The sequence below is a fragment of the uncultured Porticoccus sp. genome (assembly GCF_913061305.1).
Taxonomy (GTDB): Bacteria; Pseudomonadota; Gammaproteobacteria; order Pseudomonadales; family Porticoccaceae; genus Porticoccus.
The window spans coordinates 285,796-342,451 of record NZ_CAJXST010000001.1; the positions used below are offsets into that span (position 1 = coordinate 285,796).

The 56,656-nt window shown below is 59.5% G+C and carries 54 protein-coding genes (2 of these 54 running past the window's edge); 15 read left to right on the forward strand and 39 right to left on the reverse strand.

Going from position 1 to position 56,656, the window contains the following annotated elements; genetic code table 11:
- On the forward strand, positions 1-380 hold the 3' portion of the coding sequence (locus tag QZ516_RS01385; RefSeq protein ID WP_297185153.1) for a potassium channel family protein. The gene continues 67 nt to the left of window position 1, outside the view; the window shows 380 of its 447 coding nt (coding positions 68-447); the start codon falls outside the window, past its left edge; it ends in the stop codon at positions 378-380.
- An 11-nt stretch (positions 381-391) separates the two neighbouring features.
- On the opposite strand, the gene purU is transcribed toward QZ516_RS01385, so the two are convergent.
- The 3 genes from purU to QZ516_RS01400 all read right to left on the reverse strand — a co-directional run bounded on the left by purU (position 392) and on the right by QZ516_RS01400 (position 2,570).
- Entirely contained in the window at positions 392-1,249 is an 858-nt protein-coding gene (gene purU, locus QZ516_RS01390) for a formyltetrahydrofolate deformylase (protein WP_297185155.1), read from the reverse strand.
- A gap of 119 nt (positions 1,250-1,368) precedes the next feature.
- Entirely contained in the window at positions 1,369-1,905 is a 537-nt protein-coding gene (locus tag QZ516_RS01395; RefSeq protein WP_297185158.1) for an isochorismatase family protein, read from the reverse strand.
- On the reverse strand, positions 1,899-2,570 hold the full coding sequence (locus QZ516_RS01400; RefSeq protein ID WP_297185161.1) for a TetR/AcrR family transcriptional regulator: 672 nt from the start codon (positions 2,568-2,570) through the stop codon (positions 1,899-1,901). The genes QZ516_RS01395 and QZ516_RS01400 overlap by 7 nt, the downstream gene beginning before the upstream one ends.
- Positions 2,571-2,653: 83 nt before the next feature.
- Here QZ516_RS01400 and QZ516_RS01405 point away from each other — a divergent pair, with 83 nt between their 5' ends.
- From QZ516_RS01405 to trpE, 3 genes are all read left to right on the forward strand, one after another.
- Complete coding sequence (locus QZ516_RS01405; RefSeq protein WP_297185164.1) at positions 2,654-4,174, forward strand: 4-hydroxyphenylacetate 3-hydroxylase N-terminal domain-containing protein; 1,521 nt, start codon at positions 2,654-2,656, stop codon at positions 4,172-4,174.
- 125 nt (positions 4,175-4,299) lie between these two features.
- Positions 4,300-4,962, forward strand: a complete 663-nt coding sequence (gene rpe, locus QZ516_RS01410; RefSeq protein WP_297185166.1) for a ribulose-phosphate 3-epimerase — start codon at positions 4,300-4,302, stop codon at positions 4,960-4,962.
- A gap of 218 nt (positions 4,963-5,180) precedes the next feature.
- Positions 5,181-6,647 carry an anthranilate synthase component I gene (trpE, locus tag QZ516_RS01415; protein WP_297185169.1) on the forward strand — a complete coding sequence of 489 codons (1,467 nt, stop codon included), beginning with the start codon at positions 5,181-5,183 and terminating at the stop codon, positions 6,645-6,647.
- A 54-nt stretch (positions 6,648-6,701) separates the two neighbouring features.
- On the opposite strand, the gene QZ516_RS01420 is transcribed toward trpE, so the two are convergent.
- The 10 genes from QZ516_RS01420 to QZ516_RS01465 all read right to left on the reverse strand — a co-directional run bounded on the left by QZ516_RS01420 (position 6,702) and on the right by QZ516_RS01465 (position 15,210).
- Entirely contained in the window at positions 6,702-7,769 is a 1,068-nt protein-coding gene (locus tag QZ516_RS01420) for an ArsO family NAD(P)H-dependent flavin-containing monooxygenase (protein ID WP_297185171.1), read from the reverse strand.
- A 228-nt stretch (positions 7,770-7,997) separates the two neighbouring features.
- Positions 7,998-8,351 (reverse strand): chaperone modulator CbpM, encoded by a 354-nt coding sequence (locus QZ516_RS01425; RefSeq protein ID WP_297185175.1) that lies wholly within the window; start codon positions 8,349-8,351, stop codon positions 7,998-8,000.
- On the reverse strand, positions 8,348-9,307 hold the full coding sequence (locus tag QZ516_RS01430) for a DnaJ C-terminal domain-containing protein (RefSeq protein WP_297185178.1): 960 nt from the start codon (positions 9,305-9,307) through the stop codon (positions 8,348-8,350). Before QZ516_RS01430 ends, QZ516_RS01425 begins: the two co-directional genes overlap by 4 nt.
- A 67-nt stretch (positions 9,308-9,374) precedes the next feature.
- Positions 9,375-9,620 (reverse strand): hypothetical protein, encoded by a 246-nt coding sequence (locus QZ516_RS01435; RefSeq protein WP_297185181.1) that lies wholly within the window; start codon positions 9,618-9,620, stop codon positions 9,375-9,377.
- Positions 9,621-9,646: 26 nt separating this feature from the next.
- Positions 9,647-10,747: an ACR3 family arsenite efflux transporter gene (gene arsB, locus QZ516_RS01440; protein ID WP_297185184.1), complete on the reverse strand. Its 1,101-nt coding sequence runs from the start codon at positions 10,745-10,747 to the stop codon at positions 9,647-9,649.
- Positions 10,748-10,803: 56 nt separating this feature from the next.
- Complete coding sequence (locus QZ516_RS01445) at positions 10,804-11,034, reverse strand: thioredoxin family protein (RefSeq protein ID WP_297185187.1); 231 nt, start codon at positions 11,032-11,034, stop codon at positions 10,804-10,806.
- A 56-nt stretch (positions 11,035-11,090) separates the two neighbouring features.
- A complete protein-coding gene (locus QZ516_RS01450; RefSeq protein WP_297185190.1) occupies positions 11,091-12,407 on the reverse strand; it encodes a permease in 1,317 nt (438 codons plus the stop codon).
- The gene (gene arsJ, locus QZ516_RS01455; RefSeq protein ID WP_297185192.1) at positions 12,404-13,672 is read right to left on the reverse strand and encodes an organoarsenical effux MFS transporter ArsJ; all 1,269 of its coding nucleotides are present in this window, start codon (positions 13,670-13,672) and stop codon (positions 12,404-12,406) included. The genes QZ516_RS01450 and arsJ overlap by 4 nt, the downstream gene beginning before the upstream one ends.
- A gap of 80 nt (positions 13,673-13,752) precedes the next feature.
- Entirely contained in the window at positions 13,753-14,769 is a 1,017-nt protein-coding gene (locus QZ516_RS01460) for an ArsJ-associated glyceraldehyde-3-phosphate dehydrogenase (protein ID WP_297185195.1), read from the reverse strand.
- A 99-nt stretch (positions 14,770-14,868) separates the two neighbouring features.
- Positions 14,869-15,210, reverse strand: coding sequence for a metalloregulator ArsR/SmtB family transcription factor (locus QZ516_RS01465; RefSeq protein ID WP_297185199.1), 342 nt, complete (start codon positions 15,208-15,210; stop codon positions 14,869-14,871).
- Between the two features lie 771 nt (positions 15,211-15,981).
- Between QZ516_RS01465 and QZ516_RS01470 the strand changes: the two genes are divergently transcribed.
- The 6 genes from QZ516_RS01470 to QZ516_RS01495 all read left to right on the forward strand — a co-directional run bounded on the left by QZ516_RS01470 (position 15,982) and on the right by QZ516_RS01495 (position 25,032).
- Positions 15,982-17,253 (forward strand): integrase arm-type DNA-binding domain-containing protein, encoded by a 1,272-nt coding sequence (locus QZ516_RS01470; RefSeq protein ID WP_297185202.1) that lies wholly within the window; start codon positions 15,982-15,984, stop codon positions 17,251-17,253.
- 33 nt (positions 17,254-17,286) lie between these two features.
- Entirely contained in the window at positions 17,287-17,904 is a 618-nt protein-coding gene (locus QZ516_RS01475; RefSeq protein ID WP_297185205.1) for a cation transporter, read from the forward strand.
- Positions 17,905-18,072: 168 nt separating this feature from the next.
- A complete protein-coding gene (locus tag QZ516_RS01480; RefSeq protein ID WP_297185208.1) occupies positions 18,073-18,471 on the forward strand; it encodes a hypothetical protein in 399 nt (132 codons plus the stop codon).
- An 86-nt stretch (positions 18,472-18,557) separates the two neighbouring features.
- Positions 18,558-19,904, forward strand: a complete 1,347-nt coding sequence (locus QZ516_RS01485; RefSeq protein WP_297185211.1) for a TolC family protein — start codon at positions 18,558-18,560, stop codon at positions 19,902-19,904.
- A 5-nt stretch (positions 19,905-19,909) separates the two neighbouring features.
- Positions 19,910-21,796: an efflux RND transporter periplasmic adaptor subunit gene (locus tag QZ516_RS01490; RefSeq protein WP_297185213.1), complete on the forward strand. Its 1,887-nt coding sequence runs from the start codon at positions 19,910-19,912 to the stop codon at positions 21,794-21,796.
- On the forward strand, positions 21,790-25,032 hold the full coding sequence (locus QZ516_RS01495) for a CusA/CzcA family heavy metal efflux RND transporter (RefSeq protein ID WP_297185216.1): 3,243 nt from the start codon (positions 21,790-21,792) through the stop codon (positions 25,030-25,032). The genes QZ516_RS01490 and QZ516_RS01495 overlap by 7 nt, the downstream gene beginning before the upstream one ends.
- A gap of 351 nt (positions 25,033-25,383) precedes the next feature.
- Here the strand turns inward: QZ516_RS01495 and QZ516_RS01500 are convergent, their stop codons facing one another.
- Both QZ516_RS01500 and cadR read right to left on the reverse strand, forming a co-directional pair.
- A complete protein-coding gene (locus QZ516_RS01500; protein WP_297185219.1) occupies positions 25,384-26,355 on the reverse strand; it encodes an arsenic resistance protein in 972 nt (323 codons plus the stop codon).
- A gap of 94 nt (positions 26,356-26,449) precedes the next feature.
- Positions 26,450-26,848: a Cd(II)/Pb(II)-responsive transcriptional regulator gene (gene cadR, locus QZ516_RS01505; protein WP_297185222.1), complete on the reverse strand. Its 399-nt coding sequence runs from the start codon at positions 26,846-26,848 to the stop codon at positions 26,450-26,452.
- Positions 26,849-26,942: 94 nt separating this feature from the next.
- Between cadR and QZ516_RS01510 the strand changes: the two genes are divergently transcribed.
- Positions 26,943-27,839 carry a cation transporter gene (locus QZ516_RS01510; RefSeq protein WP_297185224.1) on the forward strand — a complete coding sequence of 299 codons (897 nt, stop codon included), beginning with the start codon at positions 26,943-26,945 and terminating at the stop codon, positions 27,837-27,839.
- 36 nt (positions 27,840-27,875) lie between these two features.
- Here the strand turns inward: QZ516_RS01510 and QZ516_RS01515 are convergent, their stop codons facing one another.
- The 9 genes from QZ516_RS01515 to QZ516_RS01555 form a co-directional block, all read right to left on the reverse strand.
- Complete coding sequence (locus tag QZ516_RS01515) at positions 27,876-28,817, reverse strand: cation diffusion facilitator family transporter (RefSeq protein WP_297185226.1); 942 nt, start codon at positions 28,815-28,817, stop codon at positions 27,876-27,878.
- Between the two features lie 44 nt (positions 28,818-28,861).
- On the reverse strand, positions 28,862-29,215 hold the full coding sequence (locus tag QZ516_RS01520; RefSeq protein ID WP_297185229.1) for a DUF3147 family protein: 354 nt from the start codon (positions 29,213-29,215) through the stop codon (positions 28,862-28,864).
- Between the two features lie 35 nt (positions 29,216-29,250).
- Positions 29,251-29,463, reverse strand: coding sequence for a DUF6316 family protein (locus QZ516_RS01525; RefSeq protein WP_297185231.1), 213 nt, complete (start codon positions 29,461-29,463; stop codon positions 29,251-29,253).
- Between the two features lie 66 nt (positions 29,464-29,529).
- Positions 29,530-32,673 carry a CusA/CzcA family heavy metal efflux RND transporter gene (locus QZ516_RS01530; RefSeq protein WP_297185233.1) on the reverse strand — a complete coding sequence of 1,048 codons (3,144 nt, stop codon included), beginning with the start codon at positions 32,671-32,673 and terminating at the stop codon, positions 29,530-29,532.
- A gap of 12 nt (positions 32,674-32,685) precedes the next feature.
- Positions 32,686-33,903, reverse strand: coding sequence for an efflux RND transporter periplasmic adaptor subunit (locus tag QZ516_RS01535; RefSeq protein ID WP_297185236.1), 1,218 nt, complete (start codon positions 33,901-33,903; stop codon positions 32,686-32,688).
- A gap of 19 nt (positions 33,904-33,922) precedes the next feature.
- A complete protein-coding gene (locus QZ516_RS01540; protein WP_297185237.1) occupies positions 33,923-35,227 on the reverse strand; it encodes a TolC family protein in 1,305 nt (434 codons plus the stop codon).
- A 78-nt stretch (positions 35,228-35,305) separates the two neighbouring features.
- Positions 35,306-35,665, reverse strand: coding sequence for a hypothetical protein (locus QZ516_RS01545; RefSeq protein ID WP_297185240.1), 360 nt, complete (start codon positions 35,663-35,665; stop codon positions 35,306-35,308).
- A 122-nt stretch (positions 35,666-35,787) separates the two neighbouring features.
- Positions 35,788-37,575, reverse strand: coding sequence for a MobH family relaxase (gene mobH, locus QZ516_RS01550; protein WP_297185242.1), 1,788 nt, complete (start codon positions 37,573-37,575; stop codon positions 35,788-35,790).
- Positions 37,576-37,793: 218 nt separating this feature from the next.
- Complete coding sequence (locus QZ516_RS01555) at positions 37,794-38,552, reverse strand: type IV toxin-antitoxin system AbiEi family antitoxin domain-containing protein (RefSeq protein WP_297185245.1); 759 nt, start codon at positions 38,550-38,552, stop codon at positions 37,794-37,796.
- Between the two features lie 350 nt (positions 38,553-38,902).
- Between QZ516_RS01555 and QZ516_RS01560 the strand changes: the two genes are divergently transcribed.
- The 3 genes from QZ516_RS01560 to QZ516_RS01570 all read left to right on the forward strand — a co-directional run bounded on the left by QZ516_RS01560 (position 38,903) and on the right by QZ516_RS01570 (position 43,026).
- Positions 38,903-39,886: an ATP-binding protein gene (locus QZ516_RS01560; RefSeq protein ID WP_297185248.1), complete on the forward strand. Its 984-nt coding sequence runs from the start codon at positions 38,903-38,905 to the stop codon at positions 39,884-39,886.
- An 11-nt stretch (positions 39,887-39,897) separates the two neighbouring features.
- Positions 39,898-42,432, forward strand: coding sequence for a S8 family peptidase (locus QZ516_RS01565; protein WP_297185251.1), 2,535 nt, complete (start codon positions 39,898-39,900; stop codon positions 42,430-42,432).
- Between the two features lie 210 nt (positions 42,433-42,642).
- Complete coding sequence (locus QZ516_RS01570) at positions 42,643-43,026, forward strand: DUF3742 family protein (RefSeq protein ID WP_297185253.1); 384 nt, start codon at positions 42,643-42,645, stop codon at positions 43,024-43,026.
- A 24-nt stretch (positions 43,027-43,050) separates the two neighbouring features.
- On the opposite strand, the gene QZ516_RS01575 is transcribed toward QZ516_RS01570, so the two are convergent.
- The 15 genes from QZ516_RS01575 to QZ516_RS01645 form a co-directional block, all read right to left on the reverse strand.
- The gene (locus QZ516_RS01575; protein ID WP_297185255.1) at positions 43,051-44,571 is read right to left on the reverse strand and encodes a conjugal transfer protein TraG N-terminal domain-containing protein; all 1,521 of its coding nucleotides are present in this window, start codon (positions 44,569-44,571) and stop codon (positions 43,051-43,053) included.
- Positions 44,572-44,592: 21 nt separating this feature from the next.
- Entirely contained in the window at positions 44,593-44,925 is a 333-nt protein-coding gene (locus QZ516_RS01580; RefSeq protein ID WP_297185258.1) for a hypothetical protein, read from the reverse strand.
- Entirely contained in the window at positions 44,922-46,307 is a 1,386-nt protein-coding gene (locus QZ516_RS01585) for an integrating conjugative element protein (protein WP_297185259.1), read from the reverse strand. Before QZ516_RS01585 ends, QZ516_RS01580 begins: the two co-directional genes overlap by 4 nt.
- 10 nt (positions 46,308-46,317) lie before the next feature.
- Positions 46,318-47,256, reverse strand: a complete 939-nt coding sequence (locus QZ516_RS01590) for a TIGR03756 family integrating conjugative element protein (RefSeq protein WP_297185262.1) — start codon at positions 47,254-47,256, stop codon at positions 46,318-46,320.
- Positions 47,253-47,708 (reverse strand): TIGR03757 family integrating conjugative element protein, encoded by a 456-nt coding sequence (locus QZ516_RS01595; RefSeq protein WP_297185265.1) that lies wholly within the window; start codon positions 47,706-47,708, stop codon positions 47,253-47,255. The genes QZ516_RS01590 and QZ516_RS01595 overlap by 4 nt, the downstream gene beginning before the upstream one ends.
- A 138-nt stretch (positions 47,709-47,846) precedes the next feature.
- Positions 47,847-48,347 (reverse strand): DNA repair protein RadC, encoded by a 501-nt coding sequence (gene radC / locus QZ516_RS01600; RefSeq protein ID WP_297185268.1) that lies wholly within the window; start codon positions 48,345-48,347, stop codon positions 47,847-47,849.
- A gap of 187 nt (positions 48,348-48,534) precedes the next feature.
- On the reverse strand, positions 48,535-51,468 hold the full coding sequence (locus QZ516_RS01605; protein ID WP_297185271.1) for a conjugative transfer ATPase: 2,934 nt from the start codon (positions 51,466-51,468) through the stop codon (positions 48,535-48,537).
- Positions 51,468-51,917: a TIGR03751 family conjugal transfer lipoprotein gene (locus QZ516_RS01610; RefSeq protein WP_297185274.1), complete on the reverse strand. Its 450-nt coding sequence runs from the start codon at positions 51,915-51,917 to the stop codon at positions 51,468-51,470. Before QZ516_RS01610 ends, QZ516_RS01605 begins: the two co-directional genes overlap by 1 nt.
- On the reverse strand, positions 51,898-53,316 hold the full coding sequence (locus QZ516_RS01615; protein ID WP_297185276.1) for a TIGR03752 family integrating conjugative element protein: 1,419 nt from the start codon (positions 53,314-53,316) through the stop codon (positions 51,898-51,900). Before QZ516_RS01615 ends, QZ516_RS01610 begins: the two co-directional genes overlap by 20 nt.
- Positions 53,306-54,199 carry a TIGR03749 family integrating conjugative element protein gene (locus tag QZ516_RS01620; protein WP_297185279.1) on the reverse strand — a complete coding sequence of 298 codons (894 nt, stop codon included), beginning with the start codon at positions 54,197-54,199 and terminating at the stop codon, positions 53,306-53,308. Before QZ516_RS01620 ends, QZ516_RS01615 begins: the two co-directional genes overlap by 11 nt.
- Positions 54,200-54,209: 10 nt before the next feature.
- Positions 54,210-54,872: a PFL_4703 family integrating conjugative element protein gene (locus QZ516_RS01625; protein WP_297185282.1), complete on the reverse strand. Its 663-nt coding sequence runs from the start codon at positions 54,870-54,872 to the stop codon at positions 54,210-54,212.
- A complete protein-coding gene (locus QZ516_RS01630) occupies positions 54,869-55,267 on the reverse strand; it encodes a TIGR03750 family conjugal transfer protein (protein ID WP_297185284.1) in 399 nt (132 codons plus the stop codon). The genes QZ516_RS01625 and QZ516_RS01630 overlap by 4 nt, the downstream gene beginning before the upstream one ends.
- Positions 55,268-55,279: 12 nt before the next feature.
- The gene (locus tag QZ516_RS01635) at positions 55,280-55,654 is read right to left on the reverse strand and encodes a TIGR03745 family integrating conjugative element membrane protein (RefSeq protein ID WP_365332566.1); all 375 of its coding nucleotides are present in this window, start codon (positions 55,652-55,654) and stop codon (positions 55,280-55,282) included.
- 18 nt (positions 55,655-55,672) lie between these two features.
- On the reverse strand, positions 55,673-55,906 hold the full coding sequence (locus tag QZ516_RS01640; protein WP_297185287.1) for a TIGR03758 family integrating conjugative element protein: 234 nt from the start codon (positions 55,904-55,906) through the stop codon (positions 55,673-55,675).
- Complete coding sequence (locus QZ516_RS01645) at positions 55,903-56,253, reverse strand: RAQPRD family integrative conjugative element protein (protein ID WP_297185290.1); 351 nt, start codon at positions 56,251-56,253, stop codon at positions 55,903-55,905. The genes QZ516_RS01640 and QZ516_RS01645 overlap by 4 nt, the downstream gene beginning before the upstream one ends.
- A 205-nt stretch (positions 56,254-56,458) precedes the next feature.
- Between QZ516_RS01645 and QZ516_RS01650 the strand changes: the two genes are divergently transcribed.
- Positions 56,459-56,656 carry the beginning of a hypothetical protein gene (locus QZ516_RS01650; protein ID WP_297185292.1) on the forward strand. It continues 1,278 nt past the right edge of the window, so the window shows 198 of its 1,476 coding nt (coding positions 1-198); the start codon lies at positions 56,459-56,461; the stop codon falls past the right edge of the window.

A 56,656-nucleotide genomic window follows, 5' to 3' on the forward strand; every position in this document is an offset into this window, starting at 1 on the left:
ATGAGGTGTTATCGCGTCTGGCGACCGTTTTGCCAATGCTGGATATCCGGCCACGGTTGCGGGTTCTGGTGGCAATCTTTGCAGCCTTTATTGCCCATGTGGCGGAAATATGGACTTTTGCTCTGGCGTTCTATCTGTTGCTGCAAGTGGGGGGCAGCACTTTGGCCGGCAACTTTGACGGTTCCCTGCTGGACTGTATTTATTTCTCTTTCAGTAACTACACGTCGCTCGGCTATGGTGACATCGAGCCATTTGGCCATATCCGCTTCCTGGCGGTACTGGAAGCCCTTATCGGTCTGATTATGATCGGCTGGACGGCCTCTTTCATGTATATCGAAATGCAGAAATTCTGGATGACGGGCAAAAATGGTCGCCGATGACACAGGCGGGACTATTCAAAAACGATGGTTTTGTTGCCGTGCAATAACACGCGATCCTCAAGGTGATAACGCAGGCCTTTGGCCAGCACATTTTTTTCCACATCCTTGCCCTTGCGCACCAGATCCGGAACGCTGTCGTGATGGCTGATGCGGACCACATCCTGCTCGATAATCGGGCCGGCATCCAGGTCGCTGGTCACATAGTGACAGGTGGCGCCGATCAGTTTCACACCTCTTTCTGCCGCCTGGTGGTAAGGTTTTGCCCCGACAAAGGCCGGCAGAAAACTGTGGTGGATATTGATGATCTGTCCCGGGTAAGTGGCGCACAGTTCCGGCGGCAGGATTTGCATGTAGCGGGCCAGCACAATCACATCCGCCCTGCTCTGGGCAATTTGCGTTGCCACCTCCGCGAAGTGGGCAGTCTTGTCATTCTGGTCCACGGGGGCATGGTGGTAGGGAATATTATGCCAGTTCACATAACTGCGCAGTTCATCATGGTTAGAGATCACACAGGGGATATCAAACTGCATTTCACCGCTGCGCCAGCGGTACAAAAGGTCAGACAGGCAGTGGGCCTGGGTGCTGGCCATTAACACTACCCGTTTTGGCTTGCTGGTATCCGTCAGCCGCCATTGCATGTCGTATTGCTCTGCCAGCGGCGCGAAGCGCGCAGTGAGCTCCTCCGGGCCATAGGACAGCGAATCGGCGGCAATTACCTGGCGCATAAAGAACCAGTTGGTGTCGGGGTCCCGATAGTAGTTTGCCTCGGTCAGCAGGCCACCCTCGTTGGCGAGGAATGAGCTCACGGTGGCCACCAGACCAACGCGGTCCGGACAGGATACGATCAGACGAAAACTGTGCGTGTTCATGGGGGCTTCAGACTGGCTTCAAGGAGACCGAACTGTCTCATATTTACGGTTGAATTTCACCCGTCACGCCAAAAAGGCGCGGGTCCTGGGATTGCTGTTCCCCGGTCGGCTTTCCCCGATTATTTCAGCGGTTGCAACAGGTCGCGAAACCGGGGGTGCTCGGCGCTTCCCAGCCATTCAAAGATCACCATTTCGGTGGTGACGATTTCTGTGCCGTGGCGGGCCAGCCTGGCAATGGCGGCCTCGCGATCATGCGGTTTTCGGGAGCCGATAGCATCGCTCACCAGATAGACATTTTTGCCCGCCTCCCTGAGTCCGAGTGCGGTCTGCAGGACACAGACATGGCTTTCACAGCCACCGATCACCCATTGCCGGCGGTCCCCGGCCAGTGCCAGCAGTTGCCCGGTTTTAACCGCATCAAAGGTCATCTTTTCCAGAACCGTTTCTCCCTCACGGGCTGCCAAAACCGGTGTTGTGGCACCAAGGCCCCGGGGATACTGTTCGGTGTAAACGACGGGTATATCGAGAGTTCTGGCCGATTGAATGAGTCGTTCGAGGTTGCTGACGACCTGCCCACCCTGATTGATGGCGGGTAACAGCCGGCTCTGCATATCAATGACCAGCAGCAGGGATTGCGTCGGGTCAACTGTCAGCATGGCATTTCTCCATCAATTCGGGTGGCCAGTGTGTCGGAAAAACTGGCCATCATCTGCTCGGCGCTGGCATTGAAAATCCTGATGCGACCGGTATGTGCCAGCAACAGCAAACCGGTGGCATAGGCGAAGACGCTGGCCGTTATTTCGTTGGCATGGGCTGTGCTGACACCCATGGCCATGGCGGCATCCGTGATGGGTTGCAGGCTGGATTGCAACTGTCGGTTGAGTTCGGCATCTCTCTCCCGGCCCAGCCCCTTGGGCTTCATGCCGCCGCGGAACAGGTAAAAGCCCAGATCGAGATCGCCGGGGTTGTTTCGATAGTAATTAAAAAACGCCATGGCGGAGGCCTTGAGTCGCTGCACGGGCGTGTCGATCTGGTGGATGGCGGCCGCAATGTCGGCATTCAGCGTCGCTAGCGATTGGCCCAGCAGTTCCGCATAGACCGCTTCTTTCGAATCGAAGTGAAAATAAAGCGCGGCGGGGGTGTATCCGGCCTCTTTGGCGATAGCACGCAAACTCGCTCCTTCTAGGCCCTCTGCCTCGAAAACCCGCCGGGCCGCCTGCAGAATGATGTCCCGTTTCTGCGCACTGCTGGCTGACGGGCGCTTGCCTTTGGCAATTTGGTGAGGCCCGATGATAGGTTGCTTGGTCGATGAGGTTGGCATGACAGGTGGGTCCGGCTTGGTTTGACAGAAAAATTTTAACAGTGTTAGATTGTGTCCGCAAAGAAACACTTGAGGGTTTTCCCATGCTGATGACGGCAGCTGAGTATCGTGAGTCCCTGCGGCGCTATCAACCCAGGGTGTTTATCAATGGCAGACAGGTGGACAGTGTGGCGGATGAACCGCTCCTGGCCCCTGGCATCGCGGCTGTGGGGGTGACCTATGACTTTGCCTGTCATCCCGGCCACGCGGCATTGCTGACGGCAACCCAGGACACTTCCGGAAAACAGGTCAACCGGATGTTGCATATCAATGAAAGTTCCACCGACCTGCTGCACAAGCTGGAGGCCGTCAGGCTGGTTTGCGCCGAATCCGGTTGTGCCCAGCGCTACCTGTCCCAGGACGGTCTGAATGCGCTGTTTCAGTCGACTCAATTGACGGACGCCAATCACGGGACCGATTACCATCCGCGTTTTCTCGACTACCTGCACGATGTTCAGGCGCGCGACCTCACCCTGGGCGTTGCCATGACCGATGCCAAAGGCGACCGGTCCCTGCGACCGGGACAGCAGGAAAACCCGGATACCTATGTGCATATTGTGGAGCGCCGGGCGGACGGGATTGTCATCAGCGGCACCAAGGCGATTGTCACCGGTGCTCCCTATATGCATGAGTTTCTGGTCATGCCCTGCCGTACCCATACACCGGAAGATGCCGACTTTGCCGTGGCCTGTGCCGTGCCCGTGGATGCGCCGGGGATTACCATTGTGGCCCGGCCGGCAGGTCGGCCCGGTGAGAGCGCCGCAAAATTTTCGGCCAAATATGGCCAGTCGACCGGTGTGGTCATTTTTGACAGGGTCTTTGTGCCCCACGAGCGGGTGTTTCTCGCGGGTGAATACGAGGAGGGGGGGTTCCTGACCACCAGCTATGCCACCCACCACCGCCACTCCTGTATCGGTGCCCGGGCGGGGTTTGGTGATTTATTGATCGGCGCCGGTGCGCTGATTACCGAAGCCAATGGCCTGGATCCGGATCGCCACGGTCATATTCGCGACGCCATGGTGGAACTGATCACCATCACGGAAAGTTTTTTTGCCTGCGGCGTGGCCGCTTCGGTTTACTGCGTGCAGGATCCCGCAGGGGTGGCGATGCCGGACCCGGTCTTTTCCAATATCGGCAAGCTGCTGCTCGCCACCAAGATCTATGACATGCACAAGCTGGCGCACTATGTGTCCGGTGGCTTGATTGTCTCCCTGCCCGGCCCCGATGAGGATCACAACCCCGAAACCGCCGCATCGCTGGCCGCCGTCCTCGGTGGGCGACCGGATATTCCCGCCGCACAGCGTCTCGAAGTGGCCCGGTTTATCGAGGACCTGACGGCCTCCCATCAGGGCGGCTGGTACTCGGTCATCTCGCTGCATGGTGGCGGTTCGCCGGAGGCCATGAAACGCGAAATCTGGCGCAACTATCCCGTCTATGAAAAGCAGGACCTGGTGGAGCGGCTGCTGGATCGCGGCGTACTCGATGAGGGGAAACGCGTCTCGAGACAGCCCGGTCGCTGCTGCGTCAAGGGCTGCGAAGTGCCCGAGCCGCCGAAGGAGAAATAGCCCGCTCTTGCCGCGACAGAATCTTCCCGGGTCGCTGTGTATCGGATTGCGACGCCTGCTGTTCTGCGGCATAGTAACTCGCCATTGAATAGTAACTCGCCATTGATCAGTACACAGGCCTTGCCATGACAGATTATCTGATAGCGCCCTCCATTCTCTCGGCAGATTTTGCCCGCCTGGGGGAGGAGGTGGACGCGGTTCTCGAAGCGGGTGCCGATGTTGTTCATTTTGACGTGATGGACAACCATTATGTGCCGAATCTGACCATTGGCCCCATGGTTTGCAAGGCGTTGCGCCGCTACGGTATCCGTGCCCCGATCGATGTGCACCTGATGGTGGAACCGGTGGATCAGCTGATCGGTGACTTCGCCGAGGCCGGCGCCAGTTGGATCACCTTTCATCCAGAGGCGTCCAAACATGTGGATCGCTCGCTGCAGTTGATTCGCGATGCCGGTTGCAAGGCCGGGTTGGTGCTGAACCCGGCTACCAGTCTGGAGCCGGTGAAGTATGTGCTCGACAAGGTGGATATGTTGTTGCTGATGTCGGTCAATCCGGGCTTTGGTGGTCAGAAATTCATTCCCGCGACACTGGGTAAATTGCGTGAGGCGCGCGCGCTGATTGAAGCCAGTGGTCGCGATATCCGGCTGGAAGTTGACGGTGGGGTGACGGTCGACAATATCCGGGCGGTTGCCGATGCCGGTGCCGATACCTTTGTCGCCGGTTCGGCTATCTACGGTGCAGGGGATTACGCTGCGGCCATCGCCGCCATGCGGTCTGCATTGCGCTGAAACGCCGACGGCTTTGATGACTTTGCAGGTTCTGGTGAATCCATTAGAATGCGTCGTCTGACTGTTGGAGGGATCCGTGGCATCCGGTAAAGGCCAATCCTGTAATTCTGCTCACCTCAGCTGGCGATGGCGCAGTTGCTGAACCCCGCTGCCTGAAAAGCAGCATCCTATGCCCTATTGTCTGACATATCTGCGTCCAATGACGCAAGGGAATGACCATGACCCCGACAGAATTTGCCGCACTGGCCGAGCAGAATTACAACCGTATTCCAGTAACCCGCGAGGTACTGGCCGACTTAGAAACCCCCCTGTCCTGTTACCTTAAACTGGCCAGAGGCGCCTATTCCTACCTGTTTGAATCCGTTCAGGGCGGTGAGAAATGGGGGCGCTATTCGCTGATCGGCATGCCAGCCACCACCATTCTTAAAGTTTACGGCGATCAACTGACCATCGAGCGCGATGGTGAGCAGCTGGTCTCGCGAAACACAGATGATCCCCTTCGGGAAATCGAGGAATTCCAGAGCAGTTACCGGATGCCCGAACTGCCGCAGCTGCCCCGTTTTACCGGCGGGCTGGTGGGCTATTTTGGCTATGACACCGTTCGTTACATAGAACCAAGGCTGAAGAAGTCCGTACCACCGGATGCGCTGGGCACCCCGGATATCTTGCTGATGGTGTCCGACGAAGTGGTGATCTTCGACAACCTGCTGGGCAAGTTGATCCTGGTGGTACATGAAGATGCCTCGGAGCCGAATGCCTGGAATCTCGCCCAGGCCCGTCTGGATGAGCTCGAGGCCAAGCTGGCAAACCCCCTGCCGGAATTACCCCCTCTCAAAATACAGGGCAGTGGTCTGCAGGAATCGGCATTTGTATCGAGTTTTGGCGAGCAGAACTTCAAACAGGCGGTCAACAAAATCAAGGACTATGTGCTGGCCGGTGATGTGATGCAGGTGGTTCCTTCCCAGCGTCTTTCCATGGATTTTGAGGCGGAACCGCTCAATCTGTACCGCGCATTGCGCTGCCTGAATCCCTCGCCCTATCTCTATTATCTGGATATGGATGATTTCCAGATTGCCGGTTCATCGCCGGAAATCCTGGCGCGACTCGAGGATGGCGAGGTGACCGTGAGACCGATTGCCGGGACCCGGCGCCGCGGCCACACCCCGGAGGAAGACCGTGAGCTGGAAGCGGACATGCTCGCTGACCCCAAGGAAATTGCCGAGCACCTGATGCTGATTGATCTGGGCCGCAATGATGTGGGTCGTGTGGCGCAGACGGGGACGGTCAAACTGACCGAAAAAATGTCGGTGGAGCGTTACTCCCATGTCATGCATATCATCTCCAATGTCACCGCACAGGTCATACCGGGTACCACGGCTATTGATGTGCTTCGGGCGACACTGCCTGCGGGAACCCTGAGCGGTGCACCGAAAATTCGCGCCATGGAAATCATCGACGAACTGGAACCGGTCAAGCGCGGTGTTTACGGCGGCGCGGTGGGTTATATCGGCTGGAATGGCAATATGGATACCGCCATTGCCATCCGCACGGCGGTGATCAAGGACGGCAAGCTGTACGTGCAGGCCGGTGCCGGTATTGTGGCGGACTCGGTGCCGGAACTGGAGTGGAAGGAAACCATGAACAAGGCCCGGGCCATTTTCCGCGCGGCGGATCTGGTGATATGAGGAACTCGCTCATCATGCCGGTGGGCGACAACCGTACAGGATTGTCTGGGGCAATTACCCGGCCAAATCCTCCAAATACCGAACCAGCTTGGGGGTAATCTCCTTGGCGCTGCGGGCGGCGCCAATCAGCGTCGCGGAGCCGGGACTTGCCCAGTCACCATAGCCAAACAACCACAACCGGGGTTCTTTGTCCGCCTGGCCTGCTGTCACCTGAACCTGCCCGTTTTCTTCAATGACACCCAGCGGTTCTAGGTGATCGAGTGCTGGCCGGAAGCCGGTGCACCAGATGACGGCATCAATTGACTCTGCCGAGCCATCCGGCCACTTGACGCCCGTTTCGGTGAAACTGGCAAACGGCCTTTGGCTGTCAAGAATGCCCCTGTCCCGGGCCGCCTTCACGGGGGGCACCATGACAATGTCACCGATGCCACCCACGGCAGCACCTTCCGCATCTCCCCTGAGCCGGGCTGTGGCACGCTCAAACAGAACACGACCATCCACCTCATCGGGCAGAAATACCGGCTCTGACTGGGTTACCCAGGTGGCGTCCGCCACCTCTGCCACTTCGGCAAAAATCTGTGCGCCGGAATTGCCACCGCCGACCACCAGTACACGCTGGTCCCGGAAGTCATCGGGCGTTCGATAATCTGCGGAGTGAAGCTGTTTGCCCCGGTACTTTGCTTGCCCGGGATAGTCGGGAACATAAGGGTGACTCCAGGTGCCGGTGGCGCTGGCCACGGTGCGTGCACGCCACTGGTACTTGCCATCGGATACCCGCAGGCAATTGTTGTCCTCCTCTCGGGTTACGCTGTTGACCTGGTGGGGGCGATACACCGGTAGTGCGTAGTGCTGTTCATACCTGGCCAGGTAAGCCAGTACGTTGTTGCGATGGGGATAATCTTTCGTGTCGTCGTCTTGCTGCATCACAATGCCCGGTAGTGAGCTGTAGGCTGCCGGTGAGAAAAGCCGCAATGAATCCCAGGTATGCAGCCAGGCCCCTCCGGACCTGCCTTGATTGTCGAGAATAATGAAATCCAGTTTGGCTTTTTTCAGAAAATAGCCAACGGCGAGCGCCGCCTGACCGCCGCCAATGATCACAACGTCGAATACTTTTGTACCCATTCATACTCCTTTTGGTTGGTGACGCTCATCCCGCTCCCTGTTCCCCGGACAGTGTTCAGTAAAAGCGGACGACTCACACCGCAAGGTAATCTGCTGGATACCGAACCGCCGCTGGGTTTCAATCCGGATCTCTTCATATCAGCATTTCTCACAATAAAACCCCAGGCAGCGCAACAGGTCTCCCGTCAGCAAGATAAACAATGCCAGGCATACTCTGGCTCCGGGAGCCTATGAATCACCGGGAACCTGTTGGGTGCCCAGTTGCCGCTGCAGGGAGTCCACCTGTTGGCGCAGTTCCCGCAGTTGGGCCATTAAGTCCATGGCAACTGCAACGCCTTGCCAGTCGAGCTCAAGCTCACGTCTCAGGCGCAGGGCCTGATGCAGCGCCGGCACCGCCGTTGTCCGAAACCGCCACTGGTCCGATGCCACGACCGAGGGTGTTATCAGCCCGATATCCACCAGTTCAATCAACAGTGGCGGCTCCAGACCGCAGCGCTCACAGAGCTCGTTCAGACTCAGCCAGGCCTCTGTCTCAGACAGTTGATGTTCCTCGATAACGATGGTGGTAATGTCAGCACTCATAACCATTTCTCCAGCGATTTCCTCGGATTGAATGAGGCTTCCTCTTCGGCCAATTCCCGGTACAGCGTTTCAGCTTTGGACGAATGCCGGGATGGCAATGTTACCTGCACATTGACGATCAGGTCTCCGGCCGGGTTTCGGCCCAACCCTCGCCCCTTGAGACGGAGCTTTTTACCGCTGACCGAGTCTTTGGGGATGGTCAGCCTGACCGCCCCCGTCGCGGTCGGCACCTCCACCTTGGCACCCAGTGCGGCCTCCCAGGGGGCAACCGGCAGGGTCAGCAAAATATCCCGGCCGTCAACGGCAAACAGCGGGTGCGGTACCAACTCGATTTCCAGGAACAGATCACCGGCTACTCCATCCCCATAACCGGAGCCCCCCTGGCCGGCCAGGCGAATGTGTTGCCCGGAAACAACACCGGCAGGAATCTTTACATTGAGGGTTTTGGTTTTAGCGTGCAGATGACCCTGGGCGTCGACGGTCGGCACCTCCAGCGTGAGGGTTCGCTGTCCACCCTGAACCGCCTCTTCCAGAAACAAGGCTAACCGGTAATGCAGATCCTGCCCCCGGTGGCTGAAAGAGGAGGTCCGGTCGTGATCTCCGCTCGGCCGGTATCCGCCAGCACCGGCCCCGCCAGCGCCAAAAACAGATTCAAAAAAGTCATTGAATCGGCGGCTGGCTTCCTCTTGGCTCATATCTGCGCCAGCCCCCGCACCACCTCGCTGCCCGCCCCCGGAGGCGCGCAGGGCCCTGATCTGATCGTACTCGGCGCGTTTTTCGACATCGTTGAGCACCGCATAGGCCTCACCGATGTCTTTAAACTTTGCCTCGGCATCCGGTTCTTTACTGACATCGGGATGAAACTTTCGAGCCAGTTTGCGATAGGCCTGTTTGATCTCTGCCGGTGAGGCCTGTTCGGCCACGCCCATCACCTTGTAATAGTCTTTGAAATCCATAGAGTCAGTTGTCTCCCTTGGATAATCGAACCTGCCGTGCCTCCTACCGAGCCAAGGAACAAGCGGATCAGTTTCTGCCCGGTTCCACCCGACACCCTGCGATTCCCACCGTGGCTACCCGTGCGACGGTATTGAAAACCGTGCCGTATTGCTTCACGTTTCCGTCCAGTAGTTCAAGACGGTGCGCAGCCTCGTCGCTGTCCACCAGTGTTTCATGGTCAAGGGGCTCCATCTTTGGCGGTGCAGCCTCATGAACCAGACCCGGTACTTCATTAGAATAGCACTCAAAAAAGTGCAGTGCGGGCGATTCCATCGAATCAGTGATGTCCCGGGTTGACGCTATGACCCTGGATAGGTGTTCGCCTTGGTCGTGGGAAACCAGCTACTGGTCCGATTGGCGAAGGCTACCAGCGAGAGCATCACCGGTACTTCCACCAGCACGCCGACCACGGTCACCAGCGCTGCGCCGGAGTTAAGCCCAAACAGGCCGATAGCAACTGCTACCGCCAGCTCAAAGAAGTTGGAGGTGCCGATCAGGGCGCAGGGCGCGGCAACATTGAACGGTACTCGCCAGAAATAGGCCGCTGCGTAGGCGATGGCAAAAATACCGTAGGACTGGATCAGCAGAGGTATGGCAATCAGCGCAATCAGCAGGGGTTGATCGAGAATGATCTGCCCCTGAAAGCCAAACAGCAGTACCACCGTCGCCAGTAGCCCCAGTACTGACAGTGGCTTGATGCGTGAGATAAAGCGTGAGATCTGGGCTTCACCTTGAACCCCGGGACTGGAGTTGCGGATCAGGTGCATCCTGGTCAGGGTGCCTGCCACCAGGGGAAGGACCACATACAGCACTACCGACAACAGCAGCGTCTCCCAGGGTACGCTGATGTCGGTAACACCCAATAGCAGGGCGACGATCGGTGCGAAGGCAAAAATCATGATGACGTCGTTGAGAGACACCTGCACCAGAGTATAGGTGGCATCCCCCCGGGTCAGTTGCGACCAGATAAATACCATGGCCGTGCAGGGGGCGGCGCCCAGCAAAATCATGCCGGCGATGTACTGGCTGGCGTTGGCGGGGTCGATCAGGTCGGCGAAGACAAACTCAAAAAACAAGACGCCCAATGCGGCCATGGTGAAGGGTTTGATCAGCCAGTTGACCACCAGGGTGATCACCAGGCCCTTGGGCCGTTCATGGATGCGCTTGAGACTGGTGAAATCCACCGACACCATCATCGGGTAAACCATGAACCAGATCAGCACCGCCACGATAAAATTGACCGAGCCGTACTCCAGCCCGGCGAGCAGCTGGAAGGTGTCCGGCAGCAGGGTTCCCAGCGCCAGTCCGGCAATAATGCAGAGCAGTACCCACAGTGACAGGTAGCGCTCAAACAGGCTGAGTGGAGACGCGGCGAGTTTACTGGATGGGGTTTCTGTCATAGCGGGTACTCTATAAGCTGCAAAATTGTTATTGATATCAACCGGTCAATGGCGCTTCAGCTCAGCAGCGCCTTGACCTCATCGGCAGACGACACCTTTCCTTCGATGACAATATCACCATCGATGGCCAGCGCCGGGGTGCGCATGATGCCGGCATCGATAATGGCATTGGTGTCTGTGACCTTCTCCACCTCATAGGTCAGATTCAGAGAGCTCGCGGCGGCTTCTGCATTGGCCGTGAGCTGTTTGCACTTGGCACAACCTGAGCCATAGATCGTTAATTTCATGGGTTGTTACTCCTGTCTTGTTGTTGCGAGATGTTGTCGAAAATGATTTCGACGTCTTACCAGAAATTACCGTAGATGACGCCGGTGGTTGTTGCCATGACCACCACCAGGCCACAGTACACCAGCGTTTTTTGTGTGCCGAGCACCGTGCGGATCACCAGCATGTTGGGTAGTGACAGGGCCGGCCCGGCCAGCAGCAGCGCCAGGGCGGGCCCCTTGCCCATGCCGGCGCCCATCAGGGCATCGACAATCGGCACTTCGGTGAGTGTTGAAAAATACATCAGTGCACCGAGTACGGAGGCAATTGCTGTCGATGTCAGGGAATTGTCGCCAACGGCAGCGCCCACCCATGCGGAGGGTATGATGCCCTCGTGGCCCGGACGGCCGAGGGCAAAGCCGGCAACAAATACCCCGGCCAGCAGCAACGGCAGTATCTGCTTGGCAAAATCCCAGCTTTGCGCAGCCCATTCGCGGTCGCTGTCACGCAATGCCGAGATCAGCATCAGTCCGGCAATGCCGAGCGCGAATGGCAATTCCTGTGCACCGGGTACTGCCAGGGCGGCAACCACAACGACCGCCGCCAGCATTAGTAATTGTGATACAGGCCATTGCCAGCGCCAGACCAGCAGGGCGCCAAGCGCCAGGGACAAAAGCGCGGTTATCTGCCATTTCCACTGATAGATCTGCATCCAGACAGCGCTGTCGGCAGCGGCCCAGTTGGCAAATACCAGAATACCGACCATCAACATGAAGAAGGTGACGATGACACCGGTGGGTTTATCCGCGTTGTCGCCACCAAAGCCGCGGCCGTTGGTGCTGGCTCGCTGGGCTTCCTCCCTGCGGTAGATCAGGTGCATGATGGTGCCGATTACGATGGAAAAAACAATGGCCCCGACGGCCCGGGCAATGCCGATCTCGGCGCCGAGTACCTTGGCCGTGACGACAATGGCCATGATATTGATGGCTGGGCCCGAGTAGAGGAATGCAATCGCTGCACCCAGGCCGGCGCCGCGTTTGTAAATGCCACCGAACAGGGGCAGTACAGTGCAGGAGCATACCGCCAGCAGAGTGCCCGACACCGATGCCACACCAAAAGCCACCGGTTTGGAGGCCTGCGGCCCCAGGTGGCGCATCACCGCCCCCTGACTGATATAAGCGGCCATCGCACCGGCAATCAGGAAAGCTGGCAGCAAACACAGGATAACGTGCTCACGGGCATACCAGTTGGTCAGGTAAATGGCTTCCAGCACCGCATTGTCAAAGCGTTCGGTGCCTGCCGGGATGAAATAGATTGCCAAAAATACTGCCAGCATGGACGCAAGCAGGTACGTCTGGCGGGGGTTGTTGCGGTACAGTTCAAGCAAGCGGGTCATTGCGGTATTTTTTCCTGATGCTCGGGTTCCTGCGGTCCGGGGCGTGCTCTTTTGGGCAGGCCCAGTGAAATGATCAGGGTGGCAACCAGCATGCCGCCGGAAATCCACAGGCAGGCAGCCAGACCGGTTGTGCCCTGGCCGGCCAGCTGAAAGACCCAGCCCGAGAGCACCGTGCCGATCAGCCGTCCCATGGCGTTGGCCATGTAGTAGAAGCCCACATCCAGCGACACACCGTCACTGCCAGCATAGCTGACGATCAGGTAACTGTGGAGCGAAGAGTTGACTGCAAACAGGACGCCGAACAGCAGCAGGCCACCAATCAGGATCAGGGCAGGATGCATCTCCGTTACCCCCAGTCCCAGAGCAATCAATACCGGCAAAACAGCCAGACCCGCTGCCCAGAGGGTGGCCGACCGGCCATCTGGCACTGACTCCCGGTCCCCTCCGGTAATACGCGGGGCGATCGCCTGCACTGCGCCGTAGCCAATGACCCAGAGGGCCAGAAATCCACCGGTTTGCATGTGGCTCCAGCCCAGGGTTTGCGACAGGAATACCGGCAGGGCCACCACGAACCAGACATCCCGGGCGCCGAACAGCAGCATGCGTGCGGCGGAGAGAATGTTGATGGCACGGCTTTTGGAAAAAATATCGCGGAATCTGGGTTTGCTGCTTGCCTTGCCGAGATCTTTTTTCAGGAAGACCATACTTGCCAGCCAGACCAGCGCCAGGACTGCAGCCATCGCCCCGACGGCACCGGTAAATCCCAGCCACATCAGCAGCACCCCGCCAAGGAAGAACCCCGCGCCCTTGAGGGCATTTTTTGAACCGGTGAGGATCGCCACCCACTTGTAGAGCAGGCCCTGCGCATTGACAGGCACCAATAGCTTGATCGAGCTTTTGGCGCTCATCTTGTTCAGGTCCTTGGCGATGCCGGACATGGCCTGGGCCGCCATTACCCAGGGTACGGTCAGCATTGCCGCCGGTACCAGCAACATGGCCAGGGCGACGACCTGCAGTGCCAGCCCGAAATTCATGGTGCGATTGAGCCCGAGATGAGCGCCGAGCCAGCCCCCCACCAGGTTGGTGATGACGCCAAAAATCTCGTAAAACAGGAACAGCAGCGCGATTTCCAGCGGTGAGTAACCCAGCCCATGGAAGTGCAGCACCACCAGCATGCGGAGGGCGCCGTCAGTCAGTGTGAAGGCCCAGTAGTTGCCGGTCACCACCAGGTACTGACGGATCGCCGGGGAGAGTTGGCTCAGCATGGTTATGCGCCTTTTTCCAAGTGGCTTGGTTGGTAAGTGGCCCGGTTGATAAGTGCTTTGGTTTCTAGGTGCTTTGGCCTCTAGGTGCTTTGGTCCGAGCGCCCTACTTTCAGTGCCAGCTCGGCGGTCCGGTTGGCATAGCCCCATTCGTTGTCATACCAGGTGTAGATTTTCACCTGGGTGTCGTTGATCACCATGGTGGACAGCGCATCGATGATGCTGGAGCGCGGGTCGGTCTTGTAGTCGATGGACACCAGCGGCCGCTCTTCGTAGCCCATAATGTCTTTCAGAGGACCTGACTCGGCGGCCGCTTTGAGCAACTGGTTGACGGCCTCGGCAGTGGTTGGTGTCTCCACCTCGAACACACAGTCGGTCAACGAGGCATTGGCCAGGGGGACCCGAACCGCGTGACCGTTAAGCCGCCCTTTCAGCTCGGGGAAAATCTCGGTGATGGCTGTCGCCGAACCGGTGGTGGTGGGAATCAGGCTCATACCGCAGGCCCGGGCCCGGCGCAGATCCTTGTGGGGGGCGTCGAGAATGGTCTGGGTATTGGTCAGGTCATGGATAGTGGTCATGCTGCCGTGGCGGATACCCAGATGCTCGTGGATGACCTTGACCACCGGGGCAAGACAGTTGGTGGTGCAGGAGGCCGCTGTGACGACCCGGTGCCGGTCCGGGTCGTAGAGGTGATCGTTCACACCCATTACCACATTCAGCGCCTCCGGCTCCTTTACCGGTGCGGTGACCACCACCCGTTTGACGCCCTGGACCAGGTACGCATTGAGGACGTCGGTTTTTTTCATTTTGCCGCTGGCTTCAATGATCAGGTCACAGCCCGACCAGTCGGTGTCTTCGATACGGGTGTTGCGGCTGGTGGCCACGCGCTGTCCGTCCACCACAATGGCGTTGTCCTCAGCGGTGGCCTCGTGGCTCCAGCGGCCGTGAACAGAATCAAAGGTGAGCAAGTGGGCCAGAGTTGCCGCGTCCCCGGCGGGGTCGTTAATGTGGACAAACTCGAGCTCGGGCCAGTCCCAGGCTGCGCGCAATGCCAGACGGCCCATGCGGCCAAAACCATTGATACCAATTTTGATGCTCATAGTCGACTCCGGAAATTTTTGATAACAGTGAACTGTAGCTATAGGCCTCAGTCGCTGGCACCTGACTGCGGCCAATCAATAACTTTTAGCGGTTAATTCTCAGCAACAGCCCCTGTTCTGTCGCTCAATCGCCTGAAGGCGGGACAGGTCCTCGCTGTAGGGGGCTTCTGTCCCGAGTCCTTCCTGTGTAGTGGCCAGCACCTCCCGTTGCCACGATTGCAGTCCGGCATGGAGCCTGTAGTAAACCCACTGCCCTTTCCGGTGATCGCTCACCAGGTTACAGGTGCGCAACTGGGCCAGATGGCGGGAAGTCATGGGTTGTGAAGCGTCCAGGGCATCCGCAATATCACAGACACAGAGCTCATCCCTGGTGAGCAGTAACATCAAGCAGCGCAACCGGGTCTCGTTTGCCAGGCATTTGTAAAATTGGTCAGCTTTCATGACGCCATGCTCCTTAAGGGTCTGCGAATTTTTTATATCTTTTTCATTTCTTGTCATGGCCAACCATTCTTGAATATTTGTATATTCGAATAACCATATGTTATGGCTGCATAGGTCAGTGGTCAACCCGTTTTCGTTATTTGCTTTTATGTCATGTGCTTTGAGGTTATGTGGGTTGATCAGACGGTGGCCCCACTATTTTTATAGTCATCCCAGGTGGGACTACCCCGCTACCGTAATATCGATGACCAAAGGCCGGTTCTCGTTGGGGTGACGTTGCGTAGCAGAGGGAACGTCCGTAGACGGTCAAGAGCCTCGCCGTGCTATAATCGCGGGCGTTTTGCGAGGCCGGTTGCAAGGGTGTCTTCCCCGGTTGTCCGATTAACCTGATTCAGGTCTGTGCCCCGCCCCGTGTCGATCAACCATCAATTGTGGTGGTGCTTTCGGTAGAGATAGTCGTAACAGAGGCGGCAGTGCTGTCCGTCCCTTGCCACCGCTTCAAACAGCCGTGCTGTGATCGGCTGCAAACGGTAAATAAAACGTGTTAAATGGACTTAACATTTTGAAAATAAAGAGATATTCGTCTCCATGATACTCATGATCGATAACTACGAAAAGCGTCTACTGGTTTCCATTATTGTCCATTGAGTATTTGTAACTCTCTGATTTATAAAGGTGTAAGATCCATTGCCGTCTAACGACTACTAGACCAAGCCACCGCAAAAGTGTATAACAATGTGTATAACGGCACTACCGGAGGGCGTTATACACATGGCTCGCAATCTACTCACTGTTCGCAAGATCGAAACGGCTAAACCTGAACCCAAGCCCTATATGCTGCGAGATGGCGGCAGTCTGTTTCTGCGTGTCCAGCCCAATGGCAGCAAACTGTGGTGGTACCGTTATCGGCTTGGCCAGTCCCAGCAGAACTTCTCTATTGGCGTTTTCCCTAACGTATCCCTGGAGGCTGCTCGAAAAGAGCGGGACTGGGCCCGCAGCATGGTTCGTGAGGGGCGTGACCCGTTGCTGGAGAAGCGGGTCAAGGTAGCGGAGCAAATCGACCAGAATGAGTATACCTTTGAAACCGTGGCGCGCCGCTGGATGGATACCAATGTTCAGTGGAGCGACTACTACGCCAGTCAGGTCAGGGGGTACCTCGAGAAGGATGTTTTCCCCAAGATAGGTAAGCTGCCTTTCGCGGCAATCAAGACCTCGCACCTGAGGCCAATTCTGCAGACAGTCGTTGATCGTGGGGCGCCGACAGTTGCGATTCTGATCAGGCAGTGGTGTGGGCAGATCTTTGCCTACGCGTCGGCGGAGGGGCTTTGCGAGGCTGATCCTACGGCGTTGTTGAAGCGGTCAGTGAAGCGGCCCAGGGTCAGGCACAACCCGCCCCTGGCCTGGAATGAGCTGGGGGACTTTCTCAATCGCCTGGATGCTGACGGTGGCTATCGAACCACGGTGCTTGCGCTGCGCCTGATTGCGCTGACTTTTGTGCGCACAGTAGAGCTGCGAAAGGCGACATGGGCAGAGTTCGACCTGGATAATGCGGTATGGACCATCCCCGCGGCTCGCATGAAGATGCGCCAGCCTCATATCGTGCCGCTCTCGAAGCAAGCGATGACGTCTCTTGATGAGTTGCGCAAGCTCACCGGTGGGGGTGACTACCTGTTCCCGAGCTATCGCAAGCCCGGCCAGGTGATGTCTGCTACCACGCTGAACAAGGCGTTGGAGCGTATGGGCTACCTTGGCCGGTTTTCTTCACACGGTTTCCGCTCCACGGCCACGACGCTGCTTGGCCTCCTGAGTTATCCGGAAAACCGGGTCGACCTCCAGTTAGCGCACTCCAAGCGGAAGAAAGACTCATCCCGGGCGCCGTACGACCACACCAAGTACATCTCGTCCCGGAAAATCATCATGCAGGACTGGGCAGATATCCTTGATGCCCTGGCCCGCGGTGACTCTATGGACAAAGTGATGGAGGAGTTTGGTCCTCTGTCCGAGCGCCGCACGGCTTTGCTGAAGGTGGCTGAGCGAGAATGAAAGACTTTAGGATTAACTGATTGGAGCGTTGAAATGAGTGGGGGTTGCTGCGATGTGGACACTGTCGATCAACTGGCCAATGGCGAAAGAAGAAAGACGCTGTATGCGGTGCTGGCTATCAATCTGTTGATGTTTGTCATTGAGCTTGGCACGGGTCTCTGGGCAGATTCAAAGGCCTTGGTGGCGGATTCCGCAGACAACCTGGGGGATAGTCTGGTCTATGCCATGAGCTTGTTCGTGGTGGCGCGCAGCATACGCTGGCGGGCGGGTGCCGCCTTTGCCAAGGGACTGATTCAACTTGCCTTTGGGCTTGGCATCGTGATCAGTATTATGGTCAGCCTGCTGGGAAGCCCTCAACCCATTGGCGTTGCCATGGTAGCAGTCGCGGCCATCGCTCTGATCGGCAATGTTGTCTGCCTCGGATTACTGATGAAGCACCGTAACGAAGATGTCAACATGCGCTCGGTCTGGCTGTGTTCACGCAACGATGTCATCGGCAACCTGGGCGTCATTGTCTCCGGCGGACTGGTCATCCTGCTCGACTCCTTCTGGCCTGACATTATTGTCGCCAGCCTTGTCGGCGTCGTATTTTTGCATACGGCGTACGAGGTGCTTCGAGATGCCAGTCGATCCTGGCGGAGTAATGCGTAAACCCGACCATTGTTGCAGTGATTGAATGCAAAGAAGCCACTGATGACGCGCGACGGTCCGCTCACAACAAGTACATTGTCAACATTCCATTAATTTGCCACTATGGACTATATGCGTCCGTCTAAATTACGAACAATGCAGCAGAAAAAAAGCTGGCTCCTGGTAGTTATGATGTTCCTCATGGTTTGGGGACAGTTTACCTATGCCTGCGAGACGATGGAGATGCCGCCCCAGTCGGTCTGCTGTTGTGAAGACGGCATGGCGGGCTGTGATACGGCAATGCCACCGCCGTCGGAAGACGGTTGTGATCATGCTGGAGAGACCGTCTCTTCAGCTTCCTGCTGTGCGGTGGACTACCATTCGGTGGTCGAGGACGCCGCCCCCTCTTCGTTGAGTGCCGATCAGGCGTTGACGTGGTTACACGTCATTGCCCTGGTGTACTGGCCATACCTGGACTCGCTGTCCACGCTGTCCTCGACACCCCCTCCACCCGACCCGGACTGGCTTCTTGCCCAGGCCGAAAGCGGTCGTACCGTCTATCTCTCCACCCTCCGTCTGCGTATCTGATTAATCCCCTCAACCTGTTATGAGGCGAGGGCGCCCCTTTGCGTGGGCGCCCGGATTAACTGCTATTCCGATGGAAGGTATCCCCCATGCGAAACCCAATTGGTGGTTTGATGGCGCTGGTGTTGACGATCACACCGCTGATCGCTGTCGCCGTGCCGCCGTTAGATGAAGAGAACGTTCAGCCCCTGGAAGGGGCAAAGGAATTGACCGCCGAGCAACTGGTGGCGGCGGTTCTGAATAACAATGCCGGCCTTCGCGGGCTGGCGGCCGCGGCGGAGGCGGCAGACTACCGCATTGCCCCGGCCGGTGCCCTCGACGACCCCATGCTCACCTATGCCGGCGCGCCGGAGACCGCCGGGGGGCCACGCGGTTTCCAGGAGCGGGTGGAACTGAGCCAGACCTTGCCCTGGCCCGGCAAACTCGCCCTGCGCGAGGAGTCGGCCCGGGCCCAGGCGCAAGCACAGCGGCAGTCGCTGTCCGATCAGCGCCTGGTGCTGGCCGCGGCCGCCAAACGCCTGTTCGCGGAATGGAGTTACATTCACCGCACCCTGCAAATCAAGCACGCCCACAAGGACCTGCTGGTGGAGTTGCAGCGGGTGGCCGAGACCCAGTACGCCGTCGGTACCGCCCGCCAGCAGGATGTCCTGCTGGCGGCAGTGGAAGAGGCGCGTATCGATACGGAGATCGTTGCCCACCAACGCCGCCAGCGGGAGGTTCGGGCCATGGTGAATGGACTGCTGAACCGACCGCCCGACACGTCATTACCACCGCCGGCACCGCTGCCCGAACCCCAGGGCCCGCCCGGCTTGCCGGTTTTGCAGGCCGCCGCGCTGGAGGAGCACCCGTCGTTGCAACGGATTCGTGCCCAGGTCGATGCGGCCGAGGCCCAGCACGGCCTGGCGCGGAAGGATTATTTCCCCGATTTCAAGCTGGCTGCAGGTTACAGCAGCCTCTGGGACGACGCTGACAAGCGCTGGACCGTCGGCCTGACCATCAACCTACCCTTCGATTTCTCCAACAAGCGCGACGCGACCGCCGACGCCACCCGGGCCGATGTGATGCGCTACCAGTGGCAACTGACCGATCAGGAGGCGCAACTGCTGGCGCAACTGGAACGAGGCCGCGCCCGGGTTCAGGAAACGCGGGACGTGGTTGACATTCACCGCCGGCGCCTGGTGCCCCTGGCGGAGGAAAACCTCGATGCCGCGGTGGCCGATTACCGGGCCGGCCGGGGTAGCTTTCTCAACGTGATCGATGCCGAGCGCCAGCAACTGCGCACCGAGGACAATCTGGCCCGCGCCCACGCCGATTACCTGCGGGCCCTGGCCGCGCTGGAACAAGCCGCTGGCCGGCCGCTTGACGGCGCGTCCCCACCTTCTGCCACCTCATCTTCCCCGGCGGGCGCCCACGGCGACGCCATCGAACACGAGTAACCGCCATGAAACGATCAACACTGATTAGCATTGGTATCGCCGCAGTGGTCCTGGCGATTGCCGCCGTCTGGCTTGGGAACCGCTGGATCTCGGGCACTGACTCATCACCGGCCACCGGCGATTCGCCGGGCCTGCAGCCGGCCTATCGCGCCGGCCCTTTTAAGTTGGGTATCGCCCTCGACCCCGAAACGCCCCGGGTCGGTAAAAACACCTTCACTCTGGTGTTACGGAATCGTGAAGGAGAACCGGTCAACGGCGCGACCATCAAGGCCGTGGCCGAGATGCCGGCCATGGGCGCCATGCCCGCCATGCGGGCGCCGGTCGATATGACGGAAGTCGAACCCGGTCTTTACCGGGGAACCTTTGAGCCGTCAATGGAGGGCAGTTGGCCCCTGACCTTGCAGATCAGCAAGGAAGGTATGGGGTCCACGCGAGCCAGCTTCGATCTGGCCACGGGCCGGAAGGGCTTGCAGCCGGCCAGCGGTGTGACCGCCCTGGCGCGGCCAGGGGCAGACGGCGCGGACAATGCCGATGAACTGCCCTACCGCAGCGGCCCCTATCGCCTGGACGTGTCGACAGAGCCCACCACGCCGCGTGTGGGCGAAAACTCCCTGACCATCATCCTTCGCAATGCCGAGGGTGAGCCACTGGACAACGCCGATATCCGCGCCGTGGCGGAGATGCCGGCGATGGGCAGCATGCCCGCGATGCGGGCGCCGGCCGACATGCGCCAGACGGGGCCCGGGCGCTATCAAGGCATCTTCGACCCGGCCATGAAAGGGAGCTGGCCGCTGAGCCTGGCGATACAGGCGCCCGGCATGCCGAAGCGGCAGATCAGTTTCGACCTGGCCACGGGCCGCGAAGGTCTGCAATTGTCCTCTGGCGCCACCCGCACCGACGGCGGCGCCATGGCCGAAGAGGCGCCGCCGGGCACGGTGACCCTCGACGCCCGCCGCCGGCAACTGATCGGGGTGACCACGGCCACGGCACAGCGGATGGAGCTGACCCGCAGCATCCGCGCTGTCGGCCAGGTCCGCTATGACGAGACCCGGCTGGCCGATATCAGCCTGAAATTCGACGCCTGGATCGGTGAGCTGTACGCGGACTATGTCGGTGCGCACGTCGAGAAAGGCAAGCCGCTGTTCACGGTATACGGGCCGGAACTGCTGGCCGCCCAGCAGGAATACCTGGAGCTGAAGCGCCGCGGCGGCAGCACGCGCACACTCCTGGCCGCGGCGCGCAAGCGGCTGACCCTGTGGGACATGAGCGAGCAGGAGATCGCCGCGCTGGAGCGGCGCGGCGATCCCTTCGACTACGTCACCATGGACGCTCCCATCAGCGGTACGGTGGTGACCAGGAACGTGGTGGAAGGCACGGCCCACAAGGCGGGGATGACGCTGCTGCGCATCGCCGATCTGTCACAACTCTGGGTGGAGGCCGACATCTACGAGGCGGAATTGCCGCTGGTCAGTGAAGGCATGCCGGTGGAGGTCACCCTGCCCTACCTGCCCGAGCGGCGCTTTGAAGGCAAGGTGGACTTTATCTACCCGACCCTCGACGGCGCTACCCGCACCGGGCGTGTGCGCCTCACCCTGGCCAACCCCGACGGTGTGCTCAAGCCCGATATGTACGCGGAGGTCAAGTTGAAAGTGGAACTCGGCGAGCGCCTGGCGGTACCGGAAGAAGCGGTGATTATCGCCGGAGAAAACCGCTTTGTGTTCGAGGATCTGGGAGAAGGACGCCTGGCGCCGCGCCGGGTCAGGACCGGTCAGAGCGCCGGCAGTTATATCGAGATTCTGGAAGGCATCGAGCCCGGTGACCGCGTGGTGACCTCCGGCAACTTCCTGATCGCCTCCGAAAGCCGACTGAAAGCGGGGATGGAGCAATGGTGAACGACGCCCACAAACACATGCCCGCCCATCCGCCCGCCGAGGGTGAGGCCATCGGCTGGCTGCAGCGGATTATTGGCTATTGCGCCCGCAACCCCCTGATTACTGTGGTGGCGGTGCTGGCGCTGACCTTCGGTGGCTGGCAGGCCCTGCGCATGGCCCCGCTGGACGCCATTCCCGATCTGTCGGACGTGCAGGTGGTCGTCTTTACCGAGTGGCCAGGACGCAGCCCGGACCTGGTGGAGGACCAGATCACCTATCCCCTGACCACCACCCTGCTGGCGGCGCCCGGGGTCAATTACGTCCGGGGCCAGAGTTTCTTCGGCCTGTCTTTCGTCTACGTCATCTTCGACGACGGCGTCGATATGTACTGGGCGCGCTCCCGGGTTCTGGAATACCTCAACAGTGCCATCGCCGACCTGCCCGACGGCGTCAATCCCACCCTGGGGCCCGACGCCACCGGCGTGGGCTGGGTCTACCAGTATGCCCTGCGGGACACCTCCGGCAACCACAATCTGGCGGACCTGCGCTCGCTGCAGGATTTCAACCTGCGCTACGCCCTGGAAGCGGTGGAAGGAGTGGCCGAAGTGGCCTCCATCGGCGGCTTCCAGCGGGAATACCAGATCAGTCTCGACCCCAACAAGCTCGCGTCCCTGGATATTCCCCTGAAACGGGTGGTGGAAGCGGTGCGCGAATCCAACCAGGATGTCGGGGGGCGTATTCTTGAAGTGGCAGGCCACGAGCAGTTCATCCGGGGCCGAGGTTACGTGAAATCCGTGGACGACCTGGAAAAAGTGGTACTCAAGACCACCGAGGGTGGCGTCCCCGTGACCATCGAGCAGGTGGGCCACGTGGCCCTGGGCCCGGCCATGCAGCGCGGCCAGTCCGAGCTCGACGGTGAGGGTATCACCGTCGGCGGCATCGTGGTGATGCGCTACGGCGAGAACGCCCTGGACGTCATCCACAAGGTCAAGCAGCGCCTGGCGGATATCGAACCGGGGCTGCCCGAGGGGGTGGAGATTGTACCGGTCTACGACCGCTCCACGTTGATCAAGGACGCCATCGATACCCTCACCTGGACGCTGATCGAGGAGATGCTGATCGTCTCGCTGATCATCGGTATCTTTCTGCTGCACGTGCGCTCCACCCTGGTGGCGGTAATCACCCTGCCGGTGGCGGTCTTGATGGCCTTTATCCCCATGTACTTCCAGGGCCTGACCGCCAATATCATGTCCCTCGGCGGCATTGCCGTGGCCATCGGCGCCATGGTGGACGCGGCCATTGTCATTATCGACAACATCCACAAACGGCTGGCCAGATGGCAGAGCCCCGCTGCCGATCCAGAGGAGCAGGCCAAGTCGCGCCGGGACGTGGTGATCGAGGCGATGCAGCAGGTCGGGCCCAGCATTTTCTTCTCCCTGCTGATCATCACCGTCTCCTTTATGCCGGTGTTCGTCCTGGAGGGTACGGAGGGTCGCCTATTCAAGCCGCTGGCGTTTACCAAAACCTATTCCATGGCCTTCGCGGCGTTGCTGTCCATCACCCTGGTGCCGGCGCTTGCAGTATGGCTGATCCGCGGCAAAATCCGCGCCGACCGCAGCAAGTTGAACCAGTGGCTGGTGGCCGGCTACCGGCCGGTGGTGGCCGTTGCCGTGCGTTTTCGCTGGGCGGTGGTCGGAGGCGCCGTGCTGGCATTGCTGCTCACGGTCATTCCTTTCCGGCAGCTGGGCAATGAGTTTATGCCGCCCCTCAACGAGGGGTCCATCCTCTTTATGCCCACGGCGCTGCCCGGCATGTCCATTACCGAGGCCACCCAGACAATGCAGACCATGGACCGGATCATTGCCGACATCCCCGAAGTGGAGCACGTGTTCGGCAAGGTGGGCCGCTCCACCAGCGCCACGGATCCGGCACCGCTCTCCATGGTGGAGACGGTGATCACCCTGAAGCCGAAGGACCAGTGGCGCGAGGGGATGACCTGGGACGGACTGATTCAGGATATGGACCAGAAACTGAAGTTTCCGGGTATGCCGAATATCTTCTGGATGCCGATCCAGACCCGCACGGAGATGCTGGCTACCGGTATCCGCTCGGCGCTGGGCATCAAGGTGTTCGGCCCGGACCTGGCCACCATCGAGCAAACCGGCATCGCCATCGAAAAGGCGCTGCAGGCGGATGAGCGCACGGCCCCCTATACACGCAGCGCCTTTGCCGAGCGCAGCACTGGCGGTTACTTCCTGGACTTCACCGTGGACCGGGAGGCGGCGGCCCGTTTCGGCCTCAATGTCGCCGATGTGGAGAACGTCATCATGACGGCCATGGGCGGGCAGGTGGTCTCGCAAACCGTCGAGGGCCGCGAGCGTTACAACATCCTGGTGCGCTACGCCCGGGACTACCGCGACAATATCGAGGCCCTGGAACGGGTGCTGGTGCCCACGCCCACCGGCGCTCAGATTCCTATCACCCAGGTGGCGGACATCGAGTTTCAAACCGGTCCGCCTTCCATTCGCAGCGAGGACGGTCAATTGGTGGGCTTTGTCTTTGTCGACGTCAAAAGCGAGATCGGCATCGCCGACTATGTGGCGCAGGCCAAACAGGTGGTGGCCGAGCAGGTAGATGTGCCAAGCGGCTACCGGCTGGCCTGGGCCGGCCAGTTCCAGTACTTCGAACGGGCCAAGGCCAAGTTGCAGATACTGGTGCCCGCCACCCTGTTTCTGATCTTCTTCATGCTGTTCATGCACCGGGGATCACTGACCGAGACCCTGGTGGTCATGCTGAGCGTGCCCTTTTCCCTCAGCGGCGCCATCTGGCTGCTGTGGTGGCTGGACTTCAAGCTCAGCATCGCCGTCTGGGTGGGCATGATCGCCGTTGCCGGCCTCGCCGTGGAGCTGGGCCTGCTGATGATGGTGTACCTGGATATCGCCTGGCGCGACCGTCAGATCGAGCGGCGTCTCAACACCCGCGATGATCTGCAGGAGGTGGTTCAGAGCGGTGCCAGTCAACGCATCCGGCCCATGCTGATGACCGGCCTGGCGCTCTTTATGGGGCTGATCCCGATTCTGTTGTCCAGCGGTACCGGCGCGGACGTCATGCAGCGCATCGCCGCGCCGATGGTGGGCGGCGTGATCTCGGCGCTGTTGATGGTGCTGGTGGTGTTCCCCGCCATTTTTATGTTCTGGCGTGGACGTGGACTGCCGGGTGGGCCCCCCACGCCCGCACCGGAGAATGTTAATGCGTAACTGACGCTACGGGGTCTGTTCATCGCTCAGCGGCATTTTTGGGTCCCGCACCCGTCTACTAATGGAGATTGTGCCATGAAACCCATAGGATAAATTTCGAAATCTTGGCGCCGGACGAGACGGTTTTGCCGGCGCCAGGTTGCGCTGAGTATCAAACCCGGGGGGCAAGTAAAACGCGTTTGTCGCTTACATTCTTACCGATGCCGATCTATCGGTATACCGCAGGCTGCTAGAAACCCGCGACGAGAACCGCGAAAGGAAACGGGTTCGCCGCCGTCAAGATTAACTGTACTCGTAAGCTCAGCGTTTTTGCAGAAGATCTCTGGCACAGACTGGGATAGGGATTCATTGTCAACGCGTTCCCCGAATATCACCCTTAATCAAGTGCCTCGGCACCCACCGTAAATAGACCAGCATGCCGAACAACTCCACCAGGGACTGGAAAACGATCACAACCACAGCGGAACCCCAGGCATCCGGCAATGACAGCGCCAGCGGCAGCATGACAAAGGAGTTGCGGGTACCGAGGCTGAAAACCAGCGTTCGACCCGCCGGCGGCGCCAACTGGAATAGCCGACTGAGGTATTTACCGATCAGCGCAGCGGCCACCAAATAGAGTGCGAACACCAGCAGCACCGTCCAAAACAGTTTGCCCTGTTCAACCACCAGGCTCACCTGGGAGCCGGCAATCAGAAACACCACCAGCGCAAGCAATGGCACCGGCAGCCAGCCGAGTCTGCTGACAAGCGTCTTGACCGGCAGATGCTTTTCCGCCAGCCGCTCGGTAAACCACGCCAGCACCAGCGGCGTGATGATCAAACCAAAGAACGCCGGCAGCAGATGGCTGCCGAGGGCGAGTTCGATGGCCACTTCGCCTATAAACAGCCAGAGATATACCGGCAGCAGTACCAGCTGGGCGATCAACAGCACGGGCGCGGCGGCGATGGCGCAGGCACTGTCGCCGTGGCCCAAATGGGTAAAGCTGATAAACCAGTCGGTGCAGGGCACCAGCAGAACCAGAAGCACTCCCAACTGAATGGCGGGGTTATCCGGCAGCAGTGGCAGCAATCCGGCGACGAGCAACGGCACCAGCACAAAATTGCCCAGCAGCAGGGCGGGGAAAAACCGGCGGTCGCGCCAGGCCTCCGCCAGGTGAATCAAGGGGACCTGGGTGAAGGTAGCGTACAGCAGCGCGCCGAGCACGGGCCAGAGCAGCATCTCCCAGTGGCGCGTGTGCTCCGGCCAGCCCCAACCGATCATCATACCGGTGAGGATGGTAATGAGATAAACCCAGACCTGGTATTGCTCCAGCTTTTCTCGCATCAAGACTCCATGAACAAATGCTAATGCTGTGGGTGGAGATTTCGCACCGCGGCCTCTCGGGGTATCCGATTACGCAGCTTTTACTTCGCAGTGGCTATCTTGGACCCTCGCCAATACCCGCCAATATCCCACACTCGGCCACGGCCCGATCATCGTCGCACTGCTTCCTCAGGACAGCCAGTTGTTGCTGGAGAGCTTCAAGCGTAGCGATCTGCGATTGAACACGCGCGATGTGGTCGTCAAGCAGGGTGTTGATGGCCGCGCAGGGTTGATGAGGGTTCTTCCGGCAGACCTGTAGCTGGCGGATCTCCGATAACGAGAGATTGAGGAGACGGCAGCCAAGGATAAAGGCCAGCTCCTCACCATGCTTTTTACCATAGGTACGGTAGCCGTTTTTCTGCCGGTCCGGCGTCGGCAGCAGACCTTCCTTTTCATAGAAGCGGATGGTCTGGGTATCGACACCCATCTTCCGTGCCAGCTGTCCTATGCGCATCACTCTCACTCCAGACTTGCCCCTGCCCTGTTGACCTTATAGTCACTATAAGGTGTTAAATTGTAGCATTCACTGGCTCAAGAGAAACCACGTCATGCGTCAACCCTGTGATGAACCCTGCAACGGGACCGAAAAAGCCCGGGCAGATGCCGAGCGTCTTTCCTCTGCCGACCTCCCGGGGGAGTGGATCAGTCGATACGTCATTCCAAAGATGGACTGCGCCTCTGAAGAACAAATGATCCGCCTGGCGCTGGCTGACTTGGATGATGTGCGCGTACTGTCATTTGATTTGCCGGGCCGCCAGCTGGAGGTTGTGCACGACGGCGACGCAGGGCCCATTACGACAAAGCTGCAAAACCTGGGCCTGGGTGCCTCGCTGCAGGCAACCCGCCCGGCGGATTCCGAAACCATCCAGTCGCTGCACGCATCCGCTGCTTCAGTAGCTCAAGAAGCCGGCACTCTGTGGCTGTTGCTGGGCATTAACGGCTTCATGTTCGTCGTAGAAATGATTGCCGGTCTGATTGCCCAGTCCACCGGTCTGATTGCCGACTCCTTGGACATGTTCGCCGATGCGGCGGTTTATGGGCTGGCGCTCTATGCCGTGGGACGCAGTATCAATATGCAGGTGCGTGCCGCGCATGTGGCGGGCATTCTACAGTTGATACTGGCCATCGGTGTCCTGGCCGAAGTGGCCCGACGTTTTCTGCTGGGCAGTGAACCGGAGTCCCTGATGATGATGGCCGTTGCCTCGGCCGCATTGATCGCCAATGTCGCATGTCTGGTTTTGATATCGAAGCACCGTGAAGGCGGCGCCCATATGAAGGCCAGCTGGATATTCTCGGCCAATGATGTGGTGATCAATCTCGGCGTTATCGTCGCGGGAGCCCTGGTGTACTGGACGGGTTCCCACTATCCCGACCTGGTCATCGGGACCGTCGTGGGCCTGATCGTTCTCAACGGTGCGCGGCGCATTCTCGCGCTGCGCGGCTGATTCGTCCGCACGACCTTGGGTTTCACACACTCTTCGTTAATGGGAGTGCTTGTGCGGTTCTTCGGGATGCCCGTATACCGCCGCGCCGTCATGGGCGTGGTCCGGGTGCTCGAACTCCAGCGTGGAATGGCCAATACCGAAACGCTCATTCAGGATCGCCTTGATCTCGGCCTTGATCGCCTCAATACAGGTCCAGCCATCTTCGGTCAGCACCACATGGGCATCCAGGGCCGGGATGTTTTCCTCCATCTGCCAGAAATGCACGTGATGCAATTGGGTCACGCCGTCAACGGCCTGTACCGCTTCGATCACCGCTTCACCGTCAATCTCGAGTGGGCTGCCGAGCATCAGGGTACGCAGTGGTGTACCGATCTCAGTAACGGCGAGATAGAGCACGTAGAGCGCGATACCGATGGTAATGGCCGGATCGACCCAGCGCATCTCGTAGAGAAGAATGAGCGTGCCACCCACAATTACGGCGACTGAGGCCAGGGCGTCCGACAGGTTGTGCAGGAACAGGGCGCGGATGTTCACACTGCCTTTTTGCATGGAGTAGGTAAGCAGCGCCGTCAGCGTATCCACCAACAGTGCGACGCCACCGACAATCACTACCATCCAGCCGGTGACCTCGGGGGGATTAATCAGCCGCATCCCGCCCTCGTAGATCAGATAGAGTCCGATCATGATCAAGGTGGTGTAATTGATAAGCGCGGCCACCACCTCAATGCGTCCGTAACCGAAGGTCATGCGGGAATCGGCGGGACGGCGCGCGATCTTGCGGGCGGCGAAGGCAATGACCAGTGAGGCCATGTCCGAAAAATTGTGCAGTGCGTCGGCAATCAGTGCGAGGCTGCCCGCCAAAAGGCCGCCGACGATTTGCGCGACGGTCAGTATCCCGTTCGCCCAGATGGCGATAGCGACGCGGCGGTCGCCGCTTTCCATGTCTAGACGACCGGGATCCTGATGGTCATGAGTCATTATCAGTCCTCCAAGTGCTCGATTACGGCCTTACGTTTGCCCGCTCAAAGCAACAGCTCGACACCAAACCGACGGATTGTCAGGGCAAGAATCCCGAAGCAGACGACAGTGACGGCACAGCTGAGGGCCAGTGCCGGCCAGAACCCCAACCGGGCCAGCAATGCCGGAAACACCAGGAACATCGGCAGCGTCGGAATCACGTACCAGAAGGTGTACCGGGCATGTTGGGCCAGTTTTTCCGGGGGTTGATGTTCGACTTGCATCCAGATCAACACCAGGATGGTAACCAGAGGCAACGCCGCCACCAGCGCGCCCAGTCTGTCGCTGCGTTTGGCGATTTCCGATACCACAACCACCAGGGTGGCGGTGATAAGGTATTTGGTGATGAGCCAGTGCATTGTTTTCCCTCCTTCCGATCACGAAGACATAATAGCTATGGCCTGACATGCTTCAAAAATTCAGACAGGTGGGTCTCCGCCTCCTTTCGGGTGGAGAAAGGCCCGACAGTGCCACCCTCCCGCGTGAGGAAATACCAGCGGCCGTTGATGCAGTGGATACGGTACGACCTGAAGTGAACCGAGTCATCGGCATCGCCTTTCCGGTGTGAGGGGGCATCATGGGGTGTGTCATCATCAGAACCACTCATGTTGGATACCTCGGTTATCCAGGCCACGGCGACATCCAGCCCCCGTGATCAGACGATCAAGCATGATCAGCCGGCCTCAGTGCCAGGTGACGAGCCACCGCCGTTACCGTCCTTCCGGTGCAGCAGGGCGTAGAGCACCGGCAGCACGAACAGTGTCAGCAGGGTGGACGAAATAATTCCGCCGATCACCACCGTGGCCAGCGGTCGCTGTACCTCCGCCCCCGTGCCGGTGTTCAGCGCCATGGGCACAAAACCGAGGCTGGCCACCAGGGCGGTCATCATTACCGGTCGCAACCGGGTCAATGCGCCCTCCACCACTGCGGTTATCAGATCGCCTTGTTGGTGCCACAGATCGCGGATAAAGGCCACCATCACCAGGCCGTTAAGTACCGCCACCCCCGACAAGGCAATAAAGCCCACACCGGCGGAAATGGATAGCGGCATATCCCGCAGCCACAGCATCAGCACGCCCCCGGTCAGCGCCAGGGGTACGCCGCTGAAGATAATCAGTGCATCCTTGAGGGAGCCAAAGGCCATTACCAGCAGGGCAATGATGATCAGCAGTGTCACTGGCACCACCAACGCCAAGCGTTCACTGGCGGACTGCAACTGCTCGAAGGTGCCGCCGTAGTCCAGCCAGTAGCCGGCAGGCAGATCCACCTCCTGCCGGACGCGCTCCTGCACTTCCGCCACGAAGCCCCCCAGATCCCGGTCGCGGACGTTGGCAGTCACCACCACCCGGCGCTTGCCATTCTCCCGGCTGATTTGGTTCGGGGCCGGGGCCAGCTCCAGTTCCGCCACCTCAGACAGTGGCACATAGCCCCCGTCGGGCAGCGGCACGGGAAGGTCACCCAGACTGTCCACATCGCGACGGATCTGTTCGGGAAGGCGCACCACCAGCTGGAAGCGGCGGTCGCCCTCGTAGATCAAACCGGCGTTTTCGCCGCCCACGCCGGCAGCCACCAAGTCCTGCAACTCTGCCACCGAGAGGCCGTAGCGGGACAGCACCATGCGTTTGGGGTGCACCGACAGCATGGGCAGGCCGGTGACCTGTTCCACCCGGGCATCGGCGGCGCCCGATACCGACTCCACCACCTCCAGCACCGCGTTGGCGGATTCCAGCAACTGGTCGAGATCATCGCCAAACACCTTGATCCCTAGGTCCGCACGCACGCCGGAGATCAGTTCGTTGAAGCGCATTTCGATGGGTTGGGTGAACTCATAGTTGTTGCCGGGAAGCTGTTCGACGGCCTCCACCATTGCGGCGATCAGATCATCCCGGCTTCTGTCCGGGTCGGGCCATTGGTCGCGCGGCTTGAGCATGACGAAGTTGTCCGCCACGCTCGGGGGCATGGGATCGGTGGCCACCTCGGGGGTGCCTATCTTGGCAACGATTTTGTCCACCTCCGGAAACGCCTTGATGCGCTTTTCCAGTTGTTCCTGCATGGCGATGGCCTGCTCCAGCCCGGTACCGGGAATGCGCAGGGCGTGGAGGGCGATATCCCCTTCGTTAAGCTGGGGGATGAACTCCGTACCCAGGGTGGTGGCGAGCCACAGGCAGAGGGCCAGCAGCGCACTGGCACTGCCCAGCACCACCCAGCGAAAGTGCAAAGCCCACTCTAGTGCCGGCCGGTACACTGACTTGGTGGCGCTGATGATGGGGCTTTCCTTTTCCTGCACCTTGCCGGTCATGAACACCGCCACCGCGGCGGGCACGATAGTCAATGACAGCACCATCGCTGCCAGCAGAGCCATCACCACGGTGGCGGCCATGGGGTGGAACATCTTGCCCTCCACCCCGGTGAGGCTGAAGATGGGAATGTACACCACGGTGATAATCGCCACACCGAACAGCGCGGGGCGGATAACCTCGGTGGTGGCCTCATAGACCAAGTGCAAGCGCTCCTTCAGCGGTAGACGCCCGCCGTTGCCGTGCTGGGCTTCGGCGAGGCGGCGGATGCAGTTCTCGACGATGATCACCGCGCCGTCGACAATCAGGCCAAAATCCAGCGCCCCCAGGCTCATCAGGTTGGCGGATACCCCGGTGCGCACCATACCGGTAATGGTGGCCAGCATTGCCAGGGGAATGACTGCCGCCGTGATCAAGGCTGCACGCAGATTGCCCAGCAGCAGGAACAGCACCACGATCACCAGCAGTGCGCCTTCCAACAAGTTCTTCTCCACCGTGGCAATGGCCTTGTCCACCAGCGTGGTGCGATCGTAAACCGCTTCCAGGCGAATGCCCTCAGGCAGGGAGGGTCGTATTTCCTCCACCCGCTCGGCAATGGCCTGGGCCACGCTACGGGAATTTTCCCCCATCAGCATCATGGCGGTACCCAACACGGTTTCCTTCCCATCCCGGGTGGCGGCGCCGGTGCGCAACTCCTTGCCGATGGCCACCTCCGCGACGTCGGCAATACGCACCGGCGCACCGTCCCGGTTGGCAACGACCACCTGCTCGATGTCGTCGATGGTCTTCAATTGCCCGGGTGAGCGCACCAGCAACTGTTGGCCATTGCGCTCGATATAGCCGGCGCCGCGGTTGGCATTATTAGCGCGCAGGGCGCCTGCCACCTGATCCAGGGTGATGCCGAACTCCAGCAGTTTTTTCGGCGAGGGCGTGACGTGATATTGCTTGTCATAGCCACCGATGGTGTTGATTTCGATCACACCGGGCACCTGGGCCAGCTGGGGCTTGATGATCCAGTCCTGCACCTCCCGCAGGGCGGTGGCGTCCCAGGGTTGGCCATTGTCTTGGGTGGCGCCGGGTTCGGCCTCCACAGTGTACATAAATATCTCGCCCAGACCCGTGGCGATGGGTCCCATTTCCGGCTCCAGCCCCGGCGGCAGGGCACTTTTGATCGCTCCCAGGCGTTCATTGATCAGGTTGCGGGCAAAGTAGATGTCCGTGCCCTCCTCGAACACCACGGTGACCTGGGACAGGCCATAGCGGGACAGCGAGCGGGTATAGGACAGATTGGGCAGCCCGTAGAGGGCGGTTTCCACCGGGAAGGTGATGCGCTGCTCCGCCTCCAGCGGCGAGTAGCCCGGTGCTTCGGTGTTGATCTGCACCTGGACGTTGGTGATATCCGGCACGGCGTCGATGGGCAGGCGCTGAAAGCTCCATACGCCGAGGCCGACGATCACCAGAATCAGGGACAGGATAAGATAGCGCCGCTCCACGGAGAGGCGCACGATGGCGTCGATCATAATGCTTCTCCCTTAGTGGTCGTGGCTGGCGCCGGATTTTTCGATATCCGCCTTGATGAGATAGCTGTTTTCCACCACATAGGTGTCACCGGGGTTCAGTCCGGACAACACCTCGGTAAAGTGGCCATCGCTGCGGCCCAGCTCCAGCGGGCGGATCTCGTAGGTGTCGCCCACCTGGATAAACACCACGGTCCAGTCGCGGAACGACTGCAGGGCGCGGTTGTCCACCGCCAGCGGCACATCAATCTTCTCCACCACAATGTCCGCTAAAACCAGTTGCCCCGGCGTTAGAGCGCCCTGTGCGTTGTCGATTTCGGCGCGAGCTATCGTGAAAGGGGCATTGTTACTGCTGGGTAGCAGGTGATCGATATTGCTGAGGTATTCATCCCCCTCGCTGACAATACGGACGGTCTGACCGGCGGCGATTTCCTTTCGTTGTCCCGGAAAGATTTTCAGCTCTGCCCACAAGGTATCCAGGTTGGCTACAGAAAACAGGGATTGCCCCTCGGCCAACTCACCGACGTTGACGTTGCGCTGGATGACGGTACCGGCAAAGGGCGCTCGAACCTCATAGGTCTGAAGGCTTTCATTGGACTCGATGGTGGCCAGCACCGCCCCCTCTTGCACTATATCGCCCAGGCGGGCCGCGACGTGCTTGACCAGCCCCGGGAATCGCGCCTTGATATGGGCGATGGTTTCCGGATTGGCAATCAACTGACCATAACTGGCAATTCGGCGCTCGATGGTGGTCGGGCCTGCCTCACGAGTGCCTATCCCGGCTTGCTCGGCCATATCGGCGGAGATTTCCGTACGGCCTTCGTGGGATTGCCAGGCCCATTGATGATCCTGGCCATCAAGTGTCAGTTCCGCTGTCACATCAAAAGAGTGCGGCTCCTCCACTATACCGTCACCCAGCCAGTAATCCCCCTGATAGGTGAATGTGAACCGATCCACTGGCCCACCCAAACGGGTCAATTCGACAATCAGCTCGGCGCCCTGGGTAACCGCCTCGCCATCCCGGCTGATCCAGGCGCGGTATTCGGGCGGGACCCCCTGTTCATAAATCGCCAACTCCAGGGTGACAGCGCCGTCCTCCAACAGCCTGCCTCCATTAGGCCCTTCCCCGGCGGCAGCCTGTTCAGCACCATGCTCATCCTCCGCGGCCTGTACCGGCCCCCACGCCAAGCACAGCATGCCGGCAATACTCAGTAAAATCTGTAGTCGTTTCAAAATGAATAATCCTGTTCTGTCAGTAGCCTGAGCTACTTTCCGTGGCAGCCAATGACTGCCCCGTAAGCTGTTCTATCAACGCCTGGTTGAGCAGCGCCGTGGTGGCGGCATCCACACGATTGCGCCGGGCGGCTAGCAGTTCCTGCTGTGCCGTCACCCACTCCACATAGCCGTAGCGGCCCTGTTCATAGGCAGTGCGAGTCAATTCCAGGGCCTCGCGGCGGTCGGGCAGCTCCCGCGCCTGCATCGCCTCCGCAGTCGCTACAGCCTGCTGGTGCAAGCGCCAGGCCTCATAGAGTCGCGCTCGTAGTGCCAACAGGGCGTTCTCGCGGCGGAATCCGACCTCGTCCCGGGCAGCCTGGGCCGCCTGCACCTCGCCGCGATTGCGACGACCGGAAAACAGTGGCATGGAGACGCCAGCCACCAGGGCGGAGTCGCCCGTCTCCTCCATATAGCGGGTACCTATCTGCCAACGCACATCACTGCGGGATTGGCTGCGGGCCAATGCCAGCTCCGCCTCTCGCAGGCGCTCCTCGCTGGCAAATACCTGAATATCGGGGTTGTCGCGGGCGCGTTCGAACAGACTGGCGAAGCTGTCCGGGGGACTGAAGGCAAACAGATCCCCCCGCAGCCGCTCGAAGTCTGCAGTCTCTCTGCCCAGCAGGGTGGCCAGGGCCATCAGGCTGCCATCAAAGGCGGCCTGCAAACGATCCTGCTCCAGGCGGCTCTGGGTCAGCTCTGCCCGGGCGCGCAGCACTTCCGCCTGGGGGGTGGCGCCGCGCTCGGCACGCTGCCTGACAATGTGGTGTGTGGACTCGGCCAGCGCTACCGCGTCTTCCGCAAGCTTCAGCTTTTCCTGCAACGCCAGGGCGCTGATAAAGCTGCGGGTGACATCCGCCAGCAGGGACAGGGCTTCGGCACGGCGCTCCGCCTCCACCAGCGCGTAGCGCCCGGATACTGCCCGGGTGCGAGCCTCACGCTTGCCTCCAAGCTCAATAACCGAGGCTATCGACAGGGTGTATTCCGCCCCATCGATCCCGTTGAATGGCCCGGAACCGAGCACGTTTTCCGCTTCGAAACCCAGCTCAAAAGCCGGGTTCTGGTCAGCCGTCAGGCGCTTACCTTCCAGCCCTTTCAATCTGGGCGTAAAAACCTGTAATCCAGGATTGAGCTCCAACGCTCGGGAGACGGCTTCCGGCAATGCCAGAGTCTGTGCTGGTGCTTCGGCGAGTACTGCCGCAGGGCTGAAAAAAATCAGGCCCAACGCCAGTAGAATGACGCGACGCCCACGCCGCGGGCGCCACAAAAAATCGTGGTGATGCATCGCATGATTCCTGTGAAATCAAAAGGAAAATAGTTCCAGCCCCTCCAAAAAAAAGAGGGGGAGGATTGACTCGCAGGATCAGGCTATGGGGGGGCGGAGAATGGTGTCGACGTGGGCGGAGGTATTATGCGCGGTATAGCTCGGAACCACGTGTTCCGATATCAAGAGGGGAAGATCAAAAACGTGCATGGCCAGCAGCAAATGAGAGCCGTGGCAGTGGTTGGCGTGACAATGGTCGGGCATTTCCGGCAAACCATTGTTGCCCTGCCCGTCGGAAGTATCATCTGCCGCGGCAGGGGGATCGCCGAAAGCGTGGTGTGAGTGCGCCTGATCGTGGTGGATGTCACCCAAATGGGACGGCAATACGTCGGATGCGATGGAGAGCGTTTGCATCACCATCAGTACCGCGAACAGTATTATCGTCCAGACCTTTGACATGACTTCATTCAGGCAAAAAATATCTGCGGTAGTTTAACACTATGCAGCCGATGTCGGTCAAGCATCGGTTTAGGATGCGCACAAGGGGAGAACCTTGTCTTCTCTGGCAGACCGAGAGCCTTTTATGCGTTGGATTGATTAAGGCAAAGGTACGGGTTGTCCGGTAAGGCTTCGTCAAACAGGGCCTGCATGTCGGACAATAAGTAGCCATGCACTCGCCGAGACTTGCGGGGGCCTTTGACTTCGCAGGTCCAGATGTTCAACCCGTTGGTCTGCTTGCGATGCAGACCCAGTTTCTCGAAGCGCTTCTGAGTCCACTGCCAGGCGGAGAGCTGCTCGGCTTTGGCCAACGCCGCCACTCGGGGGTGTTCCTGGGTATAGCGTTGGAATATGCCGGGGCTGATGAGATACGCAGTGCCATTCACGGTATGAACCAGCGCCTTGGCATCGTTGATGATCAGTTTTCGGCTCCGAACGCCTGTGCGTAACCACTCCATGAAATGCTCTCCTGACGGAGCGTGAGAAGGTTCGGCGGGACTTGGCGGGTCGGCGGTCTCGCTCAAAACTTCAGTATGTGGTGCGTTCTCGACTACAGGATCGTCTTGAGTTTCGGTTTCTTCCAGCAAATCAAGCAGATCACCCAAGTGATCTCCATCTTTCTGTGAGGCGACCGGATCGCGGGCAGCATTTTTAATCGGCAGAGTCTCGTCAATGACCGCGCCCTCCGTCGCTGGTGCAGAATCTGCTGTATCCACTGCGCCGAGTTCTGGCTGCACCCGGCCGGCGAAGGCTTCTGGACGATCGCTCCCCTCCCAGATGGCGGCTGGTGAGAGCTTCAGAAAGGTGAAACTGTGCTCCCAGCCCGAGTCACTGGTGACTGTCGCCTTCCAGATGGCCTTGCCATCCGAGGTGGGCTGCGCAATACCGTATTCCTGCAGAATATTGAAAAGAGCCGTGTTGTTGGATGGAATGCCGTCGATACCCTGAGAGAGCAGGTAGGCGCGGAGCTTGTCGGAAACGGTCTTGCTCACCAGCCACAGGGCATCCTGTGTCAGCCAGCCGTCCGAGGCCTGGGGCTGGTTGATCTTGAATTCTTCTTTGAGCAGGTAGCGCAGGCCATCCAGCAGCTTCCGCTGCAAGGTATGCCGGGGTGAAGCGATTGCCTTGCCTGGGTCGCCACCCAGATCCTGGGCGACAGAGGCCTGGTCGGCCCGGATCACCAGTTCACCCAGGATGCCGGCATGTTCATACTGACCCGCCAGCACGTACAGCAGGGCAGCCCACAAGTCGGTGTGCTGACTGAGCCAATCCAGGATTCGACGATCCAGAAGCTGGTTATACAAGAGCCCGGTGGCGGCACTGTGCAGGCGGTATTCCCTATTCTCGTGGTAGCGAAACCGATAGGGCTGCTGCAGTGCGCCGTGCCAGGGGTGCCATAGCGAGCCGTCGGCATATTCCACATGGAGGTCGACGGCGATTTTGCCAATGTCGTGCAGGAGAGCGGCATAGGCTGTGCCAGCAGTCCACACTTCCGCCTGCGCTGCCTGCTCTTCGGGCTTCATCCCCACGGGAAGCAGGTGCGACTGCCGCAGTTTCAGGGCATAGGCAACAATCTCCAGGCCGTGATCCAGCATGCCGCCGGGGTAGGCGTGGTGGTGGCTTTCAGAGGCGGGGAATTGTTGCACCAGTTCGGCGTAGCGTTCGAGCGGAGCCAGGTAAAGCAAAGAGAACTGAGTTCGCGAGAGTGACGTTCTCTCCCAGATATGATCCAGCAGCTTCTGGCGACGCGGTGTGGCCAACAAAATCGAGGCGGGCTGCGGTAGTAGTAACTCTGCCGGGCGGGTGCTGGAGTCTGTTGAAGGCTGACGCCTTTTGCGGTGAAACCCTTTGTACTGAAACAATGAAAGCATGGCTATCCCCAGTTGTCGGGCTGGAGAGGGAGCCTTTTAGCCTTTTTGAGTAGAGCCTTTCCCCTTGGTACCATTCCCTTGCTCCTTTCCCCAGCGCTTTGGCCGTTTCAAAGATTCGGTATAGGGCAATTGCCAAGCGGCCGCTATGGGCAATACGGAATGCGGCGGCTCCGGTAACAGCCAGCGCACATTAGTGAATGCTTTCGTTTCAGCAGCCCCTATCCATGGGGTCGCAGACTCAGCAGAGTGCCGTCATCAAGGCGGCTCATCCAGCGTGAGCCGCTGCCTGTGCGGACCGGATACTGCGACAACAAGGCATCAACGTCCACCAGGTTGGTCTCACGGGCCCAGGTAAGGAACAGGCGCACGGCTTTTACACTGGTGCAACAGGACAGCAGTTCGCCGAGAACCTCCTTGCGAGGTGAGCGCAGACCGTCGAAGAGGTTGCGCGCTTCTTCCAGGCTTTGTTTCACACCGACTTCGTACAGCAGCTCCAGTACGGCTCGTTCAGGGCAAGCCATCTCGATAGGGTCTGGCATGCCGGGCGGTGTGGTCAGGGTCCTGGTCGCCAGGGCAGTGTCAGGCCAGTCAAACAGGCGGGCATGGCAATAGCGCGCAGGAAAGCGGGAGGTGAACCAGGCGGGTAATGCATAACGCTTGTCGCCCCACAGCACCCAAGTCTCGCGACTGCCCAGGTTGTGCCGTACGCCCTGCAGGGCAAGCGCAGTCTTGCCGCCGATATGCAAGCCAGGCACACGTTGCTGCAGGAGCTTCAGGGCACCGTAGACATCAAAATCGTCGTTCGGGAAGGCATAGACCCCCTGCGCCAACCGCACGAGCCAACCAGCCTCCACATAGTGAGCGGCAAGTTGCGGCGATACGCCATACAGGGCCAGGATGGCCAGGTCGAATGGCGCCCCGCGTGGGAGCTCTGCCTGCAAGTGCTTGATTATCTGGTGCTTGGGTATTACGTTCATGGATAAAAAATCCACCAAAATCTAATCATGCGGAAGGCTTTAGTATGGAATTATCATTAAAAGTAGCATATAGTTTTAGTTCTGTTGCAATATTTAATCAATGGTGAGCATGGTGTTATTGTCCCTCCCGATTAGATAGGCGAGGGAATACGCCAGCGCAGGCTGTCAGAGGGCTTTGGCTTTTTGAGCTAGGCGAAATATATGCCCGGCCACCGGGTGGAGGGTCCGACCTACGAGGTTTCGGTCATGCCGGTTTTTCAGGGGACGGACCAAAGTATAAGAGGCAGACTCTGTTGTTCTATGAAGGAGTGAAATCATCTATCATGGATCAATAGGGAGCTTTGGAAACCATGGCTACAGCTGAGCAAATAAAAGCGCTACTCAAGAGCCACGCTGATCGTGACGATCAGCGGTTCTACTCTATTGCCTTGCAGGTGGCTGCAAAGGAGGCACGTCAGGGCCATCACAAGCTGGCGGGCGATATTAAATCGATGATCGAAAGGTCTCAAAAAGGTCTCAAAAATACTGGGTTAGCCGTCGCCAAGCCCACACCTCTGGTTCAGCAGCCGAAAGGTGATCTTAAAGGACTTCTTGAGCTAACACATTCGACAGTTCGCAGCAGCGAGCTAGTGTTGTCCAGTGAAATTAGTGAGCGTCTAGAGCAAGTCCTCTTGGAGCAGCGACAAAAAGACCGGCTTACTCAGTACGGGCTTTTCCCTCGGCGTAAACTCTTGTTTACGGGTTCCCCGGGTACAGGCAAGACTATGTCAGCCGCAGTCTTGGCGACGGAGTTAAAACTGCCTTTATATACCATCGTTCTCGACAGCCTGATTACTCGGTTTATGGGTGAGACAGCGGCCAAGCTCAGATTGATATTTGATCACATCAAACAAACCCGTGCCGTGTATCTTTTTGATGAGTTTGATGCCATTGGAACGCAGCGTGGTGCTCAGAATGATGTGGGAGAAATTCGCAGGGTTCTGAACTCATTTCTTTTATTTGTAGAACAGGATGCCTCCGAAAGTATCATCGTGGCGGCTACCAATCATCCTGAACTGCTTGATAAAGCACTTCATCGTCGCTTCGACGATATCATTCAGTTTGAAAAACCCGGCAAAGATCAAATCAGAAAGCTTATCGAGAACCGTCTGGCGGTATTCGATACTGACTCATTGGCGTGGGCCGATATAACGGTAGCAGCGGATGGCCTGAGTTCAGCAGAAATCACCCGTGCCTGTGAAGATGCGGCAAAAGAAGCCGTATTGCATCACGATACTAAAATTACCACAGCGTTGATTGCGAAAGCGTTTAAACGCCGTCAATCTGGAAAGTAATAAGAGGGCGAATGACGGAACGGAAGCCACACATCCTGCTAGGCGGTTTTGCAAACCATGAGGACTTTAGGTCACGTCGCACTGGTCGTAATCCCGTCATTCCTCCCCAAGACCGTAATTCACATGGTCAATTTCTGGCGCAGCAGTATTCACGGTTGCTTTCCCGGTTTCAAGACCAAAGGGATGAGTTGCCTGAACCTGTTACAGCAGATATCGGTATCTATGTTGAGATTATAGGGGCGCCGGGTTGCGACTTGCCGCTGGACAGCTTGGATACCAGTCGTGACTTTAAGCTTCGGTCATGTCGTAAAGTTGATGGCCGTGAAGTGGCTATTGTCTTTATTCCTGAATCGCGCAGAGGCGTATTTCAACGGAAAATAGAACAATATCTGGACCCAGGTAACGATGGGAAGGGAGGTCCCAGGAATCACAGCTTGATTGACAGTATCGCTGAGATCAAGCTCGCCGACTTAAAGTCATTCTGGACGGATGATGAGTCGCTATATCCAACTAACCTTCAGCAGCAGGTGTGGTGGGAGCTCTGGTTAAAGAAACGACCACACGACGATGATCCAATTCAAGTCGCGCACCTACTGGCTGAACGGATCGGTGCCGGGTTGGGCAATACGTCTCTCAGCTTCTTTGACAGTGTGGTCGTCCTTATCAAAGCGTCGGCTCATCAGCTCGAGAGAGCACCGGAATTAATCGCCAACCTTGAAGAGCTCAGGCCGGCCAAGGAAACACCAAACGTTATTATTGGCTTGTCTCCGAAAGAACAGCATGATTGGGCCGAGGACCTCAAAGGACGGCTTTATCTCGACGAGACTGTCCCGGTGGCAGTGACTATCTTGGACACGGGGGTCAACTACCATCATCCCATTCTTGGTGAGCTGTGTAGAGAGCAACAGGCAGAGCGATGGCATCCGGACTGGCCGCGCTATGATGACTTTAATCCGACAAATCCCCTTGCTCCGTTTAATGACCATGGTTCCCGACAGGCTGGATTGGCTGTGTTTGGCGACTTGCAGGCGGCCTTGGTGAGTAGCGATCCAATAGTCCTGAATCATCGAATCGAATCCGCACGAATCTTACCACCTGCTGGCAATAACGATCCTGAGCTGTATGGCGCTATTACTGTAGGCACGGTAGCAAAGCTCGAAATAGAAGTACCTCACTACTCACGGGTCTACTCTCTTGCTGTAACTGCAGAGCCAGAGAGAGATGGAGGCCAACCTTCATCCTGGTCTGCTGAAATTGACCAGTTCTCTTCAGGTTTGGAAGACGGTAGACAGCGTCTTTTTGTGATCTCAGTGGGAAACAATGGGAACCTATCGCCGAGTGTGGATTACTGGGAGCAAGTTCATCTGGCCCAGATAGAGGACCCTGCGCAGGCTTGGAATGCTCTTACGGTTGGGGCTTATACTGAGAAAACAACCAATGACGATCCAAGTTTTTACGGATGGTCACCGTTCGCAGAGTCGGGCGATATCTCCCCTGCATCTCGTTCCGCAGTTAACTGGGCCTGGAGAAAGCATGCGCCCTATAAGCCGGATGTGGTTGCAGAAGGTGGCAATCGGCTGCTCTCGCCAGATGCAACCGAAGTTTCAAACGCTGACGTTATTTCGTTACTGACCACATCCGGAAGAACTACAGGCCAGTTATTTGAGACAAATGCCGATACCAGCGCTGCGTGTGCCTTGGTTTCTAGGCAGGCTGCCATACTCATGGCTGAATATCCGGAATATTGGCCTGAATCCATTCGTGCGCTGATAACTCATTCAGCCGAGTGGACACCGAAAATGTGGGAGCGCTTCGGGCTTCTGCATCGGCAACACAGCCCAAAGCTGTCCAAGGAAACCATGCTCCGATGTGTCGGCTACGGGGTGCCGGACATCGAGCGCGCTAGATACAGTGCCAATCATGCCTTGACGCTCATTGCTCAGGACAGTTTGCAGCCCTTTGCCAAAGATGCAGATGCTTCGAACTCAGGCGATCCCAAGTTGAATAAGATGCAGCTTTATCAGTTGCCATGGCCTATTCAGGTGTTGCAGCAATTGCCACCGGAGTTGGAAGTTAAACTCCGGGTAACCTTGTCTTACTTTATTGAACCCAACCCGGGGCGCCGAGGATACCGGCGACGTTACAGTTACCAATCTCACGGACTTCGCTTCGAGGTTATTCGTCCTGGCCAGTCGCTGGAGAATTTCCGGGCGTCAATCAATCAAAAGGCGAATGAAGAAACCGATGATTATAGTGGCCCCGAAGGTGACAGTGATGGCTGGCGACTCGGGCCGCAATTGCGCACGAGGGGTTCGCTTCACTCCGATATTTGGACAGGCGCAGCTGCTGATTTAGCCGATATGCACACCATAGCGGTGTATCCAGTAGGAGGTTGGTGGAAATATCGGACTGCTCAGGATCGTTGGAAAAACTCCGTGCGCTACAGTCTGATTGTCAGCATTGACGTGCCCGATGAGAGTATTGATATATATTCAGTGGTTGAGAACCTGGTCGAGACTCAAGTTGAAATCAGCACAGAGGTCTAGTCAGTTACCCTCGTCAGACACCACTAGCGACTTGACCCCCATCCGGTGCTCATTAACTGAGTAAAATCTCTCTGTTAGTGGTATTCGCGTGATGAGGGTGACGATGCTAAGCTCACTTTGACAGGGGTCCCATTTTTTGCTGGAACTACCGTGTACTGGGCGTACGCCTGTCCCGAGGCTGAGTTGACTGTTCACGCAGGGAGCATCTGGATGTTAGCCCAAGTAGGTGAAACGATGAAAGCAACACCGACGATCAAGATAAACGAATGCGCGGGCCGCTGGCTGGGTCGAGTATGGCTGGGTGTTGTTGCTCGCGAGAAGCAAGCAGTCCATTGGCTGGTAGGAAAAAGCATGCCGGTAGTTGTGGCACGGGCTGCTCTTTGGATCATTGAACTCGGTTTGTTCTGCGTGCTGCTATATGCAGCTTTTTGGGTGGCAGTGCTGCTTTTGTTCGCGGTAGCGGTCGCATGGGTCGGGCACAGTCTGCTTTACTTGGATGACGACAATAAGCAGGAGTGGCGCGAGGGGCATTCCGGCTTCGGCTTGTATGACAAAACAGAGTGGCGTCACGACATGGGTGACGATGAGCCGTGATAGCTACAGCTGAAGGTGGATTCGTTATTTTGCAGCACCTTTAGAGCCAGCCGCCAAAGCAAGACGAGAACCGCTACCTCCCGCAGCCTTTGCATCTCCGCTTGCAACTGTAAGACCTGCAAGGATATTACCGGCACGAACCCCTGCCCATGATAGAGCCATAACCCAAAATGCAGGCAGCACGATAAACATCATCGCCATCACAAAATTCAGCAACATATCCCCAAACGCATTGTTTAACCCCAGCAACGGGTTGAAATTACTGTGTGGCGAATCCCAGCCGTAGAGGGCATTGAGGATGGTGGAGTCCACCCACCGCGCCAGCTGGAACCAGAAATCCACGAAGAACAAGGCAAACTGCACTGCCGTGACTGTCACTACGGTCTTCAGGTCGTAGGTACCAAAGATCAACAGCAGTGGGATGCAGATAACCATGGCCATCTTCAGGAACGAAAGCACGATTGGCAATGCCTGGCGCACCACGTCCATCGCCGGGAAAAAGCCGAGCGAACCCACCGTTAACCCCAGGTCTGATGCCCCGCGGGTCACAGCGTTGGGCAGTGTCATACCGATTTGGCCGCCGTAGTCGGTGTATACCTGGCCCTGGTTCATGACCTGGTGCTGCGGTGAGGCAATGGCCCGGATCACCGAATCATCGACCTGGGCCTGGCTCAGAAAACCCGCCCACTGGCCAAACCGGGTCAGCAAATTGGGGTCAACTTGGGTGAGCAAGCGTTCTCGCAGCCCCGTACTGCCGTCCAGCCACCAGTCCCGGCAGCTTGGGTAGCCCCCGCCGCTGGTCACTTCAGCCAGCCCAGCATCCCGGCTGTCGTTGTAGGGCCAGGCATCGCGGGGGGCTTGTGAGCGGTAGGTGTCGTAGAAGCCGGCGGTATCCAGGAAGTAGCGCGCGCCGATCCAGGTGACGTCGTTCATCTCCTCGTCGCTCAGTGCCGGTCGGCTCATAAACAGCCTGGCGCGCGCCGGGCCGTAGCAGTCGCGGGTAAAATCGGCGACTTCCTGGGTCAGCAAGGGGTCGGCGATGCGGGTGCTGTCGATGTCCATGCGCATCTGTCGCAGATCGGTGCCACAGGGTATGGCGGCCACTGCAGCGCCAGTGACGGCCTTGGACAGGCTGTGCATAAAGAACCACCAGACAGGCACCAGGGCGCTTTGGTCGTTGATGGTGGTGAATGAGGTCGTCCAGGTGGTCTCGGAAGGCTCCGGCACATTGACCTGGCACTGCTCGGAGCGGGTACGGTCGAACTGGATGGTGCCCAGATCGACGGGAATGAAAGGAATGCCCGTGAACAGGATGACCACGATGGCCACCCAAACGCGGTTCTCGATACGCATCGAGGAGAGCACACCTTTGTTGCCCTCGTCGGCCCCTTCGGCCCGGGCTTTCAGCCACTCCTGTACGACGATGGCGAGAAATGGCACGGCGAAGATGCCGCTGGCCACCAGCACATCCCAAATGCCGTTGTGGATGATCCAGCCCACCAGGGTCAGGTAGTACTCGAGGTAGTCGGAGGTATAGAGCGTCATGATGGGCTCCGCCTATCGGGATCAGGTCAGCAGGACGCTGGCTTCCAGCAGAGTGATGGCGACGACGGCACCGATCTCTGCCCGAACCAGCCGCTGGCGAGCCGTCTGGTTTCCGGCATCTCGGTATAGGCGACGACGCATTCGCAGCCATCCGTAAATCGTTACGCTGTAGAGACACAGTCGCCAGATCAGAAAGTGAGTGGTGTGCGCGTCCAGCCACTGGCTCCAGCGGGAGAGGTTGCCCAACACGGTAATGCCAGCCAGATTGACGGCCAGAGCGATTCCCAGGATGAGCGTGACCCAGGCAAGCGCTTTTGCCAGCGGGTGCGTCAATACACGGCTGAAGCCTGTCATTGGGGATTGCCTGGCGTGGGGATCTGCTGAATGGCATCCAGGCGGTTGCGCTCGGTGTCGCCCTGGTAGATACCCCGCGAAACCTCACTGCGATTGCTGTGCCGCTGGATGATGGCCATGGGCGAGTTGGCGGCCAGTTCGCGACGCAGTGCCAGCTCGGTTTTGAGGTTGTTGATCTCCTGGACCAACAGGTCACTTTCGCGGGCGACTGCATCCTGAGCGAGTTGATTGGCCGCGACGTTGGGTTCCTTGCGTCCGGCCAGTAGGGTGCGCTGCAGCAGCAATGCTTTCTCCAGCACGCTGGCCAGGGCGATTTCGGACGCCAGGCGGCGAGCGAGAATGTCCTGATCCGGCTCGTCCCGCAGCGCTTCTATAACACCCCGGGTAATGGGTAGGGATACACTGCCCGCCTGTTCGAGATTCTCGAAGGTGGTGGGTGTGGTGCCGGCCAGCAGATCCCGCAAGGCCTCGATTCTGTCCTCGAACTCCTCTTGAATCAGCGGCGTCAGGCCCACGCCGGGCGTGGTGCGGGTCTTGGTACAACTGTCGCAGGTGCGCTGCTCTTGCTCGCCGAGCACCCGGGTCGCCCAGGTGGCCGCCGCCTCCGGCGATGACCAGGTTTGACAGCTCAGCCGGTGGCCACAGGTCAGGCTGTCGATGGACGAGGTGTCGGTGGCCGAGCGACCGTTGAGGAGGTTGTAACCGGCGCGGGTGACATCCCCCACCACGCGAATGGGTGCCTGCCCTGAGCCGCCAGCATTGCTCCCGCCGACCCAGGGTACGCCGTCATTGCCACGACTGGTCTCCGCCTGTTCGATGGCCGACACCGCATCGGTACTGCCCACCGCCTGCTTGAGTACCATGCCTTCCGCCAGTTGATCCCAGCCCAGTTGTCCGCCCGCCGTATCCGCCATGCGTTCGGCGATGGCACGGCAGGTGAGCTTCGAGCGATCGAAATCCAGCCGAGCCTGCAGAATGCCGTTGGTCAGCAGGTTGTACAGTCCTGGGTCGGCCCGTTGAATGATGAGTGCGGGCAGAGAGGCGACCGCCGCGGTGGCGTTCTGGATCACGTTGCTCATGATCGTCTGGAAGCCGTTGGTGATGCCGTTGAGCTGGTTCTGCAAGGTGGTGGTGATGCTCATGTCGCCGCAGATCAGATTGCTGTTCCAGCCAACACCGACGCCGAGGGTTTGCATCGGCCCGACCGGTCCCATGGAAACCGCCCGGCCACCACCGATGGTGTAGAGAACGTCGTCACCGATGACGCTGCCCCTGTGGTGAAAGCCGTAGTCGTTAATGGTGGTCTGAGCTGACACCGCAGTGCTGCCAAGGGTCAGAACCAAACCGGCGGTCAACAGTGTATTTTTGATGGGTGTGCGCATCCGTCCGCCCTCAGTTGAAATCCACACTGCCCAGAAACACCTGGCCCTGCCGTTGACAGCAGGCATAGGGTCGCCACAGCGCCCAGGCGTAGTCGCCCCGTTGGGCCTGGACCTTGGGTCCGCTGTGGGGGAACACGGCACAGCTGTTTCTGAGCGTCGGGGTGAGCTCCTGCCATTTACCGGTAGAGGCGTCGGTTTCCATCAATGCGCCCGCCGGCCAGTAACCGCTGCGGGCACTGGCCAGCAATGGCTGATAGACATGAGGCTGCCCTCGGCGGGTGACGATGTCGCCGGCGCGTTGCGCAACGACGGCGGCAGACTTATGGTCATCGACCTGATGCAGGAAGCCGCCCCGGGGGTAGACATTGCCCCACAGGTTCAATCCCCAGCGGGTGCCGATTTCTCGCATACCGGGTACCAGCGCTTCCGGATACAGGGCTTCGGGGATGTTATAGCGCCAGGCGACGGTATCCAGAGTGCTCAGCAGGTAGGGCATGAACGCCGTGCCGGCACCTGCGCAGGAATATCCCCATTGGCTGACGAACGAGCTGAAAACAGTCGCCCCGGGATGGCCGATGACATCGGCGCTCTTGAACTTGGCCAGGTTGTTCTCGTGTTCTTCGTTGGTGGTGCCGTCACCGCCGCCCTGAGCGCTCGGGTTCGGCAGGCTCATGGCGCGCACTTCCACCCAGGGATTCTCGCCCGTGTTGGCGTAGCTGGAGACCACGGCATCGGGCACGTAGTGCTCAACCTTGACGGACGTTTCTACCGAGCAGCTATATAGCGTGCACAGCAGCCAATAGCAGATGCCGCGTACCCGGTAGCTGATGCAATCTGGTGACAGGGTTGATCCGGCAATGGTGGCGGTATCGAGGGCAAGTGCAGATGAAGACACACCCAGAAGGATGGCGGCAATAGCGGAGTGGAGTCTCTTCCGAACCGGCATCATGGCCGGACTCTCCGAAAAGTCGCAATGTCGATCAGCGCCCGTGACACATCCGGGTCGCCGTAGACGACATACTGCCTGTCGACCACAACGGCCGGAATCTGGGTGACACCAAGACTCCAGGCATCAACGAGGCCCTGGTAGGCAATTGCCAGACGTTTTTGCAGGTCTGCCCCGCCATCCTGCAGACGTTGCTGGGCCACGGTGGCGGCCTGCGTGGAGTCCTTGGGCAGATCGGCGCTCAACCGGGCTTTAAGGTGATGTGCCGCATCCAGATGGACGATGCGCACGCCAGTGGGCGCGATCACGGGGTGATGGCGGTCAGTAAACACGACAACGTTTGCATTCAGGGCGTGGGTAGGCGTAGCCAGCATGACGATGATCAGCACAGCAGCGACTGTAGTCAGGCAAGCCTGAACCGGGTGTAGTGATTTGGTGGGGGTGAGTGAAGACATAGCGTCTCCCGGCATGAATCGACAAGCCCTGATCATCGAACGCGGCGGTCAGCACGGCCATCACAAAAGCGCACAGGCGCGTAACCGTTTTGTTTCCCGGTGGTTTGAAATATGAGGTGCCCGAAGGCACCTCAGGGATTACAGCAGTCCAGCCTCGGCAAACGAAAAGGGAACGCCTTCGCCAACGATGAAGTGATCCAGTACCCGCACGTCTATCAGCTCAAGTGCCGATTTCAGGCGAGTGGTGATGGCCTGGTCGGCCTGGCTGGGGTCAGTCACACCCGAGGGGTGGTTGTGGGCAAGAATAACAGCCGCGCTGTTGTACTCGATCGCGCGCTTGACCACTACGCGTGGATACACCGTCGCGCCGTCGATGGTGCCTTTGAACATGGGCTCGTAGGCAATGACGCGATGGCGTGTATCCAGAAAGACGACGGAGAATACCTCCATTGCCTCGCCGGCGAGCTTGAGTCGCAGGTATTCGCGTACTGCAGCCGGGCTGGTCAGTGCCTCACCGCGTTTGAAAATCCGCTCTTCCAGCACGCCGATAGCCTGGCTTATCAGTGGATCGTCCTGGATGCTGGCATAGTCAACGAGTGAGCAGGTGGTGCCGTCGGTGACGGTTTCGGAAAGACTCATGGGAACCTCCTGGGTAAAATTGGAGGCACCTGTCCCGTGGGGCAAGGCCCCCTGGGGACAATGGCCCGAAGCGGGCCGGATTGATGGGGCATCCTCCATCACGGGTGATGGGCGTTCGCGCGAGGGATGCGGAGCGAACCGATCGATCAGCGTGGTCGAAACCACACCGTAGCCTTGAAGATCGTGGCTACCTGGGCATGTCGCCGACATCGTCGGCAGGCATTTCGGGATTTGTGTCGAAACTCTCTGGTGACAAGGGTTCGATACCGCGCGCCCGGTCGATCTTTTCCGCCACCTTGAAGGCGGCATCCAGCTCGCTGATGCCGTGCTCGCGCATCAACTGGTGGCGCTCGGCTTTCTCCTCGGGTTCGGTCATCGCCATGGCGAGATAGAGGCTCGGCGGCACGGCGCGGAACAACACTTCCATCGACTTCGACAGGATCACGCCTTCGCTGAACTTGCTGGACTCCTTGCGTGCCGAGCGCATCAGCGCCTTCTGCGCGGGATTGAGCTCCCGAAAACGGGCGACCTTCTCCACCTCGTCCGGGGGCATGGACAGGCAGATCCACCATTCGATCATCGACAGCATGGGCTCGGCGGCCTTGGGCAGGTCGTTCAGGTTTTGCGTCGCCAGCCAGAACCAGGCCCCCAGCTTGCGCCACATCTTGGTGATCTTGACCACGTAAGGGGCGAGCAAGGGGTTCTTGGTGATAATGTGCCCCTCGTCGGTGACGTTGATGATGGGCCGCCCCAGAAACTGGTCGCGCTCGGCAATGTTGTTGACCGTGTTGATCAGGGAGATATAGGCGATGGACAGCTGGGCGTTGTAGCCCTCGCGGGCAAAGGTGGCCAGATCGACGATGGTGATGTCAGCCTCGGGCCAGGGGGTGCCGGGTCGGTTGAACATCTGGCCATCGAGGCCCTGGCAGAACATATCCATGGCATCGGCCATTTCCAGCAGGCGGGCGCGCCGCACGTCGGGCAGCGTGGTATCGCTACTGCGCTGGCGCAGGGCGTCGCGCACGTCCTCGGTCAACACGGTGCGCTCGTTCCGTACACAACAGCGGGCCGCATCGAGGATGCACTGGCGAATCAGGCTGCGATCGGCGCGGGTCATTCGCGCCTCTTCCTTGTCCTCCCCGCCGGTGATCATCAGCCGGGCGGTGATTTCCAGCTCTCCCAGGACGTCGCGTTGCTCCAGGTCTTCCGGGCTGGTTTCCAGAGGACTGTCATCATCCAGCGCGTCGGCATCCAGGGTGAATACCTCGCTGGGGTTGTCGACCAAACGCCGGGCATCGCTGAACGGAGCCAGACTAACATTAGCGCCTGGCGCCAGCTTGACCCGATGGACGGTGAGCCCCAGTCGCTTGGCAAAGTCCCCGAACAGGCCGAAGGAGTTGCCCGCCTCGACGATAAACAGCCGCGGCCGGTAGATGGCCACCACCTGATTGAGGATGTAGTTCAGGGTGGCGGACTTGCCGGAGCCGGTCGGCCCGAACAGAAACAGGTGGGCATTCATCTGTCGGTCTTGCCGGTTCAGTGGGTCAAAGGTGATGGTGCCGCCGCCACGATTGAAGAAGGTGATGCCCGGGTGGCCAGTGCCCTGGTTGCGACCCCACAGGGGCGAAAGGTTGGCCGCATGCTGGGCAAACATCAGTTGGGTGTACCACTGGCGCCGGTCTTTGGCCGGATCAAACACGCAGGGCAGCCAGCGCAGATAGCTGTTGAGGGGCGCGACCTCATCCTCCTCACGCACCGGCTGCAGGCCGGCGTTGAGCATCACGTTGGCTAGCTGCAAGCCGCGGGCATCCAGTTCGGCCAGGTCGCGTCCGCGGATATAAAAGGCCAGGGCGCCGCGATAGAGTTTGTGGGCGCTGCCGATCAGCGAGCGGGCCTCCTGCGCATCGTGGCGAGCCTGCTCGGAGGCCAGCGTATCGCCAAGGGCTTTTCGGCCCAGGTAGTTCAGGTGCGCTTCCAGTACATCCTGGGGCGTGGCCACCAGGGTGAGGCACATCACCGTGTCATCGGGCATCTGATCGAACAGGGCGTTGAAGGCATCACCGCCCTTGCGGGTCTCCCCGGTGATATGGCCGGTGGTAGGCGGTGTGCGCAGCCGGTCGAGCACCATGACCCGGTGCGGCATGCCATCGAAATACCACACCCCCTGCTCGACATCGGAGCGAGGCTCGCCGAAGAACAGTCGCTGCGCGAAATCCGTACCACTGGCCAGTTCGACTTCTCCTGGTTCCGACTCTTCGGGGTAAGCGGTCAACTGGTAGAAGCGCTCGCGGTCCGCTGCGGTTGTCCCGAGTAACGTGGGGTTCGGGTTGAACCAGCGCAACAACCAGGCGTGGATGTCTGCGGCCTGAAGGCGACGGGCCTTGATGCCGGCGTTGGCCAGCCCGCCCAGCAATCGGTCACAGACCGCGGACAGGGCGTGTTCCGGAGTGTGTCCCCGACGCCGGGATACCCCGGGGGCACGGCGATAGATGACCAGCCGCACGCGCCGGGATTGACCGCGCCACGGCAGGCGGGTGACGGTGCTGTCTTCGAACAAGCCACCGGGCTTGGCGATGGCGCGCAGGTGGTGGGCCAAAAAGCGCTGGTAATACGCGCTGAAGGCACTGCCCTGGGCGCGGGGCTGGATGTAGTCGCGCAGGGTATTCAGGTAGCTGGACCAGTCGGTTTCATCCTGAACGTAAAGCTGCACCACCCAGGGCTGACCGTCCAGCTCATCGAAGCTGTCCTGCAGGGCGTTTTCCAGCGCGTCGCGGGCCTGCAGCAGCCATTGGGCTTCCCGCCCCTCGGTACCGATGGGGGTGAGCTCAAAGAACGCCGCCACCGATTCGCCGTCGTCCAGCAGCAGGCTTTCGGTATCCGGCAGGTATTCCACCCAGGGCAGCAAGTCGACGAACGATGGCTTGACGTCGGACAGGCGCTGTTCATCCGACGTTGTGGCGGACGAGCGTCCCCCATCACGCAGGCTGCCCGGCGTGGGAATGCCCTGGTCGTGCAGGGTCTCGAGGTGACGTTCCCAGGTGTTGGATGCTTCAGTGGGAACACGGTTGTCCTCAGTAGAGCGGCAGGGTGCCCGCCATGGCCAGCGCAATGATTTGGCCATCAGTAGTCCTCCACCCGCTCGCCGGGCAGGGCGTATTGCACCCGTTGGTACAGGGGAAACACGGTGCTGTACCCTGGCACCGGTACTGGGTCGGTGCCCGCCAGGTGCGGGAACACGTACATCACCAGGTCGGGATTGGGCAGGCGTTTGAATTGGCTGTAGATCTCGTTTTGCGCCGTGCGGCTGTAGCGAGCCTGGTCAGCCGTAGCCCCGTCGATCTCCTCTGAAGTCAACGGGCGACGCAACGATTGGCGTGCATCCAGGAGTTCACGGGCGACGCGGCCACCACCGGTGCCACCCCCCGCTTCACGGCTCCAGATGTCGTGCATGGTCTGGCCGTCGTGGGTGAGCAGCTCGTCCTTGGTGGTGGCGCAACCGGTCAACAGCAGTGCGCTCAAAATGAACGCGGTGCCCTTGACGCCCAGCGTGCTAATCGAGATCCGAACCATGGGAGCCTCCGAGTCGGTGATCGACCCGGCGCCCGGTGGCGTCGTAGTCGATGGTGAGGGATTGCTCGATGTGCACGGCCACCTGAGCGCCCGGCTGCACATAGACCGCCGCGAAGGCCTGGCCGTAGAGCTTGTTGACCCACTGGGACATGTCTTGCACACCACCGGCGAGGATTTGTCCCATGGCTTCGTTGGCGGAGATGCCGACGGTGCCCAGCGAGCCATCGCTGCCGATGTAGGACATCCGTCCGCTGTCGGAGTCGATCAGCGAAGCGGCACCGGCGCCCGCGGCGGTGATCAGTGCCTGGGTGCCCAGGTATTGCTGGGCATTGCTGCGCCGTTGACCGCTGACACAGGGAATGCCGTGGGGATCGCTGATCCAGCCCAGACCATCCAGAATGTCGTTATTGCTGCGGCTACTGCTGGTGTTCCGCCCGTCCTCTTCCGGCAATGTGCGGATGGTGCCGTCCTGAAACACAAAGGTAATCGAGCGAATCTGGCCGCGCACACAGGACAGCGTCCAGTCCCCCGAGGCGGTACCGCTGACCACGGCGCCCGCCACGTCCGGGATGTCGATGCCGTTGGCGGTGAGGTTGTCGGGGCCGATCACCACCTTGAACGGGTAGGGGTCGTTGACTGTGCCATCAACAGGCACCCGGCCAACAAGGGCGGTCATGGCCACCGAGCCCATCAAGGTGGCGTTGGCAGGCACGGTGTAGACGGCTTTCAGCGAAGACGCGCCCACCTGACCGTCGCTGGCCCGCCCCAGCGTCTCGTTGGCCGAGTCGATCGCACCCCGGGCAGGCCCAAAAGCGTTGGGAAAGGCGAAACTGCCGCGTTGGTTGCTGCGATCCTCTGCGGGCTGGGCGTCGTCCGGCTCGATCCAGCGTACCCCAGCGCCGAAGCTTTCGCCGTCACCGGCCTCAAGCCCCAAACCGACGGGCAGGTCTGCAGGGTCACCTTGACCGGACATTGCCTGGAACTGGCGTTGCAAGTCCTGTAACAGACTCTGGGCCTGTTGACGTTCACTGGCGACCTGCTCACGGTCCTGGCGCAGCTGGGCACGCTCGGTATCCAGGGCGGTCTGGATGCGCTGCTCAATGGACCGCTCGCGCTGACGCAAGCGGTCGTTCTCCGCCCGCTGGGTGCGGTTGTCGGACAGGGATGATTGCAGCTCATTACGCAACTGCCGCACCTGGGCGACCAGAGTGGCCACCGTATCGTGGGGGGTATCGCCCTCGATGCCGAGGGCGCGCTTCTCCTCCGGGGTCAGTGCCAGGCCGGCATCTGGAGGCATGCCACTGGTACCTGGGTCACCGGAAAACAGCCGGATACCAGCGAACACCAGCAGCGCCAACACCGGCAGCATCAGCCACTTGAGCAGACCGTTACTGTGCATGGCCCGCTCCCTCCGCATCACCAGAGGCAGCCGATGCGGGTAGATTGATCGTGACATCAATGGGGCTGATGGCCGGCAGCAGCGCTTGCGCCAGGCCATGGTCGCGGGTGACCAAGTACACCACCGTGGTGTCCCGTGAATCCCCGGCAGGCCCCAGGTTGGGGTGCTGGAAGGTCGCGGCGACAAAATCACCCTGCAGGGCCCTCGGGTCGAGTGCAATCCACCGGGTGGCGGTATTGGTCAGGCGCACGGCGGTGACCCAGTGATCCTCCAGACGCCAGGTGGCCAGTGCCCTGGCACTGACCGGCAATGTGGGTAGTAGTGTGTCCAGCGCCAGATGAAGGCGAAGGTTCCCGCGCGAGAGACCGTTCACGGGCTCGACGGTACGCAGCGGTGCGTAGAGGCTTTGCGCTGCATAGCGCGTCAGAATCACCGGAACCGGCGTCTCCCGCGCGGGATTCGGGGTGGTGGCATTCGGCACCTCTGAGTTTTGTGGTGCCGTGCCGCCATAACGGGGGCTGATGGTCTTGCCTTCGACAATGCGCACCGGTTCGAGCGGTGCATCACCGGCGCTCGCCGCGATATCAATCAGAATCAGGGTGCCGTCATCGGCGTCCTGCAGTTGCAGGCGGGTGGGTTCGATAGTGTCCTGGGCCAACAGGTAGAGGGCACCACCGGCGCTCTGGACCCGCAGGCGGTTGCCGATCGATGCCGGTACTCCCACGCGCACGTTGCGGTCGATGAACACCACGCGCTCATGGCCGACCACCAACGGTACGACCAGCGGCAGCCGTTCCCACTTGAGGATTTCCACCGCGTGGCTGCTGGCCATCCAGCCAAGGGACAGCGCGCAGCAAAACAACGTGGCGATTAAGCGGTTCATGGCAACTCCTTTACCGGGTCACCGGAGCGATAGTGGGTGAAGAGGGTTCCGCCTCAATGCGCTGCGGTGTGCCGTCGTAGCAATCCAGCGCGAGGCCAAAGGGATTGCGCTCCGGATCGACATCCAGACGCACGACCTTCAATGGGTAGCGCACCAGGGCGCGTTTGACCTGCTCGGTGCCGTGGTACTCATCAGCGGCGATATCGAGCGTGACCACCCAGTCCCGGTGGGATACCACCCGCACACGCTGGGTTGGATCGTCACCGAAGCCGCGGCCCGGAATCTCGTAGATGCCTCGAACCCGCTGACGCAGCTCGCCCGTACGCTGTCGTTGCTCGTAGTCGAGCTTGAGAAAGTGCCCGCAGGCGGGCGTCAGGTAGGGTGACAGCGCATGGATATTGCGCGCGTAGTCTTCCTCGCCGTTGGTGGGCCAGCGGTTGAGCTGCTGGAAAATGTAAAAGGCAAAGGCATAGACCGACTCCGGTGGCACGTCCCACCAGGGGCGCACGCTGCCGGAGCGCAAGTCCGGAGGCACATGGATGGTGAGGTCGCGGGGCGCATTCCACCAGCCCACCCCCAGTACCAGAGCTATCGCCAGCAATGCGAGTGCACCCAGGCGCAGGGTCTTGATGTGGGCCTGAAGATGGGTGATCTCATTTTTGAACCGGCTCATGGCGATGACCTCCGGGTCGTCCAGTACCCCGAGCGTGTGACCAAGTCGGCACCGCCAATCAGGGAACCAAAGCCCCTATACCGCCGGGCCAGACGCCACTGAAGCTGCCGGTACAGCCAGGTATCCGGTCGCCCTCGCTTGTGGCGGCGCAACGTATTGCCACCAACAAAGACGCCGAGGGCGACCGTAATCACGATGACCGTGGGCATCAACGCTATGGTTGCGGTCAGCCAGGCCAGCACCAGACCGATGAGCAGCCCGGCGCTACCGCACAGGCCAACACAGATCCACAGCTCATCGGCCGTCAGCCCGCGCACCACCACCGGCTGCCGATTGAGCCGGTGTGGCAGGAAGGTCACTGCGTCGTCGTGCTGGCGATCCACAAGGTCCGTCATGTCGCGCGGCCCTTACAGAATGCCGGTGGCTTCAGTGAGCAGCCAGATGCCGACCACCAACAGAATCGCGCCAACTGCCACGGTCAGGCCGAACTGGCCCCAGGTCTTGCGACCGGTATGGATTTCTGAATAGGTGCTGTAGGCGTGGTAGCAGATACCGACAAACATCGAGGCGACCACCAACAAGGCCACCAGCAGCACAATGTCGTAACCGTAATTGCGCAAGGTTTCCATGATGCCGCTGCCGGCACCTCGGGAGGGGTCTTCCAGGGTGGGCAGCCCCTGGGCGTGAACCAGCGGAGCCAGGCTGAAGGTGAGCAAGGCTGCGCTAAACCGGTGAGCGTTTTGGATCAGGTGGCGGTAGTGAGAAGTCATATCACTGAACATGGTGAAGTCCTCAGGAGGTCAAGACAGCAGGAAGAAAGTCAGCACCACGTACATCGCCACGAACCGCACAGCGACACCCAGGAACTGACGTTGAGAAATGCGTGCTTCGGCCCAGCCGACATAGGCCGTGCGCAGCGCCCAGGCACCCCAAAGCAGCAGCACGGCAAACACCAGACTGACGAGCACCACGGACACATCCGCTGCCGTAAAGCCGGAATTCGCCTGAAAGGCGGTTGCCTGGGCGGGATTCACTGATACGCCTCTGAGGTTTGGCGATACTGGCCAAGCAGCTCGACCGGATCACGGGGTTGAGCACGTTCGGGAACCAGGTAATCACGGACCCCCTGGCGAATGCGCTCAATGTCCTTGTGCAGGCGCTCGTAGTCGAAGTAGTAGCGGCTGCCGTCCTGGCGAGGCAGGCTGGCGCTGTGCTCGGCCAGGCGGTCGATCATGTCGAGCTGGCGGATCAGCGCCGCCAGTTGGGCATGCTCGGTGGCACCGTCCCCAGCCAGTACGGGCTCGATAGTCAGGGCAGAGACGGCCAGCAGCACGGCGATAGCGCGGTGCCATAGGATGTTGCGGCTGCTGTGGTGTGCCATCGTGCCATTCCTCGTGGAGCGAATGGCACGATGCTGGGGTATGCGGTCAGATTGCGCCGCAATGAATAGGAACAGAGTGACTACCGGATTTTACATGCCGGTGATATGAGATTAGGGAGCTCTGGTGGCAATTTCAGGCTGGTCAATGAAATGCGATAATCAGTAACCTCGAATTTGTGTAAGGCCTGGCGGGCACCAAAGCGTTATGACTGATTTACATGAGCTGGTGAAAGGGATTATTGAAGACATTAGGAAGCATCAGGGGACTTCGCCATCGTCTAGATGTGAGGGCGATAATTTTCCTCGGATAATCGGTACGGGTGATGGAGGGCAAATTCATGTGTCACGAAAAGTAGACGAGTTAATTGCCGATGTTTCACGAAAGATTATGGCGCGTGACACC

What these genes read in the sequence shown, in the direction of transcription:
- purU (WP_297185155.1), bottom strand. Translation starts at nt 1,249, where the DNA reads ATGAACACGCACAGTTTTCGTCTGATCGTATCCTGTCCGGACCGCGTT.
- QZ516_RS01395 (WP_297185158.1), bottom strand. Translation starts at nt 1,905, where the DNA reads ATGCTGACAGTTGACCCGACGCAATCCCTGCTGCTGGTCATTGATATG.
- QZ516_RS01400 (WP_297185161.1), bottom strand. Translation starts at nt 2,570, where the DNA reads ATGCCAACCTCATCGACCAAGCAACCTATCATCGGGCCTCACCAAATT.
- QZ516_RS01405 (WP_297185164.1), top strand. Translation starts at nt 2,654, where the DNA reads ATGCTGATGACGGCAGCTGAGTATCGTGAGTCCCTGCGGCGCTATCAA.
- rpe (WP_297185166.1), top strand. Translation starts at nt 4,300, where the DNA reads ATGACAGATTATCTGATAGCGCCCTCCATTCTCTCGGCAGATTTTGCC.
- trpE (WP_297185169.1), top strand. Translation starts at nt 5,181, where the DNA reads ATGACCCCGACAGAATTTGCCGCACTGGCCGAGCAGAATTACAACCGT.
- QZ516_RS01420 (WP_297185171.1), bottom strand. Translation starts at nt 7,769, where the DNA reads ATGGGTACAAAAGTATTCGACGTTGTGATCATTGGCGGCGGTCAGGCG.
- QZ516_RS01425 (WP_297185175.1), bottom strand. Translation starts at nt 8,351, where the DNA reads ATGAGTGCTGACATTACCACCATCGTTATCGAGGAACATCAACTGTCT.
- QZ516_RS01430 (WP_297185178.1), bottom strand. Translation starts at nt 9,307, where the DNA reads ATGGATTTCAAAGACTATTACAAGGTGATGGGCGTGGCCGAACAGGCC.
- QZ516_RS01435 (WP_297185181.1), bottom strand. Translation starts at nt 9,620, where the DNA reads ATGGAATCGCCCGCACTGCACTTTTTTGAGTGCTATTCTAATGAAGTA.
- arsB (WP_297185184.1), bottom strand. Translation starts at nt 10,747, where the DNA reads ATGACAGAAACCCCATCCAGTAAACTCGCCGCGTCTCCACTCAGCCTG.
- QZ516_RS01445 (WP_297185187.1), bottom strand. Translation starts at nt 11,034, where the DNA reads ATGAAATTAACGATCTATGGCTCAGGTTGTGCCAAGTGCAAACAGCTC.
- QZ516_RS01450 (WP_297185190.1), bottom strand. Translation starts at nt 12,407, where the DNA reads ATGACCCGCTTGCTTGAACTGTACCGCAACAACCCCCGCCAGACGTAC.
- arsJ (WP_297185192.1), bottom strand. Translation starts at nt 13,672, where the DNA reads ATGCTGAGCCAACTCTCCCCGGCGATCCGTCAGTACCTGGTGGTGACC.
- QZ516_RS01460 (WP_297185195.1), bottom strand. Translation starts at nt 14,769, where the DNA reads ATGAGCATCAAAATTGGTATCAATGGTTTTGGCCGCATGGGCCGTCTG.
- QZ516_RS01465 (WP_297185199.1), bottom strand. Translation starts at nt 15,210, where the DNA reads ATGAAAGCTGACCAATTTTACAAATGCCTGGCAAACGAGACCCGGTTG.
- QZ516_RS01470 (WP_297185202.1), top strand. Translation starts at nt 15,982, where the DNA reads ATGGCTCGCAATCTACTCACTGTTCGCAAGATCGAAACGGCTAAACCT.
- QZ516_RS01475 (WP_297185205.1), top strand. Translation starts at nt 17,287, where the DNA reads ATGAGTGGGGGTTGCTGCGATGTGGACACTGTCGATCAACTGGCCAAT.
- QZ516_RS01480 (WP_297185208.1), top strand. Translation starts at nt 18,073, where the DNA reads ATGATGTTCCTCATGGTTTGGGGACAGTTTACCTATGCCTGCGAGACG.
- QZ516_RS01485 (WP_297185211.1), top strand. Translation starts at nt 18,558, where the DNA reads ATGCGAAACCCAATTGGTGGTTTGATGGCGCTGGTGTTGACGATCACA.
- QZ516_RS01490 (WP_297185213.1), top strand. Translation starts at nt 19,910, where the DNA reads ATGAAACGATCAACACTGATTAGCATTGGTATCGCCGCAGTGGTCCTG.
- QZ516_RS01495 (WP_297185216.1), top strand. Translation starts at nt 21,790, where the DNA reads ATGGTGAACGACGCCCACAAACACATGCCCGCCCATCCGCCCGCCGAG.
- QZ516_RS01500 (WP_297185219.1), bottom strand. Translation starts at nt 26,355, where the DNA reads ATGCGAGAAAAGCTGGAGCAATACCAGGTCTGGGTTTATCTCATTACC.
- cadR (WP_297185222.1), bottom strand. Translation starts at nt 26,848, where the DNA reads ATGCGCATAGGACAGCTGGCACGGAAGATGGGTGTCGATACCCAGACC.
- QZ516_RS01510 (WP_297185224.1), top strand. Translation starts at nt 26,943, where the DNA reads ATGCGTCAACCCTGTGATGAACCCTGCAACGGGACCGAAAAAGCCCGG.
- QZ516_RS01515 (WP_297185226.1), bottom strand. Translation starts at nt 28,817, where the DNA reads ATGACTCATGACCATCAGGATCCCGGTCGTCTAGACATGGAAAGCGGC.
- QZ516_RS01520 (WP_297185229.1), bottom strand. Translation starts at nt 29,215, where the DNA reads ATGCACTGGCTCATCACCAAATACCTTATCACCGCCACCCTGGTGGTT.
- QZ516_RS01525 (WP_297185231.1), bottom strand. Translation starts at nt 29,463, where the DNA reads ATGAGTGGTTCTGATGATGACACACCCCATGATGCCCCCTCACACCGG.
- QZ516_RS01530 (WP_297185233.1), bottom strand. Translation starts at nt 32,673, where the DNA reads ATGATCGACGCCATCGTGCGCCTCTCCGTGGAGCGGCGCTATCTTATC.
- QZ516_RS01540 (WP_297185237.1), bottom strand. Translation starts at nt 35,227, where the DNA reads ATGCATCACCACGATTTTTTGTGGCGCCCGCGGCGTGGGCGTCGCGTC.
- QZ516_RS01545 (WP_297185240.1), bottom strand. Translation starts at nt 35,665, where the DNA reads ATGTCAAAGGTCTGGACGATAATACTGTTCGCGGTACTGATGGTGATG.
- mobH (WP_297185242.1), bottom strand. Translation starts at nt 37,575, where the DNA reads ATGCTTTCATTGTTTCAGTACAAAGGGTTTCACCGCAAAAGGCGTCAG.
- QZ516_RS01555 (WP_297185245.1), bottom strand. Translation starts at nt 38,552, where the DNA reads ATGAACGTAATACCCAAGCACCAGATAATCAAGCACTTGCAGGCAGAG.
- QZ516_RS01560 (WP_297185248.1), top strand. Translation starts at nt 38,903, where the DNA reads ATGGCTACAGCTGAGCAAATAAAAGCGCTACTCAAGAGCCACGCTGAT.
- QZ516_RS01565 (WP_297185251.1), top strand. Translation starts at nt 39,898, where the DNA reads ATGACGGAACGGAAGCCACACATCCTGCTAGGCGGTTTTGCAAACCAT.
- QZ516_RS01570 (WP_297185253.1), top strand. Translation starts at nt 42,643, where the DNA reads ATGTTAGCCCAAGTAGGTGAAACGATGAAAGCAACACCGACGATCAAG.
- QZ516_RS01575 (WP_297185255.1), bottom strand. Translation starts at nt 44,571, where the DNA reads ATGACGCTCTATACCTCCGACTACCTCGAGTACTACCTGACCCTGGTG.
- QZ516_RS01580 (WP_297185258.1), bottom strand. Translation starts at nt 44,925, where the DNA reads ATGACAGGCTTCAGCCGTGTATTGACGCACCCGCTGGCAAAAGCGCTT.
- QZ516_RS01585 (WP_297185259.1), bottom strand. Translation starts at nt 46,307, where the DNA reads ATGCGCACACCCATCAAAAATACACTGTTGACCGCCGGTTTGGTTCTG.
- QZ516_RS01590 (WP_297185262.1), bottom strand. Translation starts at nt 47,256, where the DNA reads ATGATGCCGGTTCGGAAGAGACTCCACTCCGCTATTGCCGCCATCCTT.
- QZ516_RS01595 (WP_297185265.1), bottom strand. Translation starts at nt 47,708, where the DNA reads ATGTCTTCACTCACCCCCACCAAATCACTACACCCGGTTCAGGCTTGC.
- radC (WP_297185268.1), bottom strand. Translation starts at nt 48,347, where the DNA reads ATGAGTCTTTCCGAAACCGTCACCGACGGCACCACCTGCTCACTCGTT.
- QZ516_RS01605 (WP_297185271.1), bottom strand. Translation starts at nt 51,468, where the DNA reads ATGGCCAAATCATTGCGCTGGCCATGGCGGGCACCCTGCCGCTCTACT.
- QZ516_RS01610 (WP_297185274.1), bottom strand. Translation starts at nt 51,917, where the DNA reads ATGGTTCGGATCTCGATTAGCACGCTGGGCGTCAAGGGCACCGCGTTC.
- QZ516_RS01615 (WP_297185276.1), bottom strand. Translation starts at nt 53,316, where the DNA reads ATGCACAGTAACGGTCTGCTCAAGTGGCTGATGCTGCCGGTGTTGGCG.
- QZ516_RS01620 (WP_297185279.1), bottom strand. Translation starts at nt 54,199, where the DNA reads ATGAACCGCTTAATCGCCACGTTGTTTTGCTGCGCGCTGTCCCTTGGC.
- QZ516_RS01625 (WP_297185282.1), bottom strand. Translation starts at nt 54,872, where the DNA reads ATGAGCCGGTTCAAAAATGAGATCACCCATCTTCAGGCCCACATCAAG.
- QZ516_RS01630 (WP_297185284.1), bottom strand. Translation starts at nt 55,267, where the DNA reads ATGACGGACCTTGTGGATCGCCAGCACGACGACGCAGTGACCTTCCTG.
- QZ516_RS01635 (WP_365332566.1), bottom strand. Translation starts at nt 55,654, where the DNA reads ATGTTCAGTGATATGACTTCTCACTACCGCCACCTGATCCAAAACGCT.
- QZ516_RS01645 (WP_297185290.1), bottom strand. Translation starts at nt 56,253, where the DNA reads ATGGCACACCACAGCAGCCGCAACATCCTATGGCACCGCGCTATCGCC.